53 protein-coding genes, 2 tRNA genes and 1 riboswitch (2 of these 56 cut by a window edge) are annotated in these 57,671 nt (G+C 51.1%); of the genes, 30 read left to right on the top strand and 25 right to left on the bottom strand.

All coding sequences use genetic code 11. The features are described 5' to 3' along the window. Window positions 1-1,007, bottom strand: the beginning of a protein-coding gene (locus LZ463_RS16315; RefSeq protein ID WP_241456879.1) for a cyanophycin synthetase. 1,171 nt of this gene lie to the left of the window's left edge; 1,007 of the gene's 2,178 nt are visible here — the first part of the coding sequence; its start codon is at window positions 1,005-1,007; its stop codon lies off the left edge, out of view. 377 nt (window positions 1,008-1,384) lie between these two features. On the opposite strand from LZ463_RS16315, the gene LZ463_RS16310 reads away from it, so the two are divergent. Further along, window positions 1,385-3,664: a cyanophycin metabolism-associated ABC transporter gene (locus LZ463_RS16310; RefSeq protein WP_241456878.1), complete on the top strand. Its 2,280-nt coding sequence runs from the start codon at window positions 1,385-1,387 to the stop codon at window positions 3,662-3,664. A gap of 5 nt (window positions 3,665-3,669) precedes the next feature. Continuing rightward, window positions 3,670-4,140, top strand: a complete 471-nt coding sequence (locus LZ463_RS16305; RefSeq protein ID WP_241456877.1) for a cyanophycin metabolism-associated DUF1854 family protein — start codon at window positions 3,670-3,672, stop codon at window positions 4,138-4,140. A 25-nt stretch (window positions 4,141-4,165) separates the two neighbouring features. Here LZ463_RS16305 and LZ463_RS16300 read toward each other — a convergent pair whose 3' ends face one another. Further along, on the bottom strand, window positions 4,166-4,678 hold the full coding sequence (locus LZ463_RS16300) for a GNAT family N-acetyltransferase (protein ID WP_241456876.1): 513 nt from the start codon (window positions 4,676-4,678) through the stop codon (window positions 4,166-4,168). A gap of 285 nt (window positions 4,679-4,963) precedes the next feature. Between LZ463_RS16300 and LZ463_RS29115 the strand changes: the two genes are divergently transcribed. Continuing rightward, a complete protein-coding gene (locus tag LZ463_RS29115; RefSeq protein WP_277624072.1) occupies window positions 4,964-6,847 on the top strand; it encodes a methyl-accepting chemotaxis protein in 1,884 nt (627 codons plus the stop codon). A gap of 8 nt (window positions 6,848-6,855) precedes the next feature. On the opposite strand, the gene xth is transcribed toward LZ463_RS29115, so the two are convergent. Next, window positions 6,856-7,629 carry an exodeoxyribonuclease III gene (xth, locus tag LZ463_RS16285; RefSeq protein ID WP_241456875.1) on the bottom strand — a complete coding sequence of 258 codons (774 nt, stop codon included), beginning with the start codon at window positions 7,627-7,629 and terminating at the stop codon, window positions 6,856-6,858. 366 nt (window positions 7,630-7,995) lie between these two features. Between xth and LZ463_RS16280 the strand changes: the two genes are divergently transcribed. Next, window positions 7,996-8,856: a type 2 periplasmic-binding domain-containing protein gene (locus LZ463_RS16280; RefSeq protein ID WP_241456874.1), complete on the top strand. Its 861-nt coding sequence runs from the start codon at window positions 7,996-7,998 to the stop codon at window positions 8,854-8,856. A 111-nt stretch (window positions 8,857-8,967) separates the two neighbouring features. On the opposite strand, the gene LZ463_RS16275 is transcribed toward LZ463_RS16280, so the two are convergent. Further along, on the bottom strand, window positions 8,968-10,476 hold the full coding sequence (locus LZ463_RS16275; RefSeq protein WP_241456873.1) for a leucyl aminopeptidase: 1,509 nt from the start codon (window positions 10,474-10,476) through the stop codon (window positions 8,968-8,970). 50 nt (window positions 10,477-10,526) lie between these two features. Between LZ463_RS16275 and lptF the strand changes: the two genes are divergently transcribed. From lptF to LZ463_RS16255, 4 genes are all read left to right on the top strand, one after another. Further along, window positions 10,527-11,660: an LPS export ABC transporter permease LptF gene (lptF, locus tag LZ463_RS16270; protein ID WP_241456872.1), complete on the top strand. Its 1,134-nt coding sequence runs from the start codon at window positions 10,527-10,529 to the stop codon at window positions 11,658-11,660. Then, the gene (gene lptG, locus LZ463_RS16265; protein ID WP_241456871.1) at window positions 11,657-12,790 is read left to right on the top strand and encodes an LPS export ABC transporter permease LptG; all 1,134 of its coding nucleotides are present in this window, start codon (window positions 11,657-11,659) and stop codon (window positions 12,788-12,790) included. Before lptF ends, lptG begins: the two co-directional genes overlap by 4 nt. Further along, the gene (locus LZ463_RS16260; protein WP_241456870.1) at window positions 12,790-13,161 is read left to right on the top strand and encodes a sirohydrochlorin chelatase; all 372 of its coding nucleotides are present in this window, start codon (window positions 12,790-12,792) and stop codon (window positions 13,159-13,161) included. Before lptG ends, LZ463_RS16260 begins: the two co-directional genes overlap by 1 nt. A 144-nt stretch (window positions 13,162-13,305) precedes the next feature. Continuing rightward, entirely contained in the window at window positions 13,306-14,019 is a 714-nt protein-coding gene (locus tag LZ463_RS16255; RefSeq protein WP_241456869.1) for a substrate-binding periplasmic protein, read from the top strand. Between the two features lie 7 nt (window positions 14,020-14,026). Here LZ463_RS16255 and cobA read toward each other — a convergent pair whose 3' ends face one another. From cobA to LZ463_RS16220, 7 genes are read right to left on the bottom strand one after another with little or no spacing between them, the layout of a single operon-like run. After that, entirely contained in the window at window positions 14,027-14,749 is a 723-nt protein-coding gene (gene cobA / locus LZ463_RS16250) for a uroporphyrinogen-III C-methyltransferase (protein WP_241456868.1), read from the bottom strand. Between the two features lie 4 nt (window positions 14,750-14,753). Beyond that, window positions 14,754-16,070, bottom strand: a complete 1,317-nt coding sequence (locus LZ463_RS16245; protein WP_241456867.1) for a sulfate adenylyltransferase subunit 1 — start codon at window positions 16,068-16,070, stop codon at window positions 14,754-14,756. Beyond that, window positions 16,070-17,005 carry a sulfate adenylyltransferase subunit CysD gene (gene cysD / locus LZ463_RS16240; protein WP_241456866.1) on the bottom strand — a complete coding sequence of 312 codons (936 nt, stop codon included), beginning with the start codon at window positions 17,003-17,005 and terminating at the stop codon, window positions 16,070-16,072. The genes LZ463_RS16245 and cysD overlap by 1 nt, the downstream gene beginning before the upstream one ends. Window positions 17,006-17,016: 11 nt before the next feature. After that, window positions 17,017-17,730: a phosphoadenylyl-sulfate reductase gene (locus LZ463_RS16235; RefSeq protein ID WP_241456865.1), complete on the bottom strand. Its 714-nt coding sequence runs from the start codon at window positions 17,728-17,730 to the stop codon at window positions 17,017-17,019. Next, entirely contained in the window at window positions 17,727-18,260 is a 534-nt protein-coding gene (locus LZ463_RS16230; protein WP_241456864.1) for a DUF934 domain-containing protein, read from the bottom strand. Before LZ463_RS16230 ends, LZ463_RS16235 begins: the two co-directional genes overlap by 4 nt. Before the next feature lie 14 nt (window positions 18,261-18,274). After that, a complete protein-coding gene (locus LZ463_RS16225) occupies window positions 18,275-19,981 on the bottom strand; it encodes a nitrite/sulfite reductase (RefSeq protein WP_241456863.1) in 1,707 nt (568 codons plus the stop codon). A gap of 60 nt (window positions 19,982-20,041) precedes the next feature. Next, complete coding sequence (locus LZ463_RS16220; protein WP_241456862.1) at window positions 20,042-20,815, bottom strand: sulfite exporter TauE/SafE family protein; 774 nt, start codon at window positions 20,813-20,815, stop codon at window positions 20,042-20,044. A 455-nt stretch (window positions 20,816-21,270) separates the two neighbouring features. Continuing rightward, a riboswitch (FMN riboswitch) is annotated at window positions 21,271-21,430 on the top strand. Window positions 21,431-21,538: 108 nt separating this feature from the next. On the opposite strand from LZ463_RS16220, the gene ribB reads away from it, so the two are divergent. The 3 genes from ribB to LZ463_RS16205 all read left to right on the top strand — a co-directional run bounded on the left by ribB (window position 21,539) and on the right by LZ463_RS16205 (window position 23,749). Further along, window positions 21,539-22,225 carry a 3,4-dihydroxy-2-butanone-4-phosphate synthase gene (ribB, locus tag LZ463_RS16215; RefSeq protein WP_241456861.1) on the top strand — a complete coding sequence of 229 codons (687 nt, stop codon included), beginning with the start codon at window positions 21,539-21,541 and terminating at the stop codon, window positions 22,223-22,225. Window positions 22,226-22,290: 65 nt separating this feature from the next. Next, on the top strand, window positions 22,291-22,518 hold the full coding sequence (locus LZ463_RS16210; protein WP_241456860.1) for a hypothetical protein: 228 nt from the start codon (window positions 22,291-22,293) through the stop codon (window positions 22,516-22,518). 307 nt (window positions 22,519-22,825) lie between these two features. Then, window positions 22,826-23,749 (top strand): class I SAM-dependent methyltransferase, encoded by a 924-nt coding sequence (locus tag LZ463_RS16205; protein ID WP_241456859.1) that lies wholly within the window; start codon window positions 22,826-22,828, stop codon window positions 23,747-23,749. 71 nt (window positions 23,750-23,820) lie between these two features. On the opposite strand, the gene yiaA is transcribed toward LZ463_RS16205, so the two are convergent. After that, window positions 23,821-24,261: an inner membrane protein YiaA gene (yiaA, locus tag LZ463_RS16200; RefSeq protein ID WP_241456858.1), complete on the bottom strand. Its 441-nt coding sequence runs from the start codon at window positions 24,259-24,261 to the stop codon at window positions 23,821-23,823. A 257-nt stretch (window positions 24,262-24,518) separates the two neighbouring features. Between yiaA and LZ463_RS16195 the strand changes: the two genes are divergently transcribed. After that, the gene (locus tag LZ463_RS16195; RefSeq protein WP_241456857.1) at window positions 24,519-25,490 is read left to right on the top strand and encodes a peptidylprolyl isomerase; all 972 of its coding nucleotides are present in this window, start codon (window positions 24,519-24,521) and stop codon (window positions 25,488-25,490) included. A gap of 75 nt (window positions 25,491-25,565) precedes the next feature. Here LZ463_RS16195 and LZ463_RS16190 read toward each other — a convergent pair whose 3' ends face one another. The 4 genes from LZ463_RS16190 to aat form a co-directional block, all read right to left on the bottom strand. Then, window positions 25,566-26,609 carry an aldo/keto reductase gene (locus tag LZ463_RS16190; RefSeq protein WP_241457056.1) on the bottom strand — a complete coding sequence of 348 codons (1,044 nt, stop codon included), beginning with the start codon at window positions 26,607-26,609 and terminating at the stop codon, window positions 25,566-25,568. Window positions 26,610-26,618: 9 nt separating this feature from the next. Continuing rightward, window positions 26,619-27,668, bottom strand: a complete 1,050-nt coding sequence (locus LZ463_RS16185; protein ID WP_241456856.1) for a quinone-dependent dihydroorotate dehydrogenase — start codon at window positions 27,666-27,668, stop codon at window positions 26,619-26,621. Window positions 27,669-27,742: 74 nt separating this feature from the next. Next, window positions 27,743-28,474 carry an arginyltransferase gene (locus LZ463_RS16180; protein WP_241456855.1) on the bottom strand — a complete coding sequence of 244 codons (732 nt, stop codon included), beginning with the start codon at window positions 28,472-28,474 and terminating at the stop codon, window positions 27,743-27,745. After that, window positions 28,471-29,187 (bottom strand): leucyl/phenylalanyl-tRNA--protein transferase, encoded by a 717-nt coding sequence (aat, locus tag LZ463_RS16175; RefSeq protein ID WP_241456854.1) that lies wholly within the window; start codon window positions 29,185-29,187, stop codon window positions 28,471-28,473. Before aat ends, LZ463_RS16180 begins: the two co-directional genes overlap by 4 nt. Window positions 29,188-29,390: 203 nt before the next feature. Here aat and LZ463_RS16170 point away from each other — a divergent pair, with 203 nt between their 5' ends. Continuing rightward, window positions 29,391-30,593, top strand: a complete 1,203-nt coding sequence (locus tag LZ463_RS16170) for an ammonium transporter (RefSeq protein WP_241456853.1) — start codon at window positions 29,391-29,393, stop codon at window positions 30,591-30,593. Window positions 30,594-30,656: 63 nt separating this feature from the next. Here LZ463_RS16170 and LZ463_RS16165 read toward each other — a convergent pair whose 3' ends face one another. Then, window positions 30,657-31,226, bottom strand: coding sequence for an NUDIX hydrolase (locus LZ463_RS16165; RefSeq protein ID WP_241456852.1), 570 nt, complete (start codon window positions 31,224-31,226; stop codon window positions 30,657-30,659). Between the two features lie 128 nt (window positions 31,227-31,354). On the opposite strand from LZ463_RS16165, the gene LZ463_RS16160 reads away from it, so the two are divergent. Then, window positions 31,355-31,431: transfer RNA gene (locus LZ463_RS16160), tRNA-Met, on the top strand. Window positions 31,432-31,458: 27 nt separating this feature from the next. Here the strand turns inward: LZ463_RS16160 and LZ463_RS16155 are convergent. Beyond that, window positions 31,459-31,857: a VOC family protein gene (locus LZ463_RS16155; RefSeq protein WP_241456851.1), complete on the bottom strand. Its 399-nt coding sequence runs from the start codon at window positions 31,855-31,857 to the stop codon at window positions 31,459-31,461. A gap of 120 nt (window positions 31,858-31,977) precedes the next feature. Beyond that, window positions 31,978-32,463, bottom strand: coding sequence for a lysozyme inhibitor LprI family protein (locus LZ463_RS16150; RefSeq protein WP_241456850.1), 486 nt, complete (start codon window positions 32,461-32,463; stop codon window positions 31,978-31,980). Window positions 32,464-32,910: 447 nt separating this feature from the next. On the opposite strand from LZ463_RS16150, the gene scpB reads away from it, so the two are divergent. From scpB to LZ463_RS16075, 15 genes are all read left to right on the top strand, one after another. Continuing rightward, window positions 32,911-34,077, top strand: a complete 1,167-nt coding sequence (scpB, locus tag LZ463_RS16145; RefSeq protein WP_241456849.1) for an SMC-Scp complex subunit ScpB — start codon at window positions 32,911-32,913, stop codon at window positions 34,075-34,077. Between the two features lie 109 nt (window positions 34,078-34,186). Beyond that, on the top strand, window positions 34,187-35,815 hold the full coding sequence (locus tag LZ463_RS16140) for a pseudouridine synthase (RefSeq protein ID WP_489686127.1): 1,629 nt from the start codon (window positions 34,187-34,189) through the stop codon (window positions 35,813-35,815). A 298-nt stretch (window positions 35,816-36,113) separates the two neighbouring features. Beyond that, window positions 36,114-36,599 (top strand): ribosome maturation factor RimP, encoded by a 486-nt coding sequence (gene rimP / locus LZ463_RS16135; protein ID WP_241456848.1) that lies wholly within the window; start codon window positions 36,114-36,116, stop codon window positions 36,597-36,599. Next, the gene (gene nusA, locus LZ463_RS16130; protein WP_241456847.1) at window positions 36,596-38,155 is read left to right on the top strand and encodes a transcription termination factor NusA; all 1,560 of its coding nucleotides are present in this window, start codon (window positions 36,596-36,598) and stop codon (window positions 38,153-38,155) included. Before rimP ends, nusA begins: the two co-directional genes overlap by 4 nt. Window positions 38,156-38,202: 47 nt before the next feature. Beyond that, a complete protein-coding gene (gene infB, locus LZ463_RS16125; RefSeq protein WP_241456846.1) occupies window positions 38,203-41,058 on the top strand; it encodes a translation initiation factor IF-2 in 2,856 nt (951 codons plus the stop codon). A gap of 57 nt (window positions 41,059-41,115) precedes the next feature. Continuing rightward, window positions 41,116-41,505, top strand: a complete 390-nt coding sequence (gene rbfA, locus LZ463_RS16120; RefSeq protein WP_241456845.1) for a 30S ribosome-binding factor RbfA — start codon at window positions 41,116-41,118, stop codon at window positions 41,503-41,505. 58 nt (window positions 41,506-41,563) lie between these two features. Further along, a complete protein-coding gene (gene truB, locus LZ463_RS16115) occupies window positions 41,564-42,496 on the top strand; it encodes a tRNA pseudouridine(55) synthase TruB (protein WP_241456844.1) in 933 nt (310 codons plus the stop codon). Between the two features lie 111 nt (window positions 42,497-42,607). Next, on the top strand, window positions 42,608-44,446 hold the full coding sequence (gene typA, locus LZ463_RS16110; RefSeq protein WP_241456843.1) for a translational GTPase TypA: 1,839 nt from the start codon (window positions 42,608-42,610) through the stop codon (window positions 44,444-44,446). 124 nt (window positions 44,447-44,570) lie between these two features. Continuing rightward, window positions 44,571-45,440 (top strand): DMT family transporter, encoded by an 870-nt coding sequence (locus tag LZ463_RS16105; protein WP_241456842.1) that lies wholly within the window; start codon window positions 44,571-44,573, stop codon window positions 45,438-45,440. Window positions 45,441-45,543: 103 nt separating this feature from the next. Beyond that, entirely contained in the window at window positions 45,544-46,908 is a 1,365-nt protein-coding gene (trhP, locus tag LZ463_RS16100; protein WP_241456841.1) for a prephenate-dependent tRNA uridine(34) hydroxylase TrhP, read from the top strand. Between the two features lie 180 nt (window positions 46,909-47,088). Next, window positions 47,089-47,820, top strand: coding sequence for an amidohydrolase family protein (locus LZ463_RS16095; RefSeq protein ID WP_241456840.1), 732 nt, complete (start codon window positions 47,089-47,091; stop codon window positions 47,818-47,820). A 99-nt stretch (window positions 47,821-47,919) separates the two neighbouring features. Further along, a complete protein-coding gene (locus LZ463_RS16090; RefSeq protein ID WP_241456839.1) occupies window positions 47,920-48,156 on the top strand; it encodes a DUF1294 domain-containing protein in 237 nt (78 codons plus the stop codon). A 74-nt stretch (window positions 48,157-48,230) separates the two neighbouring features. Then, the gene (locus LZ463_RS16085) at window positions 48,231-48,662 is read left to right on the top strand and encodes a GNAT family N-acetyltransferase (protein ID WP_241457054.1); all 432 of its coding nucleotides are present in this window, start codon (window positions 48,231-48,233) and stop codon (window positions 48,660-48,662) included. 67 nt (window positions 48,663-48,729) lie between these two features. Beyond that, entirely contained in the window at window positions 48,730-49,113 is a 384-nt protein-coding gene (locus LZ463_RS16080; protein WP_241456838.1) for a cupin domain-containing protein, read from the top strand. 370 nt (window positions 49,114-49,483) lie between these two features. Then, window positions 49,484-50,845 (top strand): hypothetical protein, encoded by a 1,362-nt coding sequence (locus LZ463_RS16075; protein ID WP_241456837.1) that lies wholly within the window; start codon window positions 49,484-49,486, stop codon window positions 50,843-50,845. Between the two features lie 195 nt (window positions 50,846-51,040). On the opposite strand, the gene LZ463_RS16070 is transcribed toward LZ463_RS16075, so the two are convergent. The 5 genes from LZ463_RS16070 to LZ463_RS16050 all read right to left on the bottom strand — a co-directional run bounded on the left by LZ463_RS16070 (window position 51,041) and on the right by LZ463_RS16050 (window position 56,152). Then, window positions 51,041-51,116 (bottom strand) — tRNA-His (locus LZ463_RS16070). A 146-nt stretch (window positions 51,117-51,262) separates the two neighbouring features. Next, the gene (locus LZ463_RS16065) at window positions 51,263-51,808 is read right to left on the bottom strand and encodes a hypothetical protein (protein ID WP_241456836.1); all 546 of its coding nucleotides are present in this window, start codon (window positions 51,806-51,808) and stop codon (window positions 51,263-51,265) included. Window positions 51,809-52,027: 219 nt separating this feature from the next. After that, complete coding sequence (gene dusA / locus LZ463_RS16060) at window positions 52,028-53,071, bottom strand: tRNA dihydrouridine(20/20a) synthase DusA (RefSeq protein ID WP_347176275.1); 1,044 nt, start codon at window positions 53,069-53,071, stop codon at window positions 52,028-52,030. Window positions 53,072-53,217: 146 nt separating this feature from the next. After that, the gene (locus tag LZ463_RS16055) at window positions 53,218-53,961 is read right to left on the bottom strand and encodes a tetratricopeptide repeat protein (protein WP_241456835.1); all 744 of its coding nucleotides are present in this window, start codon (window positions 53,959-53,961) and stop codon (window positions 53,218-53,220) included. Between the two features lie 76 nt (window positions 53,962-54,037). Continuing rightward, entirely contained in the window at window positions 54,038-56,152 is a 2,115-nt protein-coding gene (locus LZ463_RS16050) for a bifunctional 2',3'-cyclic-nucleotide 2'-phosphodiesterase/3'-nucleotidase (protein WP_241456834.1), read from the bottom strand. A 418-nt stretch (window positions 56,153-56,570) separates the two neighbouring features. Between LZ463_RS16050 and LZ463_RS16045 the strand changes: the two genes are divergently transcribed. Continuing rightward, the gene (locus tag LZ463_RS16045; protein WP_241456833.1) at window positions 56,571-57,536 is read left to right on the top strand and encodes a patatin-like phospholipase family protein; all 966 of its coding nucleotides are present in this window, start codon (window positions 56,571-56,573) and stop codon (window positions 57,534-57,536) included. Window positions 57,537-57,652: 116 nt separating this feature from the next. On the opposite strand, the gene LZ463_RS16040 is transcribed toward LZ463_RS16045, so the two are convergent. Beyond that, on the bottom strand, window positions 57,653-57,671 hold the 3' portion of the coding sequence (locus LZ463_RS16040) for a C40 family peptidase (protein WP_241457052.1). Its footprint extends 461 nt past the window's final position; the window shows 19 of its 480 coding nt (coding positions 462-480); the start codon falls outside the window, past its right edge; it ends in the stop codon at window positions 57,653-57,655.

The following is a 57,671-nucleotide window of genomic DNA, read 5'->3' as shown; positions in this document are numbered from 1 at the left end:
TTCGATTTACCGTCGCCGGTCACCCATAGCGATTCACCTTTGCCGACAGCAACAACTTTGTTGCCGACCACCAGCACACGATGCTCGTCACCGGTGATAAAGCGTTCGACGATGACGCTCTTGCTGTCACCCTTGCGTGCAGCCAGCTCATAGGCGGCAATCACATCGGCTTCAGTCATGAGGTTGAGGGATACGCCGCGACCATGATTGCCGTCATAAGGTTTGATTACGACGGGCAGACCGATATCCTGGGCTTCTTCCCAGGCTTCGGCAGCACTGCGCACGATACAGCCTTCAGGTACAGGTACGCCACAGGCTGACAACAGGGATTTGGTCAGGTCTTTATCACTGGCGATACTTTCGGCAATGGCGCCGGTGCGGTCAGTTTCTGCTGTCCAGATACGACGCTGCGCGGCACCATGGCCTAATTGCACAAGGTTGCCCTCAGTCAGGCGTATGGAGGGAATACGGCGATCAGTCGCTGCATCAACGATGCTGGCGGTGCTGGGCCCCAGGCAGCGGTCATCGACCAGGTCGCGCAACTCAGCCACCTTGGCTTCCAGATCAAACGGCAGGTCTTCAATGGCGGCCATCAGCAGGTCGCGGCCGACTTGCAGTGCCGCACGACCAACCTGTTCCTCGCGGGTGCGGAAGGCCATCTTGTAGACGCCTTCAACATGGGTAGAACGGGTCTGGCCGAAACCGGTACGCATTCCAGCCAGGTTTTGCAGTTCCAATACGACATGCTCAAGAATATGACCAGCCCAGGTTCCTTCACGCAGGCGCTCCAGAAAGCCGCCACGTTCACCAACGCCGCAACGATGTTCTATGATGCCGGGCAACCAGGTGGTCAGACGCTCATACAAACCGGGGATTTTGTTGGATGGGAATTCTTCCAGCGCGCCTATGTCCAGCACCGCTTCGATAACAGGGCGATAAGTCCATATATTCGGGCCACGCAAATGGGTTGCGCTGAGAATGCAGATGTCTTTCTTCTTAGTTGTCATGTATGTAAACTTTTATAAGCCAGGTTCATGCAGACCTGGTCTTGTCATTTTTAGAGTTTTTCTTCGTTTTCCCTGAACGAGCTACTTTAGTCAGGTTTCCGGCATGCCAGAAATCTTGCTATAGGTGCAATGGTGCAAGGTATATAAGCATTGAAAGCGAATTGGAAAGGCACGCTTGCTGATATACTTGCGCGCCAGCGCAAAAGCAGTTCATCCTCTTGATCAGAATTATCTGATTATTTTTCTTTCGATAGAATACCGTAAATTACTGCTCCCGTGATATGCCTTATGCCTGAAACGGGGGTCATTTGTTTCTTTTGCAAAATTTTTCGCCTTGATGTTTCAGGGCCAGCTCTAGAGCCGGAGTTTGTTTTACGATGACCACAACACAATTGAGCCCTGCATTGAGTTCTGCCTTAAGCCCGGACCAGTCAGTTTTATCTTTGCCAATAATCTGGCAAACTGAATTGTCCAAGCAAATCGCCAAAGGCGAGAACGTTTTAACGGCGCTGGAGGTTGACCTGGACGGTAAACTTCGTTTCCGCAAGGGCTTGCTGGCGGTGAGCGATCGGCGCCTGCTGTCCAAAGGGCCGGACGATACTGAGTGGAAAATCTGGGAATTTCGCCAAGGTTTGCAATTAAGTCATCATGACCATGCAGGCGTCGGTCATCTGGAGCTGGTCGATGAACAGGGGCTGCTGGCCAGCTGGCGTTTCACCCTGGGCCAGAACCTGCATGCGATACGCTTGCTGGACCAGTTCAAGGAGCAATTGCAAAGCCATCTCACAGGTATGCCTGTCGTGCGCGCAGAACAGAATGTCTGTCCCAGTTGTAAGGCAGTTCTGGAACCAGACCAGGATGAATGCCCGGTCTGTACCAAAGTTATCTACACACCACCTTCTACCTGGACCTTGTTGCGCCTGTGGCGTTTTGCCCATCCTTACCGCTTCCAGCTATTCATCGGGTTTGCCCTGATGTTGCTTGGCACGGCCGCGCATATGATCCCGCGTTATCTGACCAAACCGCTGACTGACGAGGTCCTGATCCCTTATCAGAATGGTCAGCATGTCGATCCCAAGCTGGTCGTGTTTTACATAGGCGGCCTGCTTGGTTCGGCGGTGATTGCCTGGTTGCTGAGCTGGGGCAAGACCTATATCCTGGCCCTGGTTTCAGAGCGCATAGGCGCGGACTTGCGTACGGCAACTTATGAGCATCTGCTTAAATTATCACTGGAATACTTTGGCGGCAAACGTACCGGTGACCTCATGTCACGCATAGGCAGCGAAAGTGACCGCATCTGCGTCTATCTGTCCCTGCACCTGCTCGATTTCGCTACAGACGTGCTGATGTTCATCATGACGGCCGGCTTCCTGCTGCAGATCAATACCAAGCTGGCCCTGGTCACCTTGTTGCCGCTGCCGTTCATTGCCTGGATGATCCATCTGGTGCGTGACAAGTTGCGCACCGGCTTTGAAAAGATCGACAGGGTATGGGGTGAAGTTACGAATGTCCTGGCGGACACCATCCCTGGCATACGCGTGGTGAAAGCCTTTGCCCAGGAAAAACGTGAAGCGGGGCGCTTCCGTGAAGCCAATAAACATAATCTTGCTGTCAATGACAGGCTCAACAAGGTCTGGTCGCTGTTTTCACCTACCGTATCGTTCCTGACTGACCTCGGCATTCTGGTGGTCTGGGGCTTTGGTATCTGGCAGATATCGCAAGGTGATATTACCGTCGGTTCCCTGGTGGCTGCCGTGGCTTTCATCAGCAACTTCTATGGCCGTATTGATTCCATGAGCCGCATCGTTTCTGTCACCCAGAAATCTGCATCGGCTGCCAAGCGTATTTTTGACATTCTTGATCACGTATCCAGCGTGCCTGACCCGCAGCAGCCGGTCAAGGTAACGGAAGTCAAAGGCCAGATAGAGTTGCGCGAAGTGGGCTTCCGTTATGGCAATCGCGCCGTTAATCGCGGCATCAATCTCAGTATCAAGCCGGGTGAAATGATAGGTCTGGTAGGACACAGTGGCTCGGGCAAAAGTACCCTGGTCAATCTGATCTGCCGGTTTTACGATGTGTCGGAAGGGGCGATTTTGCTTGATGGTGTTGATATACGTTCGTTTGCGGTATCGGATTACCGCAGCAATATCGGCCTGGTGTTGCAGGAGCCTTTCCTGTTCTTTGGCACCATTGCCGAGAACATTGCCTACGGCAAGCCAGATGCAACAAGGGATGAAATCATCGCGGCAGCTCGCGCGGCTCATGCGCATGAGTTCATTTTGCGTCTGCCGCAAGGCTATGACTCCATGGTCGGTGAGCGTGGCCAGGGCTTGTCGGGTGGTGAACGTCAGCGTATTTCCATCGCCCGCGCCTTGCTGATCGATCCGCGCATCCTGATCATGGATGAGGCAACGTCTTCCGTTGACTCGCAAACAGAAAAAGAAATTCAGAAAGCTCTCGATAACCTGGTGCAGGGCCGCACCACGATCGCCATTGCCCATCGCCTTTCCACTTTGCACAAGGCCGACAGGCTGGTTGTGCTGGACCGTGGTCAGGTCGTTGAAGTTGGCAGCCATGACGAACTGATGGCAAAAGAGGGGGCTTATTACAATTTGTACCAGGCTCAGGCACGTAATGCAGAACTGGTAGAGGAGTAATCAACATGACTACCACACAATTTAACTTGAGCCGTAACCCTTTCGGCAAATTGATATTGAAGAATGACGCCGGTGAAGTATTTGAAGGGGTCAGCCCGGTGCGCGCCTTTCCGATTCAGTCGCCACTGAGCGGCATTTCGATGGTGATGAACGATGGGCGCGAAGTGGCCTGGATAGACCAGCTTGATGATCTTGGTGCGACAGAGCGCACATTGGTGCTGGAAGAGCTGGAGGGGCGTGAATTCATGCCTGAAATCAGCAAGATCATCAGCGTGACCAGCTTTGCCCTGCCATGTACCTGGAAAGTCAGCACTGACAGGGGGGAGACTGATTTTGTCCTGAAGGGTGATGAAGACATACGCCGCATTGGCCGTACTTCATTACTGATTACCGATAATCACGGCATACAGTTCCTGATACGCGACATGTTTGAAATTGACAGGCATAGCCGCAAGATACTGGACCGTTTCCTGTAAGTTCCACATACTGGCAGGCGCTGATTCAAAAGTCGTAAGCGTATAAATTGGTATCGCAGCTTTCACCTTCGAGTACGACTACTGCTTCCAGGACAAATCCCAGGCTTTGCAGCAGCTTGTTGGAACTGGCATTGTCAGGCGACGTGATACCGGCCAGTTTCTTCAACCCTAGCTGGCTGCCTGCATATCGGACGGTTGCGGCTGCTGCTTCCTTTGCATACCCCTGTCCGGTAAATTGTGGCAGGAAAGCATAGCCAATATCAATATTCTTCAGTGTCGGACGTTTTACCAGACCGCACAAGCCGAGCTTTGCGCCATCCTCCTTGCGCTCGACGACATACAGGCTAAAACCATTGCTTTCCTGGCTGGCAAGCGGGCCTTGAATGATGTCCTGCTCTGCAGCTTCGAGCGTACGGATACCTTTGTCACGTATATGGATGATGAAGCTGGGATCATTGATCAACTCCAGATAGAAAGCGGCATCATCTATGGTGATGACGCGCATATTGAGTCTTTCTGTACTGATGATTAGCTTCATTCTTGTCTCCGTGGAAATAAATGCCAGTGTAAGCTGAATGTGCTGAAGCAGCCAATTACCTGCTTTGCTGGCTACTCAAAATGAAAGCCAGTGAAAACTGAGGCATTGAACCTACATACTTGTGAACTTGTTATACAAAATAATGAATTGTATAAACTTTTTCTCATTTTCAGTTGGCGGCGGCGTAATATTCTTGTAGCTCTTTTCGTATTTGTTTCTGTATTCGCAAACATTTGACATCTTAATCTGTCTTGTTACTTATCCATATCCGGAACAGGGGTGAACATGAAATCTCTCAAAGCCAGGCTTATTATCGTAATCGGCTTGCTGCTGGCGGTTTGTACCATTGTTTTGACCATAGGCAGTTATCTGCGCATGAAGTCGCAGATAGAAAACGATTTGAACAATGAAATACGTGGTGTTGCAGCGGGATATAACACGGTTTTAAGTAACTGGATACAAACCAACCTTGCCATGATGGACAGCCTTGCACAGGGTCTGGGCAACGGTGCCGACTTGCAGGCCAGTCTGACGATGATGCGTGGCGGTGGTAACTTCCTCAGCGTCTATCAGGGGCAACCCGACAAGCAATTTACCAATATCCCGCCAGATCCGCCACCAGCCGGTTTTGACCCTACCGTGCGGCCCTGGTACAAGGCCGCGATGGAAGCCAAAAAACCTATTGTTACCTCCCCCTATATGGGAGTGGCTCCACCCGGATTGATGATTACTTTCGCCGCACCTGTCAAAGGCGGTGAAGGTGGCGTGGTTGGCGCTGACGTATTCCTGACCAAGATAGTTGACCAGATTCTGACCATCAAGCTGGCCGGCGGCGGCTACGCTTTCCTGCTCGACAAGACCGGTCAGGTGCTGGCCCATGCTGACCAGGCCAGGGTCATGAAACCGGCCAAAGAGATTTCTGCTGATCTGGCACTGGATAACCTGGGGAGTCTGTCCAAACAAAAAGACCCTATCCTGACCGAGATCGGGGGCAAGCAGCATTTCATGTTGTTGCAGCAGATTACTGGTTCTGATATCTATTTGGCCCTGGTCATCGACAAGAAAAAAGCCCTCGAAGCACTCGATCAGTTACTGATTATCTCCACCGTGGTTCTGCTGGTATTGCTGGGTGTGATTATGCCTTTGACGACCTTGCTGGTTGGCCGTATGCTGGCTGGTTTGCAAAGGGTGCGCGACGCCATGTCAGACATTGCCGCCGGCGGTGGCGACCTGACCAGGAAGATTGATGTAGAGGGCGACGATGAAGTCGCACAAACGGCATCAGCCTTTAATCGCTTCCTTGAGCAGTTGCGGGTCATGGTCGTTGATGTACGCAAAGCGACCGATTCCATTACGGTAGGGGCGACGGAAATTGCCACAGGCAATATGGACTTGTCCGGTCGTACTGAACAACAGGCTTCCTCACTGGAAGAGACGGCGGCAAGCATGGAAGAGTTGACCGAGGCGGTACGCAACAATGCTGACAATGCCCGCGAAGCCAACAAGATGGCGGTCAATGCCTCGGATGTGGCCACCCAGGGCGGTGAAGTCGTTGGCAGGGTGGTGACTACCATGCAAGGTATTACCGACAGTTCGCGCAAGATTGTCGATATCATCAGCGTGATTGAAGGTATTGCCTTTCAAACCAATATCCTGGCCTTGAATGCCGCAGTGGAGGCAGCCAGGGCAGGTGAGCAGGGCCGTGGTTTTGCCGTTGTTGCCAGCGAAGTGCGGACCCTGGCGCAACGCAGTGCCGCTGCCGCCCAGGAAATCAAGAGCCTGATTGAAGACTCTGTCAACAAGGTCAGTGAAGGGTCCGAGCTGGTCGACAAGGCAGGGGCCGCCATGACGCGCATCGTCTCTGCTGTGGATCAGGTGGCAGCCATCATCAATGAAATTACGACGGCCTCGGTGGAACAAAGTGATGGCATACAGCAAGTCAATGTGGCCTTGGCCCATATGGATGAAGCAACCCAGCAGAATGCCGCCCTGGTCGAACAGGCGGCAGCTGCGGCTGGCTCACTGGAAGAGCAGGCAAATCTGTTGAAGACGGCGATGGCTGCCTTCCGTATGGAAGATAATGCGACAGCGCCACGCATTTCACCAGCATCCAAATCCAGCTGGGCTAAAAACAAGGCCAGCGCCGCCAGCCTGGGATATGACGACTAGTGGATTGATCAGGCGGGGAGCGCAAGGGTGGCAACCACGGGAGCATGGTCCGATGGTTGCTCCCATTTGCGCGGTATGCGGTCAATGATGCAGGATGTACATGCCTGGGCCAGTTCTGCCGACAGCAAGATATGATCTATGCGCACACCTTTGTTGAGCCGGAAGCCAAGAGCGCGATAATCCCACCAGCTAAAGGATTTCTCTGCCTGCTCGAATTGACGGAAGCTGTCCGTCAAACCCAGTGCCATCAGGTTCTTTAATGCTGTTCTTTCTGCTGGTGAGACCAGATTCATGCCTTCCCAGGCGGCAGGGTCATGGACGTCCCGGTCTTCCGGTGCGATATTGTAGTCACCCAGTACCGCCAGTTTGCGGTGACGTGCCATTTCTTCCCTGACCCAGCTTTCCAGGGCGGCAAACCATTTCAACTTGTACTGGAACTTGTCACTGTCCAGTGCCTGACCATTGGGTACATAGGCGCAGATAATGCGCATGCCCTGTATGGTGGCGGCAATGATGCGCTGCTGCTCATCTTCGAACTGTGGATTGTTTTTCTGGATATCCGTCATCGTGTGTTTTGACAGGATGGCGACGCCGTTATAGGTCTTTTGACCGGTAAAGGCAACCTGATAACCTGCCGCTTCTATCTCGGCCTGTGGAAATTTGTCATCAGTCAGCTTGGTTTCCTGTATGCAAAGTACATCAACAGGATTGGTTTCCAGCCATTGCAACACTTGCGGCAGGCGAACTTTCAGTGAGTTAACGTTCCAGGTGACCAGCTTCATATTTTTCTTTCTTGGCAGGGGTGATTGGAGGCGCGCGATAGTGCCTGGTTCAGGCGTTACCGTGCCATGCTTCAGTGCGATTTTGATTGAGTTGCAATCAAAGACTGCGTCGGACATTCAAACGGCAGTCTGTTCAAATTATTCCTGCTATTATACGACTTCAAGTGTGGGCACTTGCCAGAGGTTTAACTGAATAGTGTTTTTGATTGCATGGCGAGCATGCCTACCTCTTTACACTCGCGACTTCCTTTTGCCAAGGTGGAATTTTGTTTGCACTTTTCAATCTTTGACTTTATTTTGCAGGATACTTTCTATTCCCAAATCGGAACGAACTAAAATAAAAGTCTATCTTTTCTCTGGCTCATCATGTTTAAGTATTCTGTCATATTGGCAGTTGTATTATCCATTCTTGCAACTAAAGTGACGTATGCCGATGCGACGGTAATACGCTATCCACGTCCGGCGGCGATAAAAGATAGCCATTTTGATTACATCAATGAGTTGCTGACAGAAGCTTTGTCTTCTTCCCCTCATAAGTATCAATTATTGCCCAGTCACGCGCAGATGCAGCAGGGCAGGGCCATACATGAAATGAAAAATGGTACTGGCGAAGTTGATCTGCTGTGGAGCATGTCTACCGACGAAAGGGAAAAAGCACTGATAGCAATCAAAATCCCTTTGGACAAAGGCTTGCTTGGTTGGCGTATTCCCTTTGTGGCTGCAGAAAACAAGCACTTGTTCAAAAACGTCAAGAGCCTGCGTGATCTAGATAATTACGCTGCCGGGCAAGAGCAGGACTGGCCGGACGTCAAGATATTGGAAAGCAATGGTCTGAAGGTGGCGACGTCGAATTCGTATGAAGTTTTATTCAGCATGCTGGAGGCCGGGCGTTTTGATTATTTCCCGAGATCGATAGTGGAGATATGGAAAGAGCAGGAAGTGCATGCCAATAAAAACCTTGCTATTAATCTGGATATTGCGTTTCACTATCCGACTGCCTACTATTTTTTTGTTGCGCCGACCAAGCGGCAGTTTGCCGTAGACTTGAATAATGGTCTGGAGACCATGGTCAGGAACGGGCAATTCGAGACGATTTTTCTGAAATACCATCAGGCATCAATACAGAAAGCCGGGCTCAGGAACCGACTGGTGCTGGAGTTGCGCAACCCCTTGCTTGATCCGGCAAGCATGCCGCTGGGCCGGACTGAGCTCTGGTTCAAGCCCTGAAAACACAACAGCCTTGCCCCCAAATCTGCTTCGGGACAAGGCTGATGACAGTGAATTCAAGCGTTCTGGACGCTCTTTACGCGCCAAATCAACGGTGATTCAACATCGAATTTAGCCTGCGCGGTTGATCAGGAATGTCGTCAGCAAAGGTACTGGGCGACCAGTAGAGCCTTTAGCTGCGCCAGATTTCCAGGCTGTGCCGGCGATATCCAGATGTGCCCAGGTGTATTTCCTGGTATAGCGTTCAAGGAAGCAGGCTGCCGTGATACTGCCACCGGCAGGGCCGCCAATATTGGCCATATCGGCGAAATTGGACTTCAACTGTTCGTTATACGCTTCTTCTATAGGCATGCGCCATGCGGTGTCACCGGTTTGCTTGCCTGCTGCCAGCAATTCTGCCGCCAACTCATCATGAGCCGCATCATGACGGGTAAACAGGCCGGAGTTATGATGGCCAAGTGAAGTCACGCAAGCACCGGTCAGTGTTGCCACGTCAACGACTGCTGCAGGCTTGAAACGTTCTGCATAAGTCAGCGCGTCGCACAGGATCAGGCGGCCTTCGGCATCTGTATTCAGGATTTCGATAGTCTGGCCAGACATGGAGGTAACGATGTCGCCCGGGCGTGTTGCACTGCCAGATGGCATGTTTTCGCAAGTAGGAATGACGGCGATAACGTTCAGTTTCAGCTTCATTTCGCCGATTGCGCGCATGGTGCCCAGTACAGAGGCTGCACCACCCATGTCATATTTCATTTCGTCCATGCCGGCGCCGGCTTTCAGCGAGATACCGCCAGAGTCAAAAGTAATGCCTTTGCCGACCAGGACTACAGGTGCATCCTTGACTTTGCCGCCATTGTGCTTCAATACGATGAATTTAGGTGGCTCGACAGTGCCGTTGGTTACGGACAGGAAGCTGCCCATCTTGAGCGCCTGGATTTGCTTGCGGTCGAGTATTTCAGCGACCATTTTATAGTCGGTGGCAAGCTTTTTGGCTGTATTGGCCAAGTGGGTGGGTGTGCAGATGTTGGGTGGCAAATTACCCAGTTCCTTGGTCAAATCCATGCCATTTGCCAAGGCTACGCTCTGCACCAGTGCATTTTTGGCCGCAGTTGCTTCGGTTGCTGCAACTGCGATGGCGACTTTCTTGACGCCAGTTGTCGCTGTATCTTTTTTACTCTTCAGTGCATCTGCACGGAAGATGCTTTCACGGAAAGCCACGACAGTGCTGCGTATGGACCAGCCCAGATCGCGGTCTTTTACTGCCGGCAGGGCGATAACAGCGTCATTGGCGCCCAGGGAGGCCAAAGTGCGTGCGGCAGCCTGTACAGCCTGGTTGTAGGCTTTTTCGCCAACGGCTTCAGCTTCTTCACCCAGACCTACAAGCAATACGCGTTCAGCAGCGACATCAGCGACTTTGCGCAACAGCAGGGAAGTGCCTGCCTTGCCGGTAATATCGCCAGATTTCAGGGCTGCCGCGATCTCACCAGCCTTGTCCAGACCTGCTGCCGCAGCGGAAAGTTTCTTGTTTTCGAACACGCCGACTACGATACAGCCAGCCTTAATTGCTTTATGGGCAGTCGAGGCACTTTTTGCGTCGATTGTTTTTATGCTAAAGTCCACGTATTACTCCTCTTTGTAAGTCTCGTAAAACAGATATTATAATCCTACTCATGATTTTTCAGCGCGCGCTTCGACGTGAATTAAACAGTGCCGCAGGCGCAGTCTTCACTACTTTGTTCACCATCACGATTTCCGTGATGCTTATTAAAATCCTTGGATACGCGGCGGGAGGTAAAGTTGCATCCACGGATGTAGTGGCCCTGATAGGCTTCACTGCCCTGATGAACATGCATATCCTGTTGCTGCTGACGGGCTTTATCTCCGTTCTCCTGGTGGTCACCCGCAGCTACCAGGATTCCGAAATGGTGGTCTGGTTCGCTTCCGGCCTCAGCCTGACGCAATGGATATCTCCCGTATTGCGCTTTGGCGGTCCCCTCATCATATTGACGGGCTTGCTGAGTTTTATTGTCACCCCCTGGGCAAACCAGCAAAATGTGGAGTTTCGCGAACGCTTTGAAAAACGCTCGGATATCGCCAAGGTGGCGCCCGGAAAGTTCCAGGAATCGGCTTCTTCAGACCGTATATTCTTTGTCGAAGAAGTGGCCGGTGACCTCAGCAAGGTGCAAAACATATTCATCAATACCTATAAAGACGGGCACTCAAGTATTGTCGTGGCCAGGGAAGGGATGATAGAAATCGACAAGGCTGGTGACAAATTCCTGGTGATGAGCAAGGGGCGGCGTTATGATGGCTTGCCGACGGCGCCAGATTTCCAGATGATGCAATTTGAAAAATACGGTGTGCTGGTGTCAAGCCAGAATGCCAGCATAACCGGTGACAATTCGGCCAAATCCATGCCCTTGATGGCCTTGCTGGAAAATCTCGACAGTACCAAGTTTGGCGAGTTGCTGTGGCGCATATCGCTGCCGGTGATGTGTGCTGTCCTGCTATTGCTGGCTATCCCGCTTGGTTACGTCAACCCACGTGTCGGCCGTTCGGCCAATCTGATCGTTGCTTTGTTGCTGGTGGTGACCTACCTGTCTGTCACGAATATCTTGCAGGCACTGGTCGTTCAGGAGCGCAGCAGTTTTGCGATGGCGTGGTGGCCGCATCACCTGTTTGTGGCCCTTTTGACCCTTGGTATGTTTTTATGGCGTTTAAAAGTCAATAGTCGCTGGCATCCCCTGATATTGTGGTCACGCTGCAAGTCTGGTCTGCGCGGTAAGGAAAAGTGCCCGGCATGAAAATTTTACAAAAATACTTTGGCGCCGAGATCCTTCGTTCGGTCCTGTTCGTCATGCTGGCTTTGCTGGCCTTGTTCTCCTTTTTTGATCTGGTCAACGAATTACAATCCTCAGTCAACAAGGGAGGGTATCAGCTCAAGCATGCCGTGATCTATGTGCTGCTCGGCTGGCCTGGGCGCATCTATGAATTCATGCCTATTGCCGTGCTGATAGGCACGATTTATGTACTGGCGCAATTTGCTTCCAATTCTGAATTCACCATCATGCGTGCTTCCAGTATGTCAACCATGATGGTTGGTCATATCCTGCTCAAGATAGGCATGATATTTGTTTTATTGACATTTTTGTTTGGCGAGATCCTCTCGCCGGTTTCCAGCAAATTCGCAGAAAAAATGAAACTCAGTGCCATAGGTGAATCACTTGAGCAGGAATTCCGTACCGGCTTGTGGACCAAGGATTTGGTGCGGGAAAATGGTTTAACGGGTGATGTCATCGGCTCCCGTTTCTTGAACGTCAAGGAAATCATGCCGAATCGCCACCTGAAAGGTGTCAAGATATTCGAGTTCGATAAAAACTTCCATCTTTCGCATGAGATGACTGCGGCCGATGCAGAATATGTAGGCAAAAATACCTGGCGCCTGTTTGATGTCATTGAAACATCCTTCCCCAAGACCTTGACCAGTGAAGATATTGCTGCAGTCAAGAGTGAGAAGCTGGCAAGCCGTGATGTAGTGTCTGAAGTGACACCGGATATCCTGTCTGTTTTGTTTGCCGACCCGGATCGCATGTCGGCAACAGACCTTGCGGCATTTACCAAACATCTGGCAGATAATAAGCAAGATGGTGAGCGTTATGAAATCGCCTTCTGGAAAAAAATCACCTATCCGTTTGCCACCCTGGTGATGATGGCCCTGGCCTTGCCATTTGCTTACCTGCACGTGCGCAGTGGCGGTGTCAGCCTGAAGATTTTCAGTGGCATCATGATAGGGATGATTTTTTACCTGAGCAATGCCTTGTTCTCGCATGTTGGTTTGCTCAACACATGGCCAGCATTGGTGACGGCGGTGGTGCCGAGTATCTTGTTCTTGATCATTGCTGCACTTGGTTTGCGCTACGTTGAAAGAAACTGATGGTGAATAAATCTGCTCTGGTCCTGTTTGCTCACGGTGCCCGTGATCCGCGCTGGGCTGCGCCATTTCAAAGGCTGCAAAAAATGACTCAGGAAAGTCGCCCTGATATGACAGTTGAACTGGCGTTCCTGGAGTTGATGACACCGTCCCTGCCTGATCTGGTAGCCCAGCTGGTTCGCGATGGATGCCAGTCCGTGACCGTGGCACCGGTGTTTTTGGGGCAGGGTGGCCATGTACAGCGTGACTTGCCTGCCCTGGCTGAACAGATGCGGACGACCTACCCCGATCTTGAATTCAACATCAAGAATGCTGTTGGCGAAGATGAGACCGTCTTGATGGCGATTCGTGACTATTGCCTGAAATTGGTGTAGAACTGATTCCCATCACGAATTTCATGCATGTCCTGGGTGTTACGCCCATGCCTGCTTTATTCAATACGGCTTACTACCAGACCGGCCATGCGTCGACTTAAAAGCTTATTTTTATTTGTACTGACCATGCTTGCAGTTTTGCTTTTGCAAGTAAATATCGCACATGCCGGGCAGGTGTTGGCGGTAGGTACAGAATTTGCCAACGTATTTGAACGTAACCACAATGGTGAATTTACCGGGCTGGGTGTGGAAATTGTCCGGGCCCTGGCCAGGCAAAATGGTGATGAGGTCAAGTTTGAAATCTATCCCTGGACCAGGGCGCAATGGATGGTTGAAAATGAACAGGCCCAAATACTGATAGGGCCTTATAAAACGGCAGAGCGTGAAGCCAAATTCAACTTTGCCAAAAGAGCGTTTTACCGTGACCTGATGGTGTTATATGTGCGCAAGGGCAGCGATCTGGGTTGGGACGGGAATTATTCGAATTTGTCAGGTGCCAGACTGGGCGTCATCAATGGCTGGGTCTATGGCGCGCAATTTGAAGCCTTGCGTAATACCATCAAACCGGTGAGCGCCAATTCACTAACTAATGGCATTAATATGCTGTTGGCCAAAAGGGTGGATTTTTTGGCGACCAATACGCGCAATACCGAAGCTGTCATGAAAACACTGGGTGTCGGCCATGAATTGCTGATGATAGAACCCTTCATGGATATGCAGGACGGCTACCTGGCTTACTGTAAAAATGCTGTCTGCGAGCAGCTCCGCTCACGCTATGACGAACTGTACGAGCAATTGCGTGATGGAGGTGCTTTGCAGTTGATGGCAAAAAAACTTGGCGTCAGACTGCCAAATTAGGATGTGTTCAAGTACCTGACTTGGGGCGGGCACGCATTGCTTCACCCATCATCACCAGTACTGGGCCTGTACTGGCCGGTAGTCCCTGCGATAGTTCGTTGAGGCTCAGGGCCTTGCTGCATTCATCCGGGCGGCTGCAGTTTTCTATGATGATGACAGGCAGATCGCCGGGAAAATTTGCCGCTAGCATGCGCTGTGCAGTCAGCATGGCCTCCCTGCCTCCCATGTACTGGACCAGTGTGTCGCATTCAGGGATGCGGGTGTCGGTACTTTCTCCTGGGGCCGTACTGGAAGTAAACAAAGCCACACTACGGGCGATGCCTCGCTTTGTCAGTGGCTGGCGTACGCTGGCTGCCGCAGCCAGTGCGGTTGTGATGCCTGGTACGATTTCGTAATCAATGTCGGCCGATTCCAGTGCATTCAACTCCTCATCTGCGCGACCGAACAGCATAGGATCACCGCCTTTCAGGCGTACGACCAGCGCGTATTTTGCTGCGCATTCGACCAACTGCTCATTGATATGTTCTTGTGCGGCAGAGCGCTGCCCGCTGCGCTTGCCTACTGAAATTTTTAGTGCCTGTGGACATAAATCCAGCATTTCTGCCGTCACCAGGGCGTCGTAGAGTACGACGTCGGCCTTTGCCAGCAGATTGGCACCGCGGACCGTAATCAGGTCCGCCGCACCAGGGCCGGCACCAATCAGATAGACTTTGCCATGACTTGGACCCACGGGCTTATCCAAGTCGTATCATGCCAGCAGCAACGGTCTGATGCGTGACTTCATCGATGAGAATGAAGGCACCAGTGGACCGCAAGTCCTGATAGTCGTCAGCTGCCAGAGCCTGGGCAACATTCAGTGTGACCGTGGCAATATCATTGAGCTTGAGGCTATCTGCCGGGCGGCGTTCTTGTGTATTGATATCGAGCAGGGTGTCAATCGCAGTTACCCTGGCCGCAACTTGTCTGGTTGTATGCTTGAGCCAGTACTTGCGGCGCACATCAAGTGCATCCTCTGACAGCCAGCACAGATCAGCGTTCACGGTTTTCAGTAGAGTTGCTGGTCTGTCAATGCCGACTAGCATGTCGCCCCGTGAAATATCGACATATTCATCAAGCAATATGGTCACTGACTGACCGACTACAGCCGTATCAAGTGAGGTGTTGAGTGTCAGAATGTCTTTGACAGTGGCAGTCTGTCCACCAGGTTGTACCAGCAATTTATCGCCCTTGCTGACCTTGCCTGCTTCTATGCGCCCCATATAACCACGGAAGTCATTTGCTTCATGGCCATTATGGCGTGCCACCAGTTGTACTGGAAAACGGAAGGGCTCATCGTGGCAGGCGTCATAAACACTTAATGATTCCAGCAACTCTATCAGTGTCGGGCCTTTATACCATGCCAGTTTTTCGCTGGCAGTCACGACGTTGTCGCCAGCCAGGGCAGACAGCGGGATAGGGCGTATATCCTTCAGCCCCAGCTGGTCGGCAAATTCCTGATAAGCCTTGATGATGCGGTCATAAACCGTCTGATCATAGTTGACCAAGTCCATCTTGTTGACGGCAACGACCACATGTTCAATTTGCAGCAAATGGGCGATAGTCGAATGGCGTTTGGTTTGCGTCAGCAAATCCACGCTGCCATCATCATTGAGTTTGACTTTGGATACGTCAATCAGAATGATGACGGCATCAGCCGTCGATGCGCCAGTGACCATGTTGCGCGTGTATTGCTCATGACCGGGCGTGTCGGCAATGATGAATTTGCGTCTTGGCGTTGCGAAATAACGATAGGCAACGTCAATGGTGATGCCTTGTTCCCGTTCTGCTTCGAGGCCATCGGTCAGCAGGGACAGATCTATGGTGTCACCAACCGTGCGTTTGTGTTTTGCGCGTGAGATGGCATCAAGCTGGTCAGCAAAAATGCCTTTGCTGTCAAACAGCAGGCGGCCTATCAATGTGCTCTTGCCATCGTCTACAGAACCGGCCGTGATGAAGCGCAGCAGGCCACGTTCCTTACCAACAGCGGCAGTCAATTGTTCTACGGCGTTCATTAGAAATATCCTTCTTTTTTACGTTTTTCCATTGATGCTTCTGATGTCTGGTCGTCCATGCGGGTGGCGCCGCGTTCCGTAATCTGGGTAATCGCGGTTTCAGCGATGATGGCCTCAACAGTTGCGGCGTCGGAAGATACCGGGCAGGTGCACGAGATGTCGCCGACGGTACGGAAGCGCACGATCTGTGTCTCAACTGTCTCACCGTCACGTGGCGGTGTCAGGTCGGTCAGTGGCACCAGCAAACCGTTGCGCGGGATGACCTGACGTTCATGGGCAAAATAGATTTCTGGCAAGGCCAGTTTTTCACGGGCGATGTATTGCCAGACATCTAGTTCAGTCCAGTTCGATATCGGGAATACGCGCATGTTTTCACCATTGTGGACGCGCGTGTTGTACAAGTCCCACAGTTCAGGGCGTTGTGCTTTTGGGTTCCATTGACCGAATTCATCACGGAAAGAGAAAATCCGTTCTTTGGCACGGGCTTTTTCTTCATCGCGGCGGGCGCCGCCTATACAGGCATCAAATTTATGCTCGGCGATGGTTTCCAGCAAGGTCACGGCTTGTGCTGCATTGCGGGAGTCAGTAGCCGGGTTGCGCAGGCGTACTGTGCCTCGACGTATCGATTCTTCGACTGAACCAACAATCAGGCGTTCGCCGAGTTCTGCAACGCGTTTGTCGCGAAAGGCGATGACTTCAGGGAAGTTGTGGCCGGTATCAATGTGCACCAGCGGGAAAGGGAATTTACCCGGGCGGAAAGCCTTTTCTGCCAGACGCAGCAAAACGATGGAGTCTTTGCCGCCGGAAAACAGCAGGGCAGGGTTGCTACATTCAGCCGCGACTTCGCGCATGATATGAATGGCTTCTGATTCCAGCCAGTCAAGATGGCGATTGCTCGCTGCATCAATAAAATGGTTTTCCACGACAGTATTCATGATTTTCTTCTTCAGACAACTTGTTTAATACGGATCAGCTTGCCATCGACTACATGCAGGCCACATTCCTTGGAATCGGGGTTTTCCCACCACCATCGTCCGGCTCGTACATCTTCACCTGGCTGTATAGCCCGCGTGCAAGGTTCACAGCCTATTGAAGGATATCCCTTGTCATGTAAAGGATTGTAAGGCACATCATTGCTTTTTATATAGTGCCAGACATCATCTTCTGACCAATCTGCCAAAGGATTGAATTTTTGCAGCTGATGTGTTGTATCCTGTTCCTGCACGGCAAGTTCCGTGCGGGTGGCGGCCTGGGCGCGACGCTGACCTGTTACCCAGGCCTTGTTACCCGCGAGGGCACGCTTCAGGGGTTCTACCTTGCGTATGCGGCAGCATTCCTTGCGCAGTTCTACACTGTCGTAAAAGGCGTTCTTGCCATGCTGGCTGACATAGGCTTCAACGGCGGCCGGATCAGGTTTGTATAGCTTGATATCTGTGCCATAGACTTCTTTGACGCGATCAAGCATGCCCAGAGTCTCTGCATGCAGGCGACCGGTTTCCAGGGAGAATATAGCGATATTCAGTTTCTTGCGCAAAATCAGGTCAGTCAACACCATGTCTTCTGCTGCCAGGCTGGAAGCAAATACGGCTGGTTCATAGTCGCTTGCGACTTTCTCCAATATGGCCTGGGTGGCGGCCAGACGTTCCTGAAAGTCGTTCATGCCTGCACTCCTGTTCTTTCCGCACGGCGGAACAGGGGATTTTTTTCATCCCAGGATGTCTGGTATTTTTCTGAAAAATCCGTCAAACCCTTGATGGCTTCCTTGATATCGCGGTCTTCGCGGGTGGCAAACGCATTGAAACCAACACGCTGCATATAAAACAACTGGTCACGCAAGACATCGCCAATCGCTCGCAACTCACCAGTGAACGCAAACCGTGCACGCAAGTTGTAGGCGATGGAGTAGCCGCGACCATCAGAGAACTTGGGAAAATCAACTGCCAGCAAATCAAACAGGGCAATATCTTCTTTCAAGTCTTTTGCTTGCTCATCACTGCTGAACCAGATGGCAAGGTCTTTATTGGCTTTCAGCCGTGGCAGCAGGGCTTCTTTTTGCAATAGCCATACTTTCAAGGGAATCAGGACCTTGCCTGCGGGTACTTCAATAGCGTCTGGTGTTTCAGTTTCACTCAGGCGCAATACAGACCAGTCGTCCTGAATGATGCTCTTGTCTTTGATAATTTCACGCATACAAATTCTCTTTTTCAGTAGGAGACGGCAGCACCGGCGTCTTCGCCATGATGTTCTGTCGTTTTGATCGGTGTCGCATACACATAGTCTTTGAATGGTGCGATTCCCAATCTTTGCGCTGTATCGATGAAGCGCTCGTTCTCTATGCGGTCACGCAGGTACACTTGCACGATGCGTTCTATGACTTCCGGCATTTGGCCAGCCGAGAAAGACGGCCCTATGATCTTGCCTATCGCGGCCTTATTACCCTGCGCACCGCCGATGGATACCTGGTAAAACTCGCTGCCGTCCTTGTCGACGCCGAGGATGCCGATATTGCCGACATGGTGATGGCCGCAGGCATTGATACAGCCGGACATATTCAACTCCAGGTCACCAATATCGTGCAGATAATCAAGGTCGGCAAATCGATCAGTGATATCAAGTGCAATAGGGATGGACTTGGCATTGGCCAGTGAGCAGAAGTCACCGCCGGGGCAGCAAATCATGTCGGTCAGCAAGCCAATGTTCGGCGTCGCCAGGCCCTGTGCTTTGGCTTCTTGCCACAAACTGAACAGTTCGGATTGCTGTACATCGGACAGCACCAGATTCTGCTCGTGAGTGACGCGTAATTCGCCAAAGCTATAGCGGTCAGCCAGGTTGGCAATAAAATCCATTTGCCCTGCAGTTGCATCACCTGGTGGTACGCCCGGTTTTTTCAGGGACAGCACGACAGCAGCATAGCCTGCAACCTTGTGCGGTTTGACATTACGCTTGACCCAGTTGGCAAAAGCCTTGTTATCGGCTTTGTGCTGCTCATAACTGTCATCTGTTGCTGGCAAATCCAAATATGCTGGAGTGCTGAAATAAGAGGCGACACGTTGTAATTCATCTTTTGTCAGTGTTGCCGGGCCATCCTTGATATCAGCCCATTCTTCTTCAACCTGTTTGGCGAATACATCTGCGCCGATGGCTTTTACCAGGATTTTGATGCGTGCCTTGTACTTGTTGTCACGACGACCATACTGGTTATAGATGCGCAGTATCGCTTCCAGATAAGTCATGACATGCTGCCATGGCAGGAATTCGCGTATTACAGCGCCTAGTATGGGGGTGCGGCCCATGCCGCCGCCAACCATGACCTTGAAACCAACTTCGCCTGCTTCGTTGTGTACGACGGTCAGGCCGATATCATGCACGGCAATTGCAGCACGGTCTTCCAGCGCACCATTGATGGCGATCTTGAATTTACGTGGCAGGTAGGCAAATTCAGGGTGGAAAGTTGTCCACTGGCGCAGTATCTCTGCATAAGGGCGTGGATCAATCACTTCATCTGCTGCAACGCCGGCAAATTCATCCGAAGTAATATTGCGCATGCAATTGCCGGATGTCTGTATGGCGTGCATTTCTACTGATGCCAGTTCTTCCAGGATGTCTGGTGACTGTTCCAGATTGATCCAGTTATACTGGATATTCTGACGCGTCGTAAAGTGCCCGTAACCACGATCATAAGTGCGCGCGATATGAGCAAACTTGCGCATCTGCGCAGAGGACAGCATGCCATAGGGCACAGCAACGCGCAGCATATAGGCATGCCGTTGATTGTATAAGCCGTTTTGCAAACGCAGAGGCAGGAATTCTTCTTCAGTCAATTCATTCGCTAAGCGGCGACGTACCTGGTCACGGTACTGCGCAATACGTTCCTTGATGATTTGGTGATCGTGCTGGTCGTAACGATACATCTTTTTTATCCATAAAATGCGCGGTTAAGCACGCGATTGCAAATAGTGTTTAAAAGCAGGTTAAAGCACCAGCTTGGCAGCGACCAGTGTCAAGGTAGTCGCCAGCAAGCCACGTAAAAATTTTTCGGGTACGGCGCGGGCAGCCATTGAGCCCAGGGTAATGCCAGGCAAAGAACCTAACAACAGGCTGCCAAGCAATGCCCAGTCTATGGAACCCAACCACCAGTGCCCAAATGCGGCAATGGCAGTCAAAGGCACAGCATAGGCGATATCAGTACCGGCGATATGTGCCGCAGACATGCGTGGGTACAGCATCACCAGCAGTGTGGCGCCAATGGCACCTGCGCCGATGGATGATATGGTAACCAGGGTGCCCAGTACTGCACCCGCGACTATGGTGGCAATGGCGAGGTTTTTGCCGTGCAACTGTTTTTCCGGATGTTTATTCAGCCAGTTCAGCATTCTGCCTTTGAATAGCAGTGCAACAACAGTCAGCAAGACAGATACGGCGATGGAGTAACGTATTAACTGGCCGATTTCTTTATCCAATGCACCAAAATGTTTGAGGAACAAGGTGGCAACTATTGCTGCCGGCAATGCGCCATAGCATAGCAGACGTACTACGGCCCAGTCGACCGTGCCACGCAGGCGATGAGTGAAGGTGCCAGTTGCCTTGGTGATGGAGGCGAAGGCGAGGTCGGTCCCTACAGCGACTGTGGGTGACACACCAAACAGCAGAGTAAGCAGGGGAGTCATGAGCGAGCCGCCACCTACACCGGTTAAACCGACCAGGGTGCCCACTGCAAATCCCGAAAATATATAGGTTAAAGTCATATCGCCTCGCGCAAAGTAGGTGCATCGTAATGAATTCAGGCTATATTCCAAACTACTTAGTATTCATTTGCTTATATACGTATTTGACATATATAAAATCGCTGGCCTGATATTGTTTTAAGTTTAATTCGTAAAATAAAAATAAATTATTTAAACGATAAGTAAAACAAGAAAGTATGTGCTTTTTGATGTGTTTTTTTTGCCTGAATTGAATGAATTCAACAATTGTTGCGCCGACAGGCAAATGCACGGATTGATGGCAGGAAGAGCTGGCAGGAGCCATCACTGTCAGCATATATATTGCCACACGGAAATGCGATTTAAATTAAGCAATGTTTTTAACAATTTTAGATGGATGGCTGTCCTGCTCGTACTTAGCGTCTGGCTTCTATGGTGTCCAGAACAAGATATTTTCTTTTTGAGTATAATCATTGCGCCGAATACTTCGGCAGGTTGTACGTCTTCAGGGCGGGGTGTAATTCCCCACCGGCGGTAAATTGGCAGCTCAGACTGTCGACAAGCCCGCGAGCGCTTGCATGTTTGTGTGTTGCAAGGTCAGCAGATCTGGTGTGATTCCAGGGCCGACGGTCATAGTCCGGATGAGAGAAGATGCGCCTCATGCATAGTTCCTATGGTGTTAACCGTGGGCGCTTGCGTTTGGCTATTCGTTTTTTGCCACCCTGAAACGTCTTTTGCACATTTACTTTTGCGGAGCGTTTCATCATGTTGAATACCTTATTTACCAACAACACTACCACCACGACTTCCGATCAAAGTGGGGCTTTATCCCTGGCACCTTTTGCACAACGATTACCAAGGGCGCTTGAAGACTTGCGTAACGGTCGTCCGGTTCTGCTTATCGACGATCTTGACCGTGAAAACGAGGCTGATCTCATTGTCGCGGCAGAGAAAATCACTGTCGAATCCATGAGCCACTTGATCCGTGATTGCAGCGGTATCGTCTGCCTGTGCCTGACGGACGAGAAATTGCAGCAACTTGACCTGCCCCCCATGGTCAGTCACAACGAAAGTCGCTATGGCACTGCTTTCACCGTGTCAATTGAGGCGAAGCAGGGCGTGACAACGGGTGTTTCTGCTGCTGATCGTGTCACTACCGTCCTGGCTGCCATCGCATCCGATGCCAAACCAGAGCACCTGGCGCGCCCTGGACATGTTTTTCCTTTGCGTGCAGTGCCGGGCGGTGTGCTCAGTCGGCGCGGCCACACAGAAGGTTCGGTTGATCTGGCGCAGATGGCCGGGCTGGCGCCCGCCGCCGTCTTGTGCGAATTGATGAATGACGATGGTAGCATGGCAAAAGGTGAGCAAATTCTTCAATACGCGCTCAGTCATGACCTGGTGATATTGACCATTGATGAGCTTGCCCGCTATCGTGCATCATCTTTATCGTGATGTGGGCCAGGTATAAAATGAAATGATGTATTAATGCATCGAATTTCAAACCAGGGGGTAAGCACATGAATGGATGGAAGCAGGTATTGCCGCTGACACTCTTGCCTGCATTGTTCCTGATATTTGCCCACGTTCAGGCTGAGCCTGCATCCTGGTATAAATGGCGCAGCAAACTCAATGCGCATGTGATCTGTTCCCAGACTTCGCCCGGCGAAGGTTGGGAACAGTTAGTCCAGCCATACAGCGATGCACGCTGTGAGCGTCCCAGGCAAGTCATACCCGCCCTGCGCTGACGCGTTTCTTTCTTGCTATTGTTAAATTCTGTTACCAGATTCTTGCGTTTGGCTATTGCGTACTTCAGTTTCTTTTCATAAAGTTAACGGATAGACATACTGCATGAAAAGTCTTTGTCATAAGCAGGAAATGATGCGGATTCCCCGTTCAACTCCACCATTCGCTTCTTTATAAGCCAAGGATAATCAGCTTCCATGACCGGACGTGTTGCGATAGAAAATGCAGCCGTACCGGAAGAAACCTGACTGTCCAGCACAAACTTCAAATGGCAGCCACATGATGAAACCAGGAACTCAAGGAGCGATTATGTTGAATGAACGCGAGGCAGAAAGCTGCTATCTCGGACAGTTTATCCCGCTGCAATACCATCACAATATGTTGATGGACCTGAATCGTATGGATAATTTCAAGGCAGCCATACGCCGTCAGGTGTTTGAGGGTGCCAAGGTGCTGGAGCTCGGCGGCGGCACCGGTGTTTTGTCCTGGTTTGCTGCTGAAGCTGCATCCAGGGTCTATTGCGTTGAATTCAATCCCGACATGGTTGATGAAGCCCGTCGTCTGCTCGCAATGAATCGCTGTGGTGAAAAAGTCGAGGTCATTCATGCCGATGCCTTTGAATATTTACCACCAGAACCTGTTGATATCGTCATCTGTGAAATGATCCACGTCGCCATGCTGCGCGAAAAGCAGGTTGAAGTCATCGAAAATTTCAAGCGGCGTTATATTGAAAAGTTTGGCGGTCCTTTACCGGTCTTTATCCCTGAAGCAGTTGTCATGGCCGTTCAGCCCTTGCAGCAAACCTATGATTTTTCAGGTTACCAGGCACCGATCATTCAATTCCAGCAGCCTGGTGTGTTTTCAGCTGATACGCTGGAACTGGCTCAGCCTGCTCTGTATAGCATCATTGATTTCAGCCAGAATAATGAAATGCAGATTCGCTGGGAAGGCAGTTTCACTGTGGAGCGTGCCGGTACGGTCAGTGCCTTGCGTTTTGTGACCAAGAATATTTTGGCCGTGCTGATGGAAACATCATCAACGATAGATTGGCTTAATCACTATATGGCTTTGCCGGTTGCCCAGCCAGTTGCGGTGAAAGAGGGTGATGTCTTGCAGGTCAGTTTCCAGTATAGGGCTGGCGGTTCTATCGCGTCCCTGCAAAATTCCATGCGGGTGGAAGTCAAATCGACGGCGGCCATCAGGGCCGGACACCTGTCGCTGGCTTACGGTTGATGTGGATGGGTTAGGGTGAACGGAAATAGCCGCAAAGTCGTGCGGCTATTTTGTTTCTGCCTGAATCAGGCCTATTTTTCCTGACTCTCGAAATGACCAAGTGGATCAGCTTCTTTTTTGAACAAGGCGATGTCGCGTATATTCTTTTGTACAGCGACTGCGGCAAACAGACTCAATAAAAACGCCATGGCAAAGAAACCTTTTTCACTCCAGCCCAGTGTGGCATTCCACAGACCTATCGCCAGCAGCAGGATGGACAGGCCCAGTGACAGCCAGCACAGGCCGAAATAAATACCGGTCACCGGTATGCCTTCAAGCTTGTCACGTACCGACTTTTGCAGGGAGACGGCAGAAAATAAGCCATACATCAAGACAGTAAAATAATAGCCTTGCTCATTCAACTGCATGGTTGAATTCCATATGCCGGCCAGATAGGTCAGGGCGCCGATAAACAAGGCGGCCCAGGAAGCGCCTACAAATGCCCCCGTTGGCGGCTGAAGTTGAGGTTTCAAGCAAAAACTCCTTGATCAGTGAATAGTGATATCGGTAACTCAGGATGTTGACTTTTACCGGGACAAGTCGAACTTTGCAATATGATCAAGGCAAAGTCAAATGAAATGAAGGGCAAAGTCTCGTGTCTTGATGCTCTTAGATATATTTAAGGTATATGGACAAAGTCTGCCCATTCGAGTAAGGTCACTGACTTGCTGTTGCGGCAATTCGCTGTATGAATTGTTTATTTCATTGCATACCTTATTGGAGTTACATAATGCCTCTACGTTTTGCTGCTTTGCCGGCTGTAAGAAGTGTCATTCCTTGTTTGCTGGCAGGCCTGTTTTTGTCGAGTCCTGTTTTTGCCAAACCTGCCAAACCAAAGAATAAGGTGGTTGCACCGCAGGCGCCTCAAACACCGCAGGCTTCAAAATTCAGCTTCAGTGATTTGGTGAAAAACTCCAGTGCAACGGATTGGCGCCCTCTGAACCCTGAAAATACACTCTATCTGGAATTGGAAAAAGGCAGGGTGGTGATTGAGCTTGCTCCCGATTTTGCTCCCAAGAATATTGAAAATATCAAGACCCTGGTGCGTGAAGGCTATTTTGATGGTCTGGCGATTGTTCGTTCACAAGAAAACTATGTTGTGCAATGGGCCGACCCTGATGAAAAGCGTGAAATAAAGAAGGCCAAACAAAAACTGGATGGCGAGTTCACCGTCAAATACGCAGCAAACCTGCCATTCACCCGCTTGCCCGATGCTGATGGTTATGCTCCGCAGGTTGGACATGCCAACGGTTTTGCCGCCGGTCGCGACCCCAGGGCGGGTACAGCCTGGCTGGCACATTGCTATGCCAGTGTTGGTGTTGCGCGAGGCAGTGAGTCGAATAGTGGCAACGGTACGTCTCTTTACGTAGTAACAGGGCATGCGCCACGCCAGTTGGACAGAAACATCACTGTGGTGGGGCGTGTCATGCAGGGCATGGAGTTGTTGACGACCTTGCCGCGTGGGACAGGTGCTCTCGGTTTCTATGAAAAACCGGAAGAACGCACGCCAATCAAGACGATCAAAGTTGCAGCTGATGTGCCAGAAGCAGAGCGTAGCAAGCTGGAGATTATCCGCACTGATACGACGACCTTCAAAAACATTATTGATGCACAGAGAAACCGTGGTGGCGACTGGTATAAAGTACCTGCTGGTTATATTGATTTGTGCAATGTGCCTTTACCGGTCAGGGTGCAAAAGTAGATTGCTGATATCACGTCTGGCAACGCTGGCGCTTCGTGTGGCTGCCAGTGTTGCCGACTTGTTGGCACAACTGGATCATTGACCTGGGTTGCAGGCTTTTTCGTGTATCAGATTGATTTGTTTGATCACTTCCTCATCAAGCTGTACTGACCAGGCATCGATGTTTTCTTTTAACTGATCCAGATTGGTTGCACCTATGATGGTACTGGCGACGAACCAGCGTGAATAGCACCAGGCCAGTGCCATTTGTGCAGGAGTCATGCCGTGGGTGCGCGCCAGTTCTGTGTATTGCTTGCTGGCGGCGAATACGCTGGCACGCATATATCGCGGGCTCCAGGTCGGCGGGAATATAGTCAGACGGCCATGCGCGCTGGCATCATCGATATATTTGCCGCTGAGCTGACCGAAAGCCAATGGGCTATAAGCAAGCAGGCCGACTTTTTCACGAAAGCAGGTTTCATCCAGGCCTTGCTCAAAGGAGCGATTTACCAGGTTGTAGGCATTTTGTATGCTGGCGATACGCTGGCCACCTTGCAGTTCTGCCTGCTTGATGAATTCACTGACACCCCAGGATGTCTCGTTAGACACGCCAAATGTTCGTATCTTGCCCTCTTTGACCAGGGCATTCAGTACGGCGACTGTCTCGGAGACTGCCGTGCAGGTTCTTTCCAGTGACGGGTCAAATTGTTTTTGCCCAAAAATAGGAACATTGCGGCTGGGCCAGTGCAACTGGTACAAGTCTATATAATCCGTTTGCAGGCGTTGCAGACTGGTTTCTACCGCGGACCGTATATTTTTTTCATTGAGATCATTCTCCCCGTTACGTATCCAGTTCATGCCACGCGATGGGCCTGCTACCTTGGTCGCCAGTACCACTTCACTACGCTTGCCGGATTTCTTTAACCAGGAGCCGATATATTGCTCAGTTCTGCCCTGCGTCTCGCCACGCGGCATGACCGGGTACATTTCTGCCGTGTCGATAAAATTAATGCCGCGCTCCAAAGCGTAATCGAGTTGCTCATGCGCTTGCGCTTCAGTATTTTGTTCGCCAAAAGTCATGGTGCCCAGGCAAATGGGCGAGACTTTGAGTTCACTGTTTCCAAGTTGTATGGTTTTCATCATCATTTTTTAAATCTGTTTAAGTTGTCTTAAAGCGTCGGCGCATTCTTTGACCAGGGCTGGGCCCTGATAGATCAGGCCGGAATACAATTGCACCAGGGTTGCGCCTGCCTGCATTTTGCTGGCGGCATCTGAACCGGAAAAAATCCCGCCTACACCAATGATGGGTAATTCGCTGCCCAGTTCAGCTTTCAGTGCGCGAATGACCCGATTCGATAATTCAAATACGGGTTTGCCAGACAGACCCCCGGTTTCTTCTGCATGTGGCAGGCCTTGTACGGCATCACGGGTAATCGTGGTATTGGTGGCGATGACGCCATCTATCCTGTGACGCATCAAGGCTTCTGCAATCGTCTTGATTTGTTCTGCATCGATATCGGGGGCAATTTTCAGTGCCACCGGCACATAGCGTTTATGTTCGTCAGCCAGACGTTGCTGAGCATCTTTCAGTTGTAACAGCAAGGCATCAAGTTCAGTCGCGCCTTGCAGTTGACGCAGGTTCTTGGTGTTGGGCGAGGAAATATTCACTGTGACATAGCTGGCGTAAGGATAGACTTTGGTCAGGCAGTGCAGGTAGTCTTCTGCGGCCTTTTCTATCGGGGTATCAGCATTTTTGCCTATGTTCAGACCCAGTACGCCTTGTTTGTCTTGATAAAAACGTGAAGATTGCACATTTTTGACGAATGCATCAACGCCCCCATTGTTGAAGCCCATGCGATTGATGATCGCTTCTGCCTGTGGCAGGCGAAACATGCGCGGTTTTGGGTTGCCTGCCTGCGCTCTGGGTGTGACGGTCCCGATTTCTATGGAGCCAAAACCCATTGAGGCGAGGCCGTCGATATAAGCGCCGTCCTTGTCCAGGCCTGCTGCCAGACCAACCGGATTGGGGAAGCTTATACCCATGACCGTGCGCGTATCTTCAGCAGGTTTGCCCAGTATGCCGCCGAGCCCGAGTTTGCTGGCGCGTTGCAGGGCTGGCAAGGTAAGGTGATGGGCATTTTCCGGGTCCATTGCAAACAGGGCAGGGCGGACCAGGGAGTAAAGAAGTTTCGCTGGCATGGAATAATAAGGGAGAAGTGTTGAAAATAAGTGATAAGTTGGTCGAAGCCTGAGGAGGCGTGACAGTATATCTGTCAGTCTTCCTGCAAGGTTTGCCAACGTCCCTGCATCAAGGCATCAAGCGGCCTGAAATTGGTTTTGTATGCCATCTTGGGGCTGGCGGCAATCCAGTAACCAAGGTAAACATAAGGCAGATTCAACAAACGTGTCTGCTCTATTTGCCACAGCACGTTGAAGGTGCCATACGATGCAGTTACATCGTCAGGATCATAAAAGGTATAAACTGATGACAAGCCATCGGTCAGCACATCGATGATGCTAACCATGCGCAAGATATCCTGCTCATCACGGAATTCCACCAGCCGCGTATTTACCCGGCTTTGCAGCAGGAATTGTGCATACTGATCACGGCTGTCATGGTCCATTCCGCCACCAGAGTGACGTTGCCCCTGATAACGCTGATACAGTTCATAGTGTTCCTGTACATAGCTAAGGCTGCTCACGCGTGCATGCAGATTACCGTGTTTTTTCCATGCGCGGCGTTGGCTGCGATTGGGCTCAAATGCGTCAACGCGCACGCGTACCGGAGTGCAAGCCTGGCAATTGTCACAATGAGGGCGGTAAATAAAGATGCCGCTACGACGAAAACCGCTTTTCACCAGTTCTGAATAAGCGTCGGCATTGATCAGATGCGCAGGTGTGGCCACTTGTGAACGTGCCTGCAAGCCATCAAGATAGCTGCAAGGGTAGGGCGCTGTTGCATAAAACTGTATGCTGGCAAATGGTAATTCGTTAAGCTGGGTCACGGGCTGATCTTGTCGGTAATGATCCAATGTTCAATGGCAGGCAGGTTGCAGGCATGATTAACCCAGGACAAAAAATCGCTGCGGCTGATCGCTTTTGCTCCAAGTGATGCCAAATGTGCTGTCTCTTGCTGGCAGTCTATCATTTTCACATCATGTGCACGCAAGAAAAATACTAAATGAGCCAGGGCAATTTTAGAAGCATCGGTGACCCTGGCAAACATCGATTCGCCATAGAACATCCTGCCTATGCATACGCCATAGGCGCCGCCCACCAGCTCGCCGTCCAGCCACACTTCTGACGAATGCGCATAACCAAGCTCGTGCAATTCCGTATAGCCGGCTACGATTTCGTCTGAAATCCAGGTGCCGGGACCCGTCTTGCGCGGTGCGGCACAGGCCCGCATGACTTCTTCAAAGGCGGTATCAAAGCGCACTTCCCAGCGTGGGTCTTTGCCGATTTTTCGCAAGCGCTTTTTCAGGCTGTCAGAAAGCTTGAAGTCCTGGACCTGTAACACCATGCGAGGATCGGTAGACCACCAGAGTATGGGCTGACCTTCGGAAAACCAGGGAAAGATGCCATTTTTATAGGCATATAGCAATCTTGCAGCAGAAAGGTCGGCACCTGCGGCCAGCAAGCCGGCAGCACCGTCTTCGTCTTGCAATGCGGTGCTAGGGTGAGGGAATGGGTCATCAGATTCCAGCCAGGGTATCAAATCGACCTCGCACGCATGTGCAGGGCAAAACCATGCACCATAAAAGCGCCATGTTTCGGTGCATTTCGTTGGTAAAGAAAAAAGTCTAAATAAAAAATATTCATTAAATCAATTACTTATCAATTTGCACTAAATTGGAATGTATTTTGCTTTATTGGTGCACTTTTCATAAAAATCTGCACTTAAATTGGGAGATGTTTAGTATGAATGCACAAAATAGTAGCGCCGACGCCTTATTTATCTTACTCGGTGCCATCATGATACTAGCAATGCATGCCGGTTTTGCGTTTTTGGAGCTGGGTACGGTGCGTAAGAAAAATCAGGTCAATGCCCTGGTCAAGATTCTCGTTGATTTTGCCGTGTCCACAATTGCCTATTTTTTTGTTGGCTACAGCGTCGCCTATGGCGTACAGTTTTACTCAGGGGCCGAGGTGCTTGTAGCCAAAAATGGTTTTGAGCTGGTTAAATTCTTTTTCCTGCTGACTTTTGCTGCCGCCATACCGGCGATTATTTCTGGTGGCATAGCAGAGCGGGCCAAATTTCATCCGCAATTGATTGCGACAGCAATTCTGGTTGGTGTTTTGTACCCCTTGTTTGAAGGGATAGCCTGGAATCAGCGTTTTGGCATACAGGCCTGGTTAAAAGGGGTATTTTCGCAAGAATTCCATGATTTTGCCGGCTCTGTCGTGGTTCATGCATTTGGCGGCTGGGTGGCTTTGCCGGCAGTGTTGTTGCTTGGCGCCCGTCGCGGGCGGTATATGAAAAATGGTGCGATTGCGGCTCACCCGCCATCAAGCATTCCCTTTCTGGCTCTGGGAGCCTGGATATTGACGGTAGGCTGGTTCGGTTTCAATGTCATGAGTGCCCAGACCCTGGATAAAATGAATGGATTGGTTGCCATCAACTCGTTGATGGCGTTGGTCGGCGGCACTTTGATTGCCTTCATCATGGGTAAAAATGATCCAGGTTTTGTCTATAACGGCCCTTTGGCGGGTCTGGTGGCAGTGTGTGCTGGTTCTGATCTCATGCATCCATTGGGCGCCTTGGTAACCGGTGGCGTGGCTGGGGCAATTTTTGTCTGGATGTTTACCTGGACGCAGAATAAATGGAAGGTTGATGATGTCCTGGGTGTCTGGCCTTTGCACGGACTGTGTGGTGCATGGGGTGGGGTTGCAGCAGGTATTTTTGGTCTGAAGTCGTTAGGCGGTCTTGGTGGTGTCAGTCTGATGTCGCAAATTATTGGTACCACCATGGGCGTCGCCATTGCATTGATCGGTGGCTTTGTGATTTATGGCAGCCTGAAAAAACTGGTGGGTATACGTCTGGACGCTGAGGGAGAATTTGAAGGGGCCGATTTATCGATACATAAAATTTCATCGACGGCAGAGCGTGAGACCAGTTGGTGATGGCGGCGGAACGGATGAAAAAGGGTGGCTGGCCACCCAATCTGACGTGTTCATGCGCAGATATCATCCGTCTCGCATGGGTTTGAAAATATCGTATTCATGTACCCGGAATTGTCCACCTTCTTTTACCCTGGCAAGATCGTTGAAGAAAAATTTCAGGGTATGGCTTATCGTCGGGAAGGCAATATCGTCCCAGGGAATCTGTTCTTCTGAAAACAAGGCGACTTCAAGACTTTCCACGCCGGCTGCGTAATTCAGGTCCAGCAATGTGGCGCGGTAAAACAAATGCACCTGATGGACATGTGGCACATTCAGGATCGAAAACAGGTCATGCAACTTGATGTTGGCGCCAGCTTCTTCTGCTGTTTCCCGTTGCGCGGCCTGCGAGGTTGTTTCATTGTTTTCCATAAAACCCGCCGGCAATGTCCAGTACCCCAGGCGCGGTTCTATGGCGCGTTTGCATAGCAATATCTTGGTAACGCCGTTTTCCTCCCATGCCGGAATGGAGCCAACAACCATTTTCGGATTTTGATAATGTATGGTACTGCAGGACGGGCACACAAAACGTTCACGCGTATCATCAACTGGTATTTGCAGGACGACCGGGGTCGCGCATTCGGAACAGAATCTCATGAGAAAAAAGAATGAAAATTGGCAGATTTGCAGAGTGTAACACCGGTCTGCCCAACTGCTGCAATAGTCCTGAAACCAGAAAAGAATTGCGCAGAGCAGCAAAATCATGTATAGTTTCATTCTTCAGACGCGGGGTGGAGCAGTCTGGCAGCTCGTCGGGCTCATAACCCGAAGGTCGTAGGTTCAAATCCTGCCCCCGCAACCAAGTATTCAAACCCTTGATTAGAAATAATCAAGGGTTTTTGCTTTCCTGGCGTGCATAGCTTACTGTCAGCATTTCCCACATATGCCCATCAGGCTCATTCCAGTAAATCAGATTTCCGCCATAGTCTGTATTGATCTGCCCATCCATGGGGCCGAATACAGAGCTGCGGAAAGGGATGCCTGCCGTTTTGATGCGCCCCAGAATTTCATCAAACTTTTGCTGGCTGACGCGAAAGCAGAAGTGGAAGATGGGGAATTTTTCTGTCGTTTCAATAAAATCAAAAGTCAGGCCCTCATTGATAAATACGGGTGAAAATGGTCCCTGGGAAGTTGGCGCCCATGGTACGCCAAGAAGGTCGGCCAGCATCTTGGCTGAGGCTTGCTGATTGTGAGAAGGGATGATGGTATGGTCGAGTTCGATATTCATGTAATTCCGCCAATTAGTGTAAGTCAAACTTAAGTGCGGGTTGATGCAGCAAAAGCAGGCGTCACTCATATTCTGCCTACAGGCGGGTAACATTCGCCTTGCACTGGAGGTCAAGGCTTTTTACTCCAGTTGTTCGCGCCGGATAGGGCGTTGCCAGGTGTCTGACGGCCACAATTCTTTTGCTGTATTGAATGCCAGTGCAATTTTGCCATCAAGTTCAGGCGAGGGCAATTCATTGCATATGGCTTTTTCCGTCGATGTTTTTGCTTTGGTGTAATCGAAACTGGCAGCTGTGGCAATCAATGCACCCAATAAGCCTGTCGGCAGGAGTGTGCAGAAAAAAGTATATGACACAATTGCGTGAATGCGGAGCGCCGCTGGCATCTTTCGTGAAGTGTGTCTGAATGAATATATGCACAATACATCAATGAGAATCTGTTTGTAGCCCGTGTGGCGGATAATTTGGAGTGGGGTAGGTTGCATCGTCTGTTCGTGATTTAGGGGGGGGCAGATATTATCTGCTGCAACAATAGCTCGAATAGCTTGTTGTAATAAATGAAATATTAACATGGTGAAGTAAGTGTGTTCTTGAGTAAAATTCGTCAAGCTGTGGTAATCTCATACCTCGCTTTTGCCCGTTTTGGCTTTAAGAATGGACCTGTGTGGTTGAGTTTCATGTGATTGAATCAGTAATGTCGCTTCAAAAGGTCTTGATGAAATAGCGGCCTTTTCGGGTCTTGATGTCCCTTGCTGATGGAATAAAAATGAAAAAGCTGTAGTATGGCGTGGCTTTTTTATTGTTTGTTGACGATATTTTTGATTCTCTGTGAATTTCTGGACTACAATCCAGTGTCTACTAATTTTAGGGATGATGCGCTGCCAAGTTCCTTGAGCGTTCTATATCACCCCTAGCCGCCCGCATTAAGGGCGTTGCTGCCGGATTGGTGGCAACAAATTTAATTAATACAAAACTGATGTGAGCATGGGCAGGCAGTTGCTTGTTTGCCTTGCTGCATAACATCAACTAAATAAACCCGTGTACTTAATATTTGCATGAATACTGCTGAGGCAAAGCGAGTCCTCGAAACAGCCTTGTTATGCGCGCCCGAGCCGCTGACGGTAAATACCATGAAGAAGCTGTTCCAAGAGGCAGATGACCAAGGTGAGGTGGTCGGTGCTGATACTATCAAGCTGATGCTTGAGGGGCTGCGCAATGAATGGTCTGATAAGGGTATAGAGCTGGTTGCATTGTCAACCGGCTGGCGTTTCCAGAGCCGGCCGGAAATGCGCGCCTATATAGACAGGTTAAATCCTGAAAAGCCACCTAAATACTCGCGCGCTACCCTGGAAACGCTGGCGATTATTGCATACAGGCAACCGGTTACGCGTGGCGATATCGAAGAAATTCGTGGTGTGACCGTGGCATCGCAGATGATCAAGACGCTGGAAGACCGTGGCTGGATAGAAACCATAGGTCACAGGGATGTGCCGGGAAGGCCCTCCCTGTTTGCCACAACCAGGCAATTTCTTGATGACCTGGGTTTGTCTTCGCTGGATCAGCTGCCACCTTTACAGCAAGTCACCAAGGATGTGGTTGAAGAGGCGGCGCCAGAACTTGGGGCGCTCAATGGAGGCATGTTTGCCGCCATTGAGGAGGCTCCGGTATCTGTTTCCGTTGCCAGTGATGAGATTGAAGTATTGGTAAGCGAGGCCAGTTCACCGTCTGAAGTGACTGAATCGGGAGTGCCCGGCGCTGTCGGGGAGCCGTGCGTTGATTCGGATGCTGCCTCTTTGATTGATGTTGCTGAAAACGCAAATGATGTGGATGCAGGGAGAGGTCTTCCTACGCCTGGGCAAGATGATTCGGGTGAGAATGATCCAGGTGAGGCAGATCTGGGGAATGATGGTGGGGTGTCGGCTGCTACACCTGGGCAACATGAGGTAGATTTGTCGCTTGCGACTCACGAGCATGCTGCTGAGGAGGTGGGGCAAAGTGAGATTGTGACCCTGGTGGCAGATGAGGCGACGGCACGTCTGGAGTCGGATCTGGAAGTAACAGAAGAAATAGTTGAGGAAGTAAGTGAGGTTGAGGGAGATGCTCAACATGTCACGCAATTGAGTGATCAGGCGGCTGGAATCGCAGTGCCGGATAGTGTACCGGGCGCTGCTGACAGTCAGTTGCCTGCAATAGAAATAAAGAATGAATCCAATGAATCCTGAAGATGTAAATGCTGACCAAGCTGATGGCGGTGCGGGCGCCAATGACAACGATGCCTCTGGTGCGGATGATGCGAAACCGGCAAAGCGTGCTGTGCGCGGCCCGCGTAATATGCGTCGCACCCGGCCCAAGCAAGAGGGGGCGGATCAAGTGGCAGATGCCGGTGCTGAAGTTGCAGTAGCAGAGCCGCCACCTGTGGATGCGCCAGTCAAGAAGCCACGTGCGCCGCGAGCGCCGCGTGCGAATGCTCGCAAGCCAAAGCTGGACGCAGCAGAGCAGGTGGCGACTCCTCTGGAGGCGCCGGTTACCCCTGAGGCTGCGGTCGTTGCGGAACAGGTTCAGGCTCCAAGGACTGAGCGTGCGCCACGAGGTGAGCGTGCTGATCATGGTGATCGCGCAGATAAGTCTGAGCGTGGTGAGCGTCCGGCGCGCGCAGAGCGCAGCGAGCGTGGCCCGCGTCAAAATGCGGCTGGCAAGGGAGGGAAATCCAAGCGTCCCGATCAGGTGCGCGGCGGTCGTTCGGGCTCGCATACTGCTGATGACGTGTTTTCTTTCGTCACTTCAGAAGCCTATGATGCTGCACATTATGACGAAGCTGCCAAGGGTAAGGGGCGTGCTAAGCCTGTGCGCCGTGATTTGACTGCTGATGACGATGCGCCAAAATTGCACAAGGTATTGGCCGAGGCTGGCCTTGGTTCCCGTCGCGACATGGAAGATCTGATTGTTGCTGGTCGCGTATCCGTGAATGGCGAGCCGGCTCATATAGGGCAAAGAATTTTGCCTACTGATCAAGTTCGCATCAATGGCAAGCCCATCATGCGCAAAGTCAGTAAAAAACCACCGCGTGTACTGATTTATCACAAGCCGGCTGGTGAAATTGTCAGCACCAATGACCCGGAGGGGCGGGCATCTGTATTTGAGAGTTTGCCAAGCATGAAGGTTGGCAAGTGGCTGGCAGTCGGGCGCCTCGATTACAACACAGAAGGACTGTTGCTGTTTACGACATCGGGTGACCTGGCGAACCGTCTGATGCACCCACGTTATGGTATTGAGCGTGAGTACGCTGTGCGCACCCTTGGTGAGCTGGAAGAGGGTATGCGTCAGCGTTTGCTGGCAGGTGTTGAGCTCGAAGATGGTATGGCGCAATTCTCAAAGATCACTGATGGTGGTGGTGAGGGTGTCAATAAGTGGTATCGCGTGATTATTGGCGAAGGTCGTAATCGTGAGGTTCGCCGTATGTTCGAAGCGGTTGGTCTGACGGTATCGCGTCTGATACGTACACGTTATGGTGCAATGACTTTGCCTGCTCATCTCAAGCGTGGTCGCTGGGAGGAGCTGGAAGAAGACGCAGTCCGCAGTCTGCTTAAATTAAGTGGCCTGGAAAAAGCCGGTGGTGACAAGCCTGTGCAAGGTAAGGGAGCTGGTAAGTTTGGCAACAAGGCGCCGGGTTTTGGCTCCGGTCCATTTACCCAGAAGCAGGTAGGTTTCCCCATGTCTGGCGGACGTGGTGAGTACGGTGCAGGTCGTAGCGGCAATTCTAATGGCAACAAGGCGGGCGGCAATGCCGGTGGTACTGGTAATAATGCCAATGGCAAAAAGCGCAGTCGTCAGCCTGATCCTTTGCAGACTGCCCTTGGTTTTCCTGATGCCGGACAGCAACGTCGCGGCCCTACCGCGCGTGGCAGTGGGCAGGCAATCGGGCAGGGTATTGCAGCACGCAGGCGTTCACGCGGTGTGTGATGCGTTTTGATGGCCTCAGTCGTTTTGTGGGCAGTGAGCGTGTTGAAATTACCTCGTTTTCCATTGCGACGAGGTAATTTATCGTTTATAATCTTGTAGTTAGAAGATTTTTCCTTTGTTTGATTCAAAACAGGGTGCTACAAAAAAGATGGGCAGTTGCCCATTTTTTTTTGGTTTTGGCGATTGCATATTATTTGGATAGTTGCGGTGCAACGTTCAATGTCTTGTATTGCTCAGGGCCTGCGCAGGTTTTTGCCTGATTTGTAGAATGTAAGGCTGTGTTTTTCGGAGAATAAGTTTGGCTTTGTTGGATTTGATAGAAAAGACCGTCAACGGTACTGGATATGATCTGGTGGACTTTGAGCAGGCCGAGCGTGGCTTGCTCAGGGTTTATATTGATTATTTGCCTGAAGATCTGGAGCGCGGCAATATCATGGTGGAAGACTGCGAAAAAGTCAGTCACCAGTTGTCCCACGTCCTGATGGTTGAAAATGTCAATTACAGCCGCCTTGAAGTGTCTTCGCCCGGTTTGGACCGGCCGCTCAAGAAACTGGCTGACTATGTGCGTTTTGCCGGTGAAAAAGCAAATGTGAAATTGCGCATGCCTATGCCGGGCACCCCCAATCGCAAGACTTTTGAGGGAGTGCTGCACGAACCCGAAGGTGAGAATCTGAAGCTGGAATTTGAAGTAAAAGATGGGTCGGCCATGCTGGAGTTTACGCTCGCCGATGTGGATAAGGCACGCCTTGTGCCGCAAGTGGATTTTAGGAGTCGCAAAGCATGAGTCGTGATTTGTTGTTATTGGTGGATGTGCTGGCGCGTGAAAAAAACGTCGATGAAGAAGTCGTTTTCGGAGCGTTGGAGCATGCTTTGGCGCAAGCGACAAAAAAACGTTTTCCGGGTGAGGTTGATATTCGTGTAGAAATCGACCGTGATACGGGTGAATTCAGGTCTTTCCGCCGCTGGCACGTTGTGCCTGATGAAGCGGGCCTGCAATTGCCGGATCAGGAGATATTGCATTTTGAAGCAGTCGAAGATGACCCGGAAATCCAGGTCGGTGATTACATCGAAGAAGAAATCGAATCGGTCGATTTTGGTCGCCGCTTTGCTCAGGACACAAAACAGGTAGTCTTGCAGCGTATTCGTGATGCGGAACGTGAGCAGATTCTGGCTGACTTCCTTGAGCGTGGCGATTCCCTGGTAACTGGTACCATCAAGCGCATGGAGCGCGGTGAGGCTGTGGTCGAATCGGGTAAGATCGAAGCCCGTCTGCCGCGCGATCAGATGATTCCTAAGGAAAACCTGCGCGTTGGTGATCGTGTTCGTGCTTATATTTTGCGCATAGATCGCAATGCTCGCGGACCGCAAGTGATCTTGTCGCGTACGGCGCCAGAATTCATCATGAAGCTGTTCGAACTGGAAGTGCCGGAGATCGAGCAAGGCTCCCTGGTAATCAAGTCTGCTGCGCGTGATCCTGGCGTGCGCGCAAAAATTGCCGTTCACACCAATGACAAACGTATTGACCCTATCGGCACCTGTGTCGGTATGCGCGGTTCGCGTGTACAGGCGGTAACTGGTGAGCTGGGTGGAGAACGTGTCGACATCGTACTGTGGTCTGAAGATCCGGCGCAGTTTGTCATTGGCGCACTGGCGCCTGCCAATGTTTCTTCTATTATGGTAGATGAAGAAAAGCATGGCATGGACGTCGTTGTCGACGAAGAAAACCTGGCGATAGCCATTGGCCGCAGTGGTCAAAATGTCCGCCTGGCAGCCGAACTGACTGGCTGGCAAATCAATATCATGACCGCCGAAGAGTCTGCGAACAAGGCCGAGCAGGAATCTGCCGGTATCCGCAGCCTGTTCATGGAGAAACTTGATGTGGATCAGGAAGTTGCGGACATCCTGGTTGATGAAGGCTTTTCCAGCCTGGAAGAAATCGCTTACGTACCGATCAGCGAAATGCTGGAAATCGATGCATTTGACGAAGACACTGTCAATGAATTGCGTAACCGCGCTCGTGATGCTTTGTTGACAGAGGCAATTGCTTCTGAAGAAGGTCTCGAAGGTATGGACGATGAATTGGTCAGTCTCGATGGTATGACCCGCGTAACTGCCGGCAAGCTGGGTTTGGCTGGAATCAAGACCCTGACGGCATTCGCCGGATTGGCTTATGACGAATTTGGTGCGATCCTGGCATTGTCTGCCGACCGCGCCCGTCAATTAATTAAAGATGCATTTGAAGATGTGACCGATGATGAGATGAAACTCATCGACGCTAAATATGATGATCAGGCCAAGGCGTTGTTAGCCAAAGCCTGGAAACTCGTAGAAGCTAAGTAATTCACGGGTTTCAATCTCATAACGCGCACATAGAAAAAGAGGACTGAATGGCGAGTAACAATGTAGCCCAATTTGCAACCGAGCTAAAGATGTCAGCAGATTTGCTGCTCACGCAATTGCGTGCGGCGGGCGTCAGTAAGAGCTCAACGTCAGATTCGCTGACAAAGGAAGACAAAGATAAATTGCTGGAACATCTGCGTCGTTCCCATGGCGTTTCTGCGGACACTGAAAAGAAGAAAATCACCTTGACTCGCAAGGAAACAACCGAGATCAAGCAAGCCGATGCGACTGGGAAGTCTCGTACCATTCAGGTTGAAGTGCGCAAGAAACGCACTTTCGTCAAGCGTGATGACGCCCCCGTTGATGATGCGCCAGTCGCTGCGGCCGTTCCTGTCGTTGATGCTGCTGAGCAGGCACGTCGTGATGAAGAAGCGCGCCAGGAAGCTGAATTGATCGCACGTCAGGAAGCTGAATTGCTGGAGAAGCAGGAGCGTCTGGCCAAGCTTGAAGCGGAAAAAGAAGCGCAGGCTCAGGCCATGCGCGAAGCTGAATTGGCTGAAGCTGCCAAGGCTGAGGCTGAAAGGCTGAAAGCCGAGCAGGCTGCTGCGGCGAAAGTGGTTGATGTTGCTGATGTTAAACCTTCCCAGTCTGACGAAGATAGAAAACGTCATGACGCAGAAGAGACAAAGAAAAAAGCTGCTGCCGATGCAAAAGAGGCGGCAGAACGTGCGGCCGCTACTGAGAAAGCAAGAAAAGCAGTTGCCGACGAAGTAGCCCAGATCAAAGAAATGATGAACGCTGCGCGTCGTCCGGCCAAGGCTGCTGAGCCTGCTCCGGCGGCTGCACCCAAGGTTGCCGAAGGTACTCTGCACAAGCCTGCGGATAAAAAAGCGGCTGAGAAAAAGCCAGGCGCACCTGCAGATAAAAAAGACGAGAAAAAACCGGCCGTTGGCGACAAGAAGGCAATCAAATCTGCCAATGTGTCTTCAACCTGGCAGGAGGATGCTGCCAAGAAGCGTGGTGGTGGCCTGAAGACGCGTGGTGATACCTCTGGCGGCCGTGATGGCTGGAAGGGTGGGCCTAAAGGTCGTCGTAATTCGCATCATGACGAGCGCGAAAGCAATTTCCAGGCACCGGTTGAAGCCATCGTCAAAGACGTGTTTGTGCCGGAAACCCTGACGGTTGCAGAGTTGGCGCACAAGATGTCGGTGAAGGCTTCTGAAGTCATCAAGCATTTGATGAAGCTGGGGCAGATGTGTACGATCAATCAGGTGCTGGATCAAGAAACAGCAATGATCCTGGTTGAAGAAATGGGTCACAAGGCTTTCGCGGCAAAACTCGATGATCCGGAAGCCATGCTGACGGATGCTGCTGAACATGCTGAATATGAGGCATTCCCGCGTGCGCCGGTAGTGACTGTCATGGGTCACGTTGACCATGGTAAAACTTCTCTCCTTGATTACATCCGCCGGGCCAAAGTGGCATCTGGCGAAGCTGGTGGCATTACCCAGCATATCGGTGCCTATCACGTAGAAACACCGCGCGGCATGATCACCTTCCTGGATACGCCAGGTCACGAAGCGTTTACTGCGATGCGTGCCCGTGGCGCCAAGGCGACTGATATCGTTATCCTGGTCGTGGCAGCTGATGACGGCGTGATGCCGCAAACCAAAGAAGCGATTTCGCATGCGAAAGCAGCGGGCGTTCCGCTGGTTGTTGCCATCAACAAGATTGATAAGCCAGCTGCGAACTCCGACCGTGTAACGCAAGAGTTGATCGCTGAAAGTGTGGTCCCTGAAGAATATGGTGGGGATTCTCCGTTTGTGCCTGTTTCCGCCAAAACGGGGCAGGGTATAGATTCGCTGCTCGAAAACGTATTGCTGCAGGCTGAGGTGCTGGAATTGAAAGCGCCGATCGAGGCGCCTGCCAAAGGTCTGGTCGTGGAAGCGCGTCTGGATAAGGGTCGCGGTACTGTTGCCACTATTCTGGTGCAGTCTGGTACCTTGAAGCGTGGTGACGTGGTTCTGGCCGGTTCTTCTTACGGTCGTGTTCGTGCGATGCTGGACGAAAACGGTGCGAATATCTCCGAGGCTGGCCCTTCCATCCCGGTAGAAATTCAGGGCTTGACAGAAGTGCCGTCAGCTGGCGAAGAAGTCATGGTGATGGCTGATGAGCGCAAAGCGCGTGAAATCGCCTTGTTCCGTCAAGGTAAATTCCGCGACGTCAAGCTGGCGAAACAGCAAGCTGCCAAGCTCGAAAACATGTTTGAAAACATGGGTGAAGGCGAAGTCAAGAACCTGCCTATCATCGTCAAGACCGACGTGCAAGGTTCGCAGGAAGCATTGGTGCAGTCCTTGGTCAAATTGTCGACCAGCGAAGTGCGTGTACAGGTCGTACATGCAGCAGTTGGTGGTATTTCTGAATCCGACGTCAACCTGGCGGTGGCCTCCAAGGCAGTCATCATCGGCTTTAATACCCGTGCCGATGCGTCTGCCCGCAAACTGGCAGAGTCGAACGGCGTTGATATTCGCTATTACAACATCATTTACGACGCGGTAGATGAAGTGAAGGCAGCCCTGTCTGGTATGTTGGCCCCAGAGAAGCGCGAACAGATCATTGGTATGGTCGAAATTCGCCAGGTCTTCGTGGTCAGCAAGGTTGGTGCGATTGCCGGCTGTCTGGTAGTCGATGGTATGGTCAAACGTACTTCCTCCGTTCGTTTGCTGCGTAACAACGTGGTCACCTGGACAGGTGAGCTCGATTCCCTCAAGCGTTACAAGGACGATGCCAAAGAAGTCAAGGCTGGCCTGGAATGCGGTCTTTCATTGAAAGGCTACAACGACATTCAAGTTGGTGATCAGCTTGAAATATTTGAAGTACAAGAGATAGCACGTACTCTGTAATTCAAGATAACCCCGGACTAGTTCCGGGGTTGTGCTTTATGGCATTATTAAGAATTTATGGCAAAACATAGTAAAAATATCCCAGGTCGCGGTTTGCGTGTTGCAGATCAGATTCAAAAAGACCTTGCGGAAATCATCTGGTCTGAACTGAAAGACCCGCGCGTAGGCATGGTCACACTGACAGAAGTGCAGTTGACTCCTGACTACGCACATGCAAAAGTGTATTTCACGACACTGGCTGATGATCCTGCTGCAATCAAGGGTACACTTGAAGGCTTGTCCAAGGCTGCAGGCTTCTTGCGCAATCAACTCGGTCTGCGCTTGCGCATACATACTTTGCCACAGTTGCACTTCGTCCACGATACCTCAACCATTCGTGGCATGGCCATGTCCAGGTTGATTGATGAAGCGAATGCGACTCGCGCCAAAGATGACGGCGAAGACTGATAGTCTACAAAGCTGATCGATGTAAATTGAACGCGCGGGTAGCTAGCCCGCCCAAACCATGACGACTCCACAAGTGAAAAGAAAACGTGTGCCGGTACACGGCGTATTGCTATTGGATAAGCCGGTTGGCTTTTCCAGCAATGATGCGCTGATCAAGTCCAAGCGTTTGCTCAATGCCATGAAGGCGGGGCATACCGGTACGCTGGACCCGTTTGCCACGGGTTTGCTGCCATTATGCTTTGGCGAAGCAACCAAGTTTTCGCAAGACCTGCTGGAGGCTGACAAGACCTATACCACGGTGGTCCATCTGGGTGTCACCACTGAGACGGGCGATACCGAAGGAGCTGTGCTGGAGCAAAAAGCGGTCAGTGTCAGCCTTGATCGGATCAGGCAGGTATTGCAGCAATTCACCGGCCCCATACAGCAAGTGCCGCCCATGTATTCTGCCCTCAAGCGTGACGGCAAGCCTCTTTACGAATATGCCCGTGCCGGTGTTACGCTGGAGCGTGAGGCACGTAATGTGGTGATTCATGAGCTGGAGCTGCTGTCCTATGAGGCGCCTTTCCTGAGCTTGAGGGTGAAGTGTAGCAAGGGAACCTATGTTCGCGTGCTTGGTGAGGATATAGGCGCCTCCCTCGGTTGTGGTGCACATTTGAAAGAATTGCGCCGCATAGGTGTGGGACATCTGGTGCTGGAAAAGTCGATTACTCTTGAAAACCTGGAAACATTATCGGAGGACGAGCGTCTGGCCTTGCTGGCTCCTGTTGATGCACTTTTGTCCAGTTTTGCGCCAGTTTACCTCAATGATGAGTTGTCACGCCGCTTCTTGCATGGGCAGCGTCTGGCCCTGCAGAATGAAAAAATGTCTTTACCCGTTGAAATTGGCAGGGTTCGCGTCTATCGTGAATCAGATGCGCGGTTGCTGGGTTCTGCCCAATTGCAGGAATTTGGCATACTCGCACCTGAGCGCCTGATTGCCACTGAACTTTAATAATGTCATCGCTCTGTAGCAACTCCTTGAAATAATAGGAGTTTTTCTGCTTTTGCGTTGCAACATGCTATAATCTCAGGTTATCCGATTTACCCCAATAAGAACGCTATCATGTCCATTTCAAAACGCGCTATTCGTAACATCGCCATCATCGCCCACGTTGACCACGGCAAAACCACGCTGGTTGACCAATTATTGCGTCAATCCGGCACTTTCCGTGACAACCAGCAGGTTGATTCCCGTGTGATGGATTCCAACGATATCGAAAAAGAGCGTGGCATTACCATTCTGTCCAAAAACTGTGCTGTCGAGTACAAAGGCACGCATATCAACATCGTTGATACCCCAGGCCATGCTGACTTCGGCGGCGAAGTCGAGCGCGTCCTGTCCATGGTTGACAGCGTTCTGTTGTTGGTGGATGCGCAAGAAGGTCCTATGCCACAAACACGTTTTGTGACACGTAAGGCGCTGGCTCTGGGTTTGAAACCTATTGTTGTCGTCAACAAGATTGACCGTGAAAACGCTGACCCGCAAAAAGCAGTTAACGCGACGTTTGAACTGTTCGACAAGCTCGGTGCAACTGACGAACAACTGGATTTTCCTATTGTTTATGCATCTGGTTTCAAAGGCTATGCCGGTCTGGAAGATACCGTGCGCGACGGCAATATGGAGCCTTTGTTCGACGCCATCCTGCAGCACGTTCCTGCACGTGAAGATGACCCGAATGGTCCGCTGCAATTGCAAATTACTTCCCTCGAATATTCTTCTTACGTTGGCAAAATCGGCGTTGGCCGTATCCTGCGTGGCCGAGTAAAAGGCTTGCAGGACGTGGTCTGGATGAATGGCCCTGATGACAAGCCAACCAAGGCGCGTATCAATCAGGTATTGACTTTCAAGGGGCTGGATCGTGTCGTCGTTGAAGAAGCGCTGGCTGGCGATATCGTGCTGATCAATGGTATTGAAGAAATTGGTATCGGCTCCACCATCTGCGCGCCAGATACGCCGGAAGCCTTGCCGATGCTGAAGATCGACGAGCCTACCCTGACGATGAACTTCATGGTCAATAGCTCTCCACTGGCGGGCCGTGAGGGCAAGTTCGTGACGACACGTCAAATCCGTGACCGTCTTGAGCGTGAATTGAAGTCCAACATGGCTCTGCGTGTTGTGCAGGCTGAAGGTGATGATTCCACCTATGAAGTGTCTGGTCGTGGTGAATTGCATCTGACCATCCTGATCGAAAACATGCGCCGTGAGGGTTTCGAGCTGGCAGTGTCACGTCCACGCGTGGTCTTCAAAATGGTGGATGGTGTACGCCATGAGCCATACGAAAACCTGACAGTTGATGTGGAAGAAGCCAACCAGGGTGGCGTGATGGAAGAACTCGGTCGTCGTCGTGGCGATTTGCAAAACATGGAACCGGACGGCAAAGGCCGTGTGCGTCTCGAATACCGTATCCCGGCACGTGGCTTGATCGGCTTCCAGGGCGAATTCATGACCCTGACGCGCGGCACAGGCTTGATGAGCCATGTGTTTGATGACTATGCGCCAGTGGACAATTCCAAAGGTGAAATGGCTGGTCGTCGCAATGGCGTGCTGATTTCACAAGAAGATGGCGCTGCCGTTGCTTACGCCATCTGGAAACTGCAAGACCGCGGCCGCATGTTCGTCAGCCACAACGACCCGGTGTATGAAGGCATGATCATCGGTATCCACTCGCGTGATAATGATCTGGTTGTCAATCCTGTCAAAGGCAAGCAACTGACTAACGTTCGCGCTTCCGGTACGGATGAGGCTGTACGTCTGGTGCCGCCAGTTCAATTGTCGCTTGAGTATGCTGTTGAGTTCATTGAAGATGACGAACTGGTTGAAGTGACACCTAAGAGTATTCGCCTGCGCAAACGCTTCCTGAAAGAACATGAGCGTAAAAAGGCTTCCCGCGAAGCAGCGTAATCCCCGCTGAACACTGGTCGTGACGATTTCATCGCTCAGGCCAGGCTTGCGAACAACCCGTTTCGCTCTCGCCGCAAGGCTGGAGTCAAACGGGTTTTTTATTTGGATCATCATGATAGAGAAAATGAGTCACCGTCGCGCGGTGATTGCCATGATTTGTGCTGCCACCTTGTGGAGTATTGCTGGTGTGTTCACCCGGCACCTGGAGGCGGCTCGTGGTTTTGAGGTCACCTTCTGGCGCAGTTTTTTTGCAGCGGTGTTTATTGCCGGCGTCATGATCAGGCAATACAAATGGGCTTTCGTTCCGCGTTTGCGGCTGCTTGGCAAGATAGGGGTTTTGTCTGGTTGCATGTGGGCTACCATGTATAGCTGCTTCATGATTGCACTGACCATGACGACTGTGGCCAACACCTCCATTATGGAAAGCTTGTCACCCCTGTTTACTGCCTTGTTGGCCTGGCTGGTATTGCACCAGCGCATCCCTGCGCGTACCTGGTGGGCAATTGTTGCTGCCTGTATAGGGATGGCCTGGATGTTTGTCGGTAGTATTTCTGAAGTTGATCAGCGTGGCCTGATGGGTATGTTGATTGCTTTTGGCATACCTTTGGCAGCCTCGGCAAATGTCATTATCCTCAAAAAGGGCGGTCATGCCGTTGACCTGGTGCCTGCCGTGTTTTTGGGTGGCACTATTTCTGCAGTAGCGATGCTGCCATTTGCCTGGCCTTTTCATGCATCCCTGCATGATATAGCCATCCTGGCGATACTTGGTTTTTTCCAGCTGGGCCTGCCCTGCATGCTGATGGTCAGGGCATCGAATAGCCTGACTGCGCCAGAGATTGCCTTGCTATCCTTGCTGGAAGTCTTGCTGGCCCCGATCTGGGCCTGGTTGGGTGCGGGGGAAGTGCCTGCTGCTGCCAGTATATATGGAGGGATAGTAGTGCTGGTTGCCCTGGTATTCAATGAGCTGACAGCCATGCGTAGTGATGAGGCATGAGTAGGTCAGTTTGATGTAGATCAAATAATGGCCGGGTAAATTTTACCTGGCTACCGGATTGGCACTAGAATCGCGAACATTTTTCTTTTCGGATTTTCTTGCCATGCTCAAAGCCCCAGAACTTCTTTTGCCCGCCGGTTCGCTGGAAAAAATGCATGCCGCCTTCGACTTCGGGGCGGATGCCGTCTATGCCGGCCAGCCCCGCTATAGTCTGCGTGCTCGCAATAATGAATTTTCTACTCTCGATGTCTTGCAGCAAGGCATAGATGGCGCACATGCTCGCGGCAAATTATTTTTTGTCGCCAGCAACATCTTCCCACATAACAGCAAGCTCAAAACCTATATCCGCGATATGGAGCCGGTCATCAATATGAAGCCGGATGCCCTCATCATGGCTGACCCTGGCCTGATCATGATGGTGCGTGAAAAATGGCCGGAAGTGCCGGTACATCTATCGGTACAGGCCAACGCTGTCAACTGGGCTGATGTGAAGTTCTGGAAGAAGATGGGCCTGACCCGTGTCATCCTGTCACGTGAACTGTCACTTGATGAGATAGAAGAGATCCGTCAGCAATGCCCGGATATGGAGCTGGAAGTCTTTGTTCATGGCGCCTTGTGCATCGCGTATTCAGGTCGCTGCCTGCTATCGGGATATTTCAATCATCGTGACCCTAATCAGGGGACCTGTACCAATTCCTGTCGCTGGGATTACAAGGTCGAAAATGCTGTGGAGAACGAAACAGGTGATCTGGCGCGCATACCGGTGGAAAGCATCAAGTTCAATTACCAGCAGGCGCTGGAAGAGGCCAATCAGTCCTTTTCAGCCATGGGTGACATGCCTCGCCACCCACTGGCTGACCGGCCCTATCTGATAGAAGAGAGTGGCAAGCCCGGCCAGTTCATGCCCATACTGGAAGATGAACATGGTACCTATATCATGAACTCCAAAGACTTGCGGGCAGTCGAGCATGTTGCGCGCCTGGCTAAAATAGGTGTTGACTCTCTGAAGGTGGAAGGTCGTACCAAGTCCTTGTATTATGTGGCGCGTACCGCCCAGGCTTATCGTCGCGCCATCGATGATGCAGTCGCAGGCCGGCCGTTTGATACTGATTTGCTGGGACAGTTGAACGGCTTGGCGAACCGCGGTTACACCGATGGTTTTTACCAGCGCCATCACACTCAGGACCACCAGAATTACATGGAAGGCGTCTCGCAGGCGCACCGCAGTCAATATGTGGGGCAGGTCTTGCAGGTAAAAGATGGCTGGGCAGAAGTCGAGGTCAAAAACCGGTTTGCCGTCGGCGACGAGATAGAAATCATTTCACCGCAGGGAAATGAAATTATCAAGCTGGCAGATATGCGCAATCTCGACAATCAGGCGATGAACATGGTGAGCGGGGCGGGGCATAAGGTGCACATCCCGCTGGACGCAAAATACGAAAAGGCTTTGCTGGCAAGAATGCTGTGAGGCTTGGGTAGCTGATGTGCTAAAAGTGCTAAGCTGTTGAAAACAGTTCTCATTGATATTTGCCCGTTTGGAGGTCTTTCAATGAATGCCCGTTTTTGTGCTTGCCTGCTCCTTGCTTCTCTGCTCCTGTTGACCTGCTTTGTAAGGGCGGCAGAGCCCTTGCCAATTTTTGATGCGCACATGCACTACAACCTCGAGGCAAGGGCAACCTGGTCACCGCAACAAGTCATTGCCCTGTGGCGTCATGTGGGCATCAAGGCGGTCCTGGCAACCAGCCGGCCGAATGAGGGGACGCTGGACCTGATGGCGCAAAAAGCGCCGGATATCAAGATTGTTCCTTTCTTACGCCCTTACCGGGTCCAGCCAGATCGCCATGACTGGTTTGTCAATCCCGAGGTAGAAGTCTTTGTGGGCAAAGAGTTGCGGCGGGGCATTTATCGCGGCATAGGTGAATTTCATATTTTCGGCAAAGATGCCGATGCGCCCTATATGATCAAAATTGCCCGCCTGGCCAGGGCCAAGGACCTGTATTTGCATGCCCATTCCGATGAAGATGCGATAGAGCGCATCTTGCATCACGCGCCTGGCGTGAAGCTGATCTGGGCGCACACCGGTATGAGTACTTCGCTGGACAAAGTGGAGGCCATGTTTGCACTATATCCGAATCTGGTCGGTGAGCTTTCTTATCGTGGTGATCTTGAGCAAGACGGTAAATTGCATCCGCAATGGAAGCGCCTGTTCCTGCGTTACCCCGATCGCTTTGTTGTTGGCACTGATACCTGGGTCACCCAACGTTGGGATGAGGTTGGGCAGCTAATCGCTTTTTACAGGCGCATGCTGAGTGAGTTGCCTGCAGACGTTGCTGAACGTATCGCCTATAAGAATGGTTTTGCCATGTTCGGCTTGCAATAGTGCGCGCTTTATACTTGCTGCCTGGTTATACTGTGGCGCATGAATTCTCTTTATCAAGATATATCAGCATTGGTCTGCCTTGTTTTGTTGTTTGCCGTGATGAGCATGATCACCCTGATCATGTACGGCCTGGACAAGGCTGCCGCTCGCAAGAAAACAGGCAGAATCTCTGAGCGTAGCCTGTTGCTATGTGGCCTGGCCTGTGGTTGGCCCGGCGCTATTCTTGCGCAGCAGATGTTTCGTCACAAGACGCGCAAACCAGGTTTTCGCCTGCGGTTTTTTGCCACGATTATTCTCAATGTTGCCATGCTGGTAGCTTTTTTCGCTGTCATATAAACAAAATTTATTATTGGTATAATGCTATCTGCATGTTTGAATATCATGCCTGCTTATTCTGATGCGAGGTGGCAATGAAGGATTTGGTCTGGGTGACGGAGCAAGAAAGTGTCGATTGGCAAGCGCTTTCCGACCTGTACAAAGTGGCGCCTCTTGGTGATAAGCCAGCGGAAAACCTGCGAATTGTTTTTTCCAACAGCATGTATAAATGCTTCGTCTATGCGGGCGACAAGTTGATTGGGGCAGGGCGTGCCCTGGCAGATGGTCTTGATTGTTCCTATATCTGTGATATAGCCGTTCATCCCGACTTTCAGGGTATCAAGCTGGGCAAGGCCATTGTTGATCGTCTGGTGGATTTATCCAAGGGGCATAAGAAAATTATTTTGTATGCCAATCCTGGTAAAGAAGGTTTCTATCAAAGGCTGGGCTTTCACCCCATGAAGACCGCCATGGCCATTTTTGCCGATCATGAGCGCGCTGTTTCCTCGGGTATTCTTGCCCGGTAAGTTACGTTGCCGTGTTGCAGATAATTGATTTGAAGTGTGTAAACTCGTCACCAAAATGAGGTTGCAAATGAAGCTTGAAGTTGAAAAAAATTATGTGGCACTTGCTGCCGATGGCACGTCCAGAGTCGTAGCTGGTGGTGAACAATTCTGGAGTTTGCCCGAGACAGAAATCGAAGCCTTTGGCCGGGATTTGCTGATCAGTGAATTTGTCAGTGAAGGCGATTGGCCTAGTTGGGAAATGCATCCAAAGGGAGATGAGTTCGTCTACCTTGTCTCTGGTGCAGCAGATTTTTTGATCGAGCTTGATAATGAAGTGCAGCGTATCCCTCTGGAAGTGGGGCAGGCGGTGCTTGTGCCAAGAGGGTGTTGGCATACTGCCAGGGTATTCGAAACCAGCCGCATGCTATTTATTACAAGGGGGGAAGGGACGCAGCACAGGGCCGTCACATAGGCTTCATTGGTGGTCCGCGTTTAGCATGAGTAGAGACGCTGACGCGGCACAACTACAAGTTGTTGTTTGACGCTGGCACATTCGTGACCAGATTCTTTTACGAGAGATCACCGGGTGATCTGGTATCTCTCGCAGCATTGTTTTGCATTATCCGAACGACTCCATCTATGCGCTGAAGTTGCGGGCCCGACTTGTGCAGGGGTGGGCGGCAGGCATTGCGTCGATCAATTGCGGGTGGCAAAAACAAAAGAAATGTTGATACTTATTAATGTATAGTTGTAATGGCAATATTGCCCAAAAGCTATCGGGTTTTATTGCTCATTTTTGCACGAGTCCATACTGTCAACCATTATCACGAACAGGGTAAAGCATGAAAAAATTTATTTTAAGTTTTGCAAGTTTAATTTTCTGTGTTTCGTCAGCGCAAGCGGATACCAACTCACCTGCGGACAATCGAGTCTTTGACTGGAGATTTTACCTCTACAGCAATCCGGATTTGATTCAGGCTGGATTGACCACTGAATTTCAGGCCCTGCAGCATTGGTCGAACAATGGCATCTATGAAGGCAGGCAAGCTCACCCCGCGTTTCACACACGGCAATATCTGGATAAATACGCAGACCTGAAGGCCGCGTTTGGGCTTGATTATTCGAAAGCCGTATCTCATTTTTTGCAGTATGGATATGCTGAGGGGCGTATCGGCTATTTTGAGGCAGGTGCGTCAAATCAGAATAATTATCTGGATAAATACCAGCGTATCACTATTTCCAACAAGACGACGGGGCAATGGGCGAATCCAGTTTATGTCAGCATGTCTGGCAAATTCGCCGGTGCAATCGATAGCATCTATTGGGGTGGCAAGGAATTCATCAATTCCCACGATCATGGGCGACAAGTCCAATACGCCTGGCAATATGCGTCAGATCTTCAAAATGTCTCAAACCCCGCAGCCTGGAATTACAACTGGTCGATTTATCGCGGTGAGTGTGACAACCCAACTGAGGCAGGAGATGCTACTGATGGCGTTGGGTATTTTTCTAAATCGTATCTGAGTTCTTACTCCTTTAATGGCAACACGTTTTCTACCTCTTCCATACCTGCGTACTGGTCTACGGATAATGCCAGTTACAGTGCTCAATGCGGTGCTAAGTATACGTCAGGCTTGTCGAATGATACTTTAAATAAGAATGTATCCATCTTTTCAAATTATCCAGCCAACCTCATCAAGGTTGTGGCATCAATTTTGCCAGAAAATATTCCCAGGAAAAATGTTCCAAGCCGATATGAAGTCCCGGCTTTGTACCTCAACCCCGAATTTACTAAGTTTTTTTATTACAAAAACTCTGGTGTGCAGCAAATTCCAGCTGTTCGCGACCCTCTTTGCAGTAGTCCGATAGGTAATGCCCAATGGGCGTTTGGCGAGGGCTGTGAAGCGCTGAGTGAATATGATGGCCCGATAATTGCGACGGACTCAGCCAATCATTACATAGGGGCGATTGTTGTAAAAAACAGCCCAAACCAATATAAGGCAATAACTTATGCCTTTTATCAATTCATCACTGAGAATAACAAGCCGGGCAGTGATCCTACTACGAGAACCACCAAGATAGGTCCCGTCGTTTACACCAACAGCGGGACGGCGCGTCTCGACGTCACAACCTACATTGCTGTCGGCAGCAGTTTTGACGCTGTCAGAAACACATTGATTCAGGCGCAGACATCCAGGCCATAAGCGAATTTGGGGTGTTGGGATGCATTGGCAATGCCGAAGTTGGTAACGATTGCGGAATACCCAAATTAATTGCTGAAGGTCATCAGTCTGAAAAAGAAAAAACCCGCTTGTTGGCGGGTTTTTTTTCTGCTACTGGGGAATTTAAAAAAACAAAATTATCCACAGAAGTTAAGTAATTGAATTACTTAAGAATTTTGGGGTGGACGATGGGGCTCGAACCCACGACAACAGGAATCACAATCCTGGACTCTACCAACTGAGCTACGACCACCACTGCTTTTCTCATGCGCTTTGCAGTGCAAGAGAGCTACGCATTATAAGAGAAATTTGGCTTGCTGGCAATAGCATTCTTCGATGGCAGGTATTTCACTTGCTCGTTTTGACTATGGGCAGGTTGAAATAGCTAATGTGCATGCGCTAGAACTTACCCTCACCACCCATGCTGCCACGTTGTTTGCCCATGCCACCTTTGCGTCTGCCTGTATCGCCGCCATTGTCTGCTGGTCTGACTCTTGCGGATTCTGGTGAGGCTCTCAAAGTCGATGCCAGGAATGTTTGCAGGGACGAGCGCTGCCTGTCGTCAAGCGCGTCATTGAGCGTGAAAAACAGTTCGCGCATCTGGCGGTTTTCCTGGCTGCTTAATTGTTCTTCCTGGTCCAGTTGTGGATTGATATCACGCAATTCCAGGGCTTTTTGTTCCAGGCGTACATCGAGTTCTGCCTGTAGGCGTTCGCGGCGCACCTCGCGTTGATGTTGTATGGACTGTAGCTTGTTTTCAGTCTGCTGCCACAAAACCTGCTGGTTGGCATTCAGGTTAAGTTCTTTTTTCAAATCCGTGGCTTTTGCCATGAACAGATCAAACCGCAGGTCTATCATCGTTGCAGCTTGTGATTGTGTTGTCAGTAGTGGCGAGAAAGCCAGACAACTGACCAGCATGATTTTGTTCAGGGTGGAAATGCGCATGATGATTCCAGGAAAACAGGAGCGGAAATAAAAAAGCCTACGCGATTATATCTAAAGGCGTAGGCAATCTCACTGAGGTAGTGAGTTGAAGGAGCATGCAATGAAACATGAATAATATATTCCTTCAAGTCAACAATCCCATGATGTATTACAAATTATTACGAATATGGCAATCCAATTTACAAATTGACTTATACATGTCTACGCAGCCTATGCGCATCAAGCAGATACCGCTTGCTCTTCACGTGACCTGTCATAGGCGGTAATGCTTTGCATATGTTTTGCGGCTTCCAGCAAAATCTCTGGATTGCCGCCAGCCAGTTTCTTGCTATCTGATAATATCTGGCGAAAGGCACGTGCGCCAACCAGTCCCATCATCAATCCCAGCATATGGCGCACCACGGTGTTCAAACGCAAGCCTTTACCTTCATTGCCATATAGATGCAATTGCTGGCGGATGTAGGGGATCATGCATTCCAGGATTTCCTGGCGGGTTTTCACCGGCCTGTTGTCCCCAAAAAAATGCTGGTCGAAACTGGCCATGAAATAGGGGTTGTGATATGCCTCACGCCCTATCATGACGCCATCAACATGCTGCAGATGGGCATCCATTTCTTCCAGGGTCTTGATGCCGCCATTGATGATGATTTCCAGTTGCGGGAATTCACGTTTCAATCTATAGGCGTAGTCATATTTCAAGGGAGGGATTTCGCGATTCTCTCTTGGCGACAATCCTTTCAGGATGGCAGTACGGGCATGCACGATAAAAGTCTTGCAACCGGCGTCAGCGATGGTACCCACAAAATCGCGCATGAAATCATAAGAATCGACATCATTGATGCCTATGCGGTGTTTGACCGTTACGTCGATTGAGGTGACGTCTTTCATGGCTTTGACGCAATCAGCGACTAATTGCGGTTCTGCCATCAGACAGGCGCCAAAAGCACCTTTTTGTACGCGTTCAGAAGGGCAGCCGCAGTTCAGGTTGATTTCGTCGTAACCCCATTCCGTCCCCAGTTTGGCGGCGTGGGCCAGTTCGGCCGTGTCACTGCCTCCCAGTTGCAGGGCGACCGGATGTTCATCGGGATTGAATTCCAGGTGGCGCTGCAGGTCACCATGCAACAGCGAGCCGGTGGTCACCATTTCCGTGTACAGCCAGGTATTGCGGGTGATGTGCCGGTGGAATTGGCGGCAATGTCTGTCGGTCCAGTCCAGCATGGGGGCGACCGAGACGCGGCGTGGGGGGAGTGCTTTGGTATTCACAATAAAACAGGACAGCGATTCACAATCCGTTATTGTACCTTGCTATGACCGGTTCGCCTGTGTCCTGATGCTATCGGTCGGCAAGATGGATTGTTTGACTGCTAATGTATATTGTTAATGTTGCCATTCCGTGGCAGCTATCGCAATTATTGATACCTGTTCCAGCGCATCAGGCGTTCGTCCGATGCTTCCTTGATCAGGTGTCGTGCTTTTACTGCGTCTTTCTCTACATGCTGGCTGCCGGTTTCCAGCTCCATGGCCAGCGCCTGGATGGCGACCGGGTATTCCAGTTCTGCCGATTCTTCCAGCCATTTTCTGGCCAGGGCAGGGTTTTTGTCTGTGCCTTCACCGGCAGCATAGGCATTCGACAGCAGGAACATGGCCTGGGCGTTGCCCTGCTCACTGGCAGTTTTCAGCCATCTTACTGATGTGGCTAAATCCTGGGATGTGCCCTGTCCATACTTGCTCATGCGTGCCAGCATGAAACTGGCCCGGCCTTCCTTGTTGTTTGCAGCTATTTCATACCAGTTGTACGCTTGCTGATAATCAGATTTCAGGCCCCAGCGCCCCTTGTAATAGGCTTCTGCCAGCTGGAACTGGGCTTCGGTATCGCCGCCTTTCGCGGCCTTTTCCAACCAGGTCCGGGTTTGTGTATGTGTCTCAGGTTTTGTGGCATAGGCAAAAGCCAGCTCTCTTTGTGCTACCGGGTAGCCCGCTGTTGCCCACTTTTGCAGAGCTAACAGGGCTGTCGGGTGCTGGGCATGTACGGCTTGTATGCCCGCAGATTCTATTTCTGCCATGGTTGGCACTGGCGTTGGCGCCGGTGCTCGTGCGCAGGCGAGCAGGCTGATGCAGGTGGTGGCAATAATGCTTCTGGTTTTGCTGGACATTTCTTTTTCTTGATGGGGCAGTGCACTCCTGCCTGGTGAGCGGCAGGAGTGCAGACTGTGGATCAATCGTTTTTGCTTATTTGCTCAGGTCAATCGCATATTTGGCATAGCCGCTGGCGTCGAGTGCGCCTTCGGATTTGACGCGTGACAAACCCAGTGCCTGGGCAACAGCCATCTTACCCGGGGCTGAGCGCAAAATGACCGGGCCCTTGGCATCAACCTTGACAAAACTCCAGCTCTGGCCAGATCCGTTTGCTGCACTGGTAATCTTGCCCTGTTTTTTTACATAGTTGCTGACGACTGCCTGGTTGGCATCCGGTGATTTGATGATGGTTTTGCTGCCATCTATGCCGGGGAAGTTGCCACCGCCACCGGCGCGATAGTCATTCGTTGCAACGATGAAGTCATCGGTATCGGCAATCGCCTTGCCTGCATATGTCAGGTTGACAATGCGTTTGCCGGCAGGCTGGGTTACGTCGATCTGGTATTTGAGTGCATTGTTTTCTGCGTAGAAAACATCGTAGTTATAGATGGTTGAATACGATGGCACCAGGTCCTGCTCTGTCGTCAATGTCGGGTCGATTTTGGCGAACTGGTTAGCCGCTGTTTCCAGCCAGTTTTTCAGGTCAGAGCCCTTGATTTTGACGGCCTGCAGATTGTTGTTGCCGTACAGGTAAAGGTCGCCGGGGTTGCGCACTTGCAGGCCGACTGGTGATGCTGCTGTGGCAGTCGGGGCAACGTCGGTGAAGTCAGTCGGGCCATTGCGACCGGCCTTGAATGGCGCGCTGCAAGAAATCACGGGAATGGACTTGTAGCTGGCCAGGGTGGCATCTGTTGAGCTGGCGATAAAGCTTTTCACATAGTCGATTTGCGCCTGGTTGACGATCTGTATGGCAGAAACGTCGCCAACCAGGGCAAAGTAGGCAGACATTTCAAAGTCTGTGGTGGTGCCCAATGCCTGTGTTGCATAGCTGATGGTTGCCTTGTGCTCTGTGTCGACCAAGGGGGCGATGGAGGCATCAGCGTCAACGATGGTCGTGCCATCCTTGTATTTGAAGCCGCGTGCTTCCACATTGGTCAGGTCTTTTTGTACTACCCATTTGCCGCCCTGGTATTTCAATGTCATTTGTATGATGCCCAGGCGACGCCCCCAGCTTTGCGCCATGACTGCAGGCACACCATTGACCAGTCCTTTGGTTGTATCAACCTGCGCTGCCGGCAAGGCCGCCAACGAGGCGTCAATGGCTGGCCCGCCAGCTTCTTTTGCCTTGGGGAAAATTAAATGCGCATGGCCCAGCATCAGGGCGTCAATGCCGGTTGAGGTCAGATGCAGGCTACCGTTTTCCATCTTGGGGCTATATGGGGATGCATCAAGGCCTCCGTGTGACAGAGCGACAACCAGGTCGGCTCCTTTGCTGCGCAACTCCGGCACATATTTGTTGGCAGATTCTTGCAATCCATTGACGACTACTTTACCTGCCAGGGATTTTTGATCCCAGTCCATGATTTGCGGTGGCACAAAACCCATGATGCCGACATTGAGCTTAACGCTCATGGTGCTGCCGTCAGGCTTGGTTGCCGTGAATTGTTTGGGGATAATGGAGGTTGGATTGAAGATGGGTTTCTGGCTGCTGGCGCCAACCACATTCGACAAAACCAATGGGAAATTGGGGGCGCCGCAGTTGCCAGTCTTGCTGACATCAGGCAAGCCGAAATCTGTATTGGTAATCTGGCTCAGGAAGTTCAGGCCGTAGTTGAATTCATGGTTGCCCATGCCGGCACCATCATATTTGAGCGCATTCATGACTTTGTAGACTGCCAGGGTGCCACTGCATGTCACGGGGGAGGCAATTGCCTGGTAGTCACCAAGCAAGGTGCCCTGGATGACGTCGCCGTCATCAAGCAAGACATTGTTGGGGTTTTCTGCGCGGGCGGCGCTGATCAGGGCTGCGGTTCTTTCCAGGCCAAGGCTGGTGTCTGCCTTCAAACCATAGTAGTCATAGCTGAGTATATTTTGATGAATATCAGTTGTTTCCAGCAGGGCAATTTTGAGCGTCGTGCCTTCAGGCACGGCATTGGGGTCTGTAACCGGGATCACACTGGTATTGGGGGTGACTGTCGCCGGGTCACTGCTGCCGCAGCCTGAAAGAGCAAGAGCTGCGATGGATGGCAGCAAGAGAAATTTCTTCATAAAATCTTTCTAAAGAATCATCAGTGATAATTGAGCGATTTGCAGCGTTGTTGCGCGATGCTTTTTGCCAGGGTCTCGTCGGCGCAGGCACGACAAGTGCGCGATTATCAGTATGAATTATTTCCTTGGCATGACATATGAGTAATGGAATAGTGTGCATCACGAAGTTATGATGTTGATGCTGCTGCAATTATGTTCAGTTTTTCATGTTTCTTATTTAAGTTTTCAATGAGTTTTGTTATGGATGGGGAATTGGCTGGCCTGAATTTGGCAATTAATTAATTTCTTTGGCTGTTTTTGGTGCCTGCCAGGGTTTTGGAAATATAATCTCGCACCTGTTTTGCAAACTGCCTTTCGATGCATTGAGCGCGATGGTAATTGCCCGATTTGTACTTTTCATCTTTTCAAAAAAATCCTCATGTCGCTTTTTCAATTTATACATCATGCCCCTTCGCAAAGACGGAGGGCAGTTCGCCTGCTGGCGAATATGTTGCTGCTGGCGGGTCTGGGTGCGGGCCTGAGTGCTTGTAATACCGTGCCGCAGCAAGCTGCGCCTGCTGTGGTGCCGGCAAATCCTGTGGCGAAGACTTTGAAGCCGGTACGCATAGGTCTGGCCCTGGGCGGTGGTGCGGCACGCGGTTTTGCCCATATTGGTGTCATCAAGGCCCTGGAATCACAGGGTATTTCGCCTGATGTTGTTGTTGGCACCAGTGCCGGCAGTGTTGTTGGCGCCATGTATGCTGCCGGGAACAATGGTTTTGCCCTGCAAAAAATGGCCCTGGAAATGGATGAGGCAACCATTTCGGACTGGTCGCTGCCTTTGTTTTCCAAGTCCAGCGGCGTGTTGAAGGGGGATGCACTGCAAACCTACGTCAACCGGCTGGTGGCGCAGGCACCGATAGAAAAACTGCGCAAGCCATTTGGTGCCGTGGCGACCGATCTGGCGACCGGTCATCCTGTGCTGTTCCAGCGCGGTAATACTGGTGCGGCAGTACGTGCATCTTCTGCTGTGCCGGGTGTATTCCAGCCAGTGAAAATCAATGATCGCCTGTATGTTGACGGTGGTCTGGTATCGCCGGTGCCGGTACGCTTTGCGCGGGACATGGGGGCAGACATCGTGATTGCCGTCAATATATCATCCCCGCCTGAGCCAACAGTCAATAATGCGACGCTTGATATTTTGCTGCAAACGGTTGCCATCATGGGGCAGAGCATCAATCAGTTTGAATTGAAGCAGGCTGAGATTGTGATACGTCCGGAATTGCCCGGCATGAAGGGTAATGACTTTGCGGGTAGAAACCTGGCCATATTGGCTGGTGAAAAGGCTGCGATGGCCATGATGCCTGAAATCAAGCAAAAGATTAAGGCAATGCAGGAGCGTTGATATGACGATAATGCCAAGTTGGTTGTGCGACTTGGCATCAATATGGCTTTGAAGGCAGGGCTTTGCTCTGCCTTATTTTTATCCGTGGATTATTCTTGGGGGGGCTTGTCGCTAACTTACTTGGCTTCGTCGTCG

This window comes from Undibacterium paludis, assembly GCF_022568815.1.
Lineage (GTDB): Bacteria > Pseudomonadota > Gammaproteobacteria > Burkholderiales > Burkholderiaceae_D > Undibacterium.
The sequence above is the reverse complement of the archived record's forward strand: the minus strand, read 5'-3'. Positions and strand labels throughout refer to the sequence as shown.

Bases quoted from the DNA above. Each gene is read 5' to 3' on its own strand.
- typA (WP_241456843.1), top strand. From the start codon at position 42,608: ATGTCCATTTCAAAACGCGCTATTCGTAACATCGCCATCATCGCCCAC.
- nusA (WP_241456847.1), top strand. From the start codon at position 36,596: ATGAGTCGTGATTTGTTGTTATTGGTGGATGTGCTGGCGCGTGAAAAA.
- infB (WP_241456846.1), top strand. From the start codon at position 38,203: ATGGCGAGTAACAATGTAGCCCAATTTGCAACCGAGCTAAAGATGTCA.
- LZ463_RS16310 (WP_241456878.1), top strand. From the start codon at position 1,385: ATGACCACAACACAATTGAGCCCTGCATTGAGTTCTGCCTTAAGCCCG.
- xth (WP_241456875.1), bottom strand. From the start codon at position 7,629: ATGAAGCTGGTCACCTGGAACGTTAACTCACTGAAAGTTCGCCTGCCG.
- ribB (WP_241456861.1), top strand. From the start codon at position 21,539: ATGTTGAATACCTTATTTACCAACAACACTACCACCACGACTTCCGAT.
- LZ463_RS16075 (WP_241456837.1), top strand. From the start codon at position 49,484: ATGAAAAAATTTATTTTAAGTTTTGCAAGTTTAATTTTCTGTGTTTCG.
- LZ463_RS16245 (WP_241456867.1), bottom strand. From the start codon at position 16,070: ATGAACGCCGTAGAACAATTGACTGCCGCTGTTGGTAAGGAACGTGGC.
- rbfA (WP_241456845.1), top strand. From the start codon at position 41,116: ATGGCAAAACATAGTAAAAATATCCCAGGTCGCGGTTTGCGTGTTGCA.
- LZ463_RS16045 (WP_241456833.1), top strand. From the start codon at position 56,571: ATGTCGCTTTTTCAATTTATACATCATGCCCCTTCGCAAAGACGGAGG.
- LZ463_RS16305 (WP_241456877.1), top strand. From the start codon at position 3,670: ATGACTACCACACAATTTAACTTGAGCCGTAACCCTTTCGGCAAATTG.
- LZ463_RS16170 (WP_241456853.1), top strand. From the start codon at position 29,391: ATGAATGCACAAAATAGTAGCGCCGACGCCTTATTTATCTTACTCGGT.
- LZ463_RS16205 (WP_241456859.1), top strand. From the start codon at position 22,826: ATGTTGAATGAACGCGAGGCAGAAAGCTGCTATCTCGGACAGTTTATC.
- LZ463_RS16225 (WP_241456863.1), bottom strand. From the start codon at position 19,981: ATGTATCGTTACGACCAGCACGATCACCAAATCATCAAGGAACGTATT.
- LZ463_RS16190 (WP_241457056.1), bottom strand. From the start codon at position 26,609: ATGAAAACCATACAACTTGGAAACAGTGAACTCAAAGTCTCGCCCATT.
- LZ463_RS16300 (WP_241456876.1), bottom strand. From the start codon at position 4,678: ATGAAGCTAATCATCAGTACAGAAAGACTCAATATGCGCGTCATCACC.
- LZ463_RS16140 (WP_489686127.1), top strand. From the start codon at position 34,187: ATGCGTCGCACCCGGCCCAAGCAAGAGGGGGCGGATCAAGTGGCAGAT.
- lptF (WP_241456872.1), top strand. From the start codon at position 10,527: ATGATTTTTCAGCGCGCGCTTCGACGTGAATTAAACAGTGCCGCAGGC.
- LZ463_RS16280 (WP_241456874.1), top strand. From the start codon at position 7,996: ATGTTTAAGTATTCTGTCATATTGGCAGTTGTATTATCCATTCTTGCA.
- LZ463_RS16230 (WP_241456864.1), bottom strand. From the start codon at position 18,260: ATGCGTGAAATTATCAAAGACAAGAGCATCATTCAGGACGACTGGTCT.
- LZ463_RS16055 (WP_241456835.1), bottom strand. From the start codon at position 53,961: ATGTCCAGCAAAACCAGAAGCATTATTGCCACCACCTGCATCAGCCTG.
- LZ463_RS16080 (WP_241456838.1), top strand. From the start codon at position 48,730: ATGAAGCTTGAAGTTGAAAAAAATTATGTGGCACTTGCTGCCGATGGC.
- LZ463_RS16065 (WP_241456836.1), bottom strand. From the start codon at position 51,808: ATGCGCATTTCCACCCTGAACAAAATCATGCTGGTCAGTTGTCTGGCT.
- cysD (WP_241456866.1), bottom strand. From the start codon at position 17,005: ATGAATACTGTCGTGGAAAACCATTTTATTGATGCAGCGAGCAATCGC.
- truB (WP_241456844.1), top strand. From the start codon at position 41,564: ATGACGACTCCACAAGTGAAAAGAAAACGTGTGCCGGTACACGGCGTA.
- LZ463_RS29115 (WP_277624072.1), top strand. From the start codon at position 4,964: ATGAAATCTCTCAAAGCCAGGCTTATTATCGTAATCGGCTTGCTGCTG.
- LZ463_RS16260 (WP_241456870.1), top strand. From the start codon at position 12,790: ATGGTGAATAAATCTGCTCTGGTCCTGTTTGCTCACGGTGCCCGTGAT.
- LZ463_RS16210 (WP_241456860.1), top strand. From the start codon at position 22,291: ATGAATGGATGGAAGCAGGTATTGCCGCTGACACTCTTGCCTGCATTG.
- LZ463_RS16105 (WP_241456842.1), top strand. From the start codon at position 44,571: ATGAGTCACCGTCGCGCGGTGATTGCCATGATTTGTGCTGCCACCTTG.
- lptG (WP_241456871.1), top strand. From the start codon at position 11,657: ATGAAAATTTTACAAAAATACTTTGGCGCCGAGATCCTTCGTTCGGTC.
- trhP (WP_241456841.1), top strand. From the start codon at position 45,544: ATGCTCAAAGCCCCAGAACTTCTTTTGCCCGCCGGTTCGCTGGAAAAA.
- LZ463_RS16235 (WP_241456865.1), bottom strand. From the start codon at position 17,730: ATGAACGACTTTCAGGAACGTCTGGCCGCCACCCAGGCCATATTGGAG.
- LZ463_RS16195 (WP_241456857.1), top strand. From the start codon at position 24,519: ATGCCTCTACGTTTTGCTGCTTTGCCGGCTGTAAGAAGTGTCATTCCT.
- LZ463_RS16220 (WP_241456862.1), bottom strand. From the start codon at position 20,815: ATGACTTTAACCTATATATTTTCGGGATTTGCAGTGGGCACCCTGGTC.
- LZ463_RS16165 (WP_241456852.1), bottom strand. From the start codon at position 31,226: ATGAGATTCTGTTCCGAATGCGCGACCCCGGTCGTCCTGCAAATACCA.
- LZ463_RS16085 (WP_241457054.1), top strand. From the start codon at position 48,231: ATGAAGGATTTGGTCTGGGTGACGGAGCAAGAAAGTGTCGATTGGCAA.
- LZ463_RS16095 (WP_241456840.1), top strand. From the start codon at position 47,089: ATGCACTACAACCTCGAGGCAAGGGCAACCTGGTCACCGCAACAAGTC.
- LZ463_RS16090 (WP_241456839.1), top strand. From the start codon at position 47,920: ATGAGCATGATCACCCTGATCATGTACGGCCTGGACAAGGCTGCCGCT.
- LZ463_RS16185 (WP_241456856.1), bottom strand. From the start codon at position 27,668: ATGCCAGCGAAACTTCTTTACTCCCTGGTCCGCCCTGCCCTGTTTGCA.
- scpB (WP_241456849.1), top strand. From the start codon at position 32,911: ATGAATACTGCTGAGGCAAAGCGAGTCCTCGAAACAGCCTTGTTATGC.
- LZ463_RS16050 (WP_241456834.1), bottom strand. From the start codon at position 56,152: ATGAAGAAATTTCTCTTGCTGCCATCCATCGCAGCTCTTGCTCTTTCA.
- LZ463_RS16155 (WP_241456851.1), bottom strand. From the start codon at position 31,857: ATGAATATCGAACTCGACCATACCATCATCCCTTCTCACAATCAGCAA.